General features: G+C 52.6%; 14 protein-coding genes (1 of these 14 running past the window's edge). 4 read left to right on the forward strand and 10 right to left on the reverse strand.

Annotated elements, in window-relative coordinates; translation table 11 throughout:
• Positions 1-599 precede the first annotated feature (599 nt).
• Both MXE41_RS02610 and MXE41_RS02615 read left to right on the forward strand, forming a co-directional pair.
• Complete coding sequence (locus MXE41_RS02610) at positions 600-794, forward strand: hypothetical protein (RefSeq protein ID WP_247099244.1); 195 nt, start codon at positions 600-602, stop codon at positions 792-794.
• A 415-nt stretch (positions 795-1,209) separates the two neighbouring features.
• Entirely contained in the window at positions 1,210-1,830 is a 621-nt protein-coding gene (locus tag MXE41_RS02615; protein WP_247099245.1) for a hypothetical protein, read from the forward strand.
• A gap of 2,032 nt (positions 1,831-3,862) precedes the next feature.
• Here the strand turns inward: MXE41_RS02615 and MXE41_RS02620 are convergent.
• The 7 genes from MXE41_RS02620 to MXE41_RS02650 all read right to left on the reverse strand — a co-directional run bounded on the left by MXE41_RS02620 (position 3,863) and on the right by MXE41_RS02650 (position 42,781).
• Positions 3,863-9,697, reverse strand: a complete 5,835-nt coding sequence (locus MXE41_RS02620; RefSeq protein WP_247099246.1) for a hypothetical protein — start codon at positions 9,695-9,697, stop codon at positions 3,863-3,865.
• Positions 9,698-14,297: 4,600 nt separating this feature from the next.
• On the reverse strand, positions 14,298-15,233 hold the full coding sequence (locus MXE41_RS02625; RefSeq protein WP_247099247.1) for a flagellin: 936 nt from the start codon (positions 15,231-15,233) through the stop codon (positions 14,298-14,300).
• 98 nt (positions 15,234-15,331) lie between these two features.
• Entirely contained in the window at positions 15,332-16,246 is a 915-nt protein-coding gene (locus tag MXE41_RS02630; protein WP_247099248.1) for a flagellin, read from the reverse strand.
• A gap of 2,131 nt (positions 16,247-18,377) precedes the next feature.
• The gene (locus tag MXE41_RS02635) at positions 18,378-24,284 is read right to left on the reverse strand and encodes an autotransporter domain-containing protein (RefSeq protein WP_247099249.1); all 5,907 of its coding nucleotides are present in this window, start codon (positions 24,282-24,284) and stop codon (positions 18,378-18,380) included.
• A gap of 4,386 nt (positions 24,285-28,670) precedes the next feature.
• Complete coding sequence (locus tag MXE41_RS02640; protein WP_247099250.1) at positions 28,671-33,011, reverse strand: hypothetical protein; 4,341 nt, start codon at positions 33,009-33,011, stop codon at positions 28,671-28,673.
• 680 nt (positions 33,012-33,691) lie between these two features.
• Entirely contained in the window at positions 33,692-34,405 is a 714-nt protein-coding gene (locus tag MXE41_RS02645; protein WP_247099251.1) for a hypothetical protein, read from the reverse strand.
• Positions 34,406-36,865: 2,460 nt separating this feature from the next.
• Positions 36,866-42,781, reverse strand: coding sequence for an autotransporter outer membrane beta-barrel domain-containing protein (locus MXE41_RS02650; protein ID WP_247099252.1), 5,916 nt, complete (start codon positions 42,779-42,781; stop codon positions 36,866-36,868).
• A 2,209-nt stretch (positions 42,782-44,990) separates the two neighbouring features.
• Between MXE41_RS02650 and MXE41_RS02655 the strand changes: the two genes are divergently transcribed.
• Positions 44,991-48,197: a hypothetical protein gene (locus tag MXE41_RS02655; protein WP_247099253.1), complete on the forward strand. Its 3,207-nt coding sequence runs from the start codon at positions 44,991-44,993 to the stop codon at positions 48,195-48,197.
• 576 nt (positions 48,198-48,773) lie between these two features.
• Here MXE41_RS02655 and MXE41_RS02660 read toward each other — a convergent pair.
• The gene (locus MXE41_RS02660; RefSeq protein WP_247099254.1) at positions 48,774-50,219 is read right to left on the reverse strand and encodes a hypothetical protein; all 1,446 of its coding nucleotides are present in this window, start codon (positions 50,217-50,219) and stop codon (positions 48,774-48,776) included.
• 1,691 nt (positions 50,220-51,910) lie between these two features.
• Here MXE41_RS02660 and MXE41_RS02665 point away from each other — a divergent pair.
• Positions 51,911-52,822: a hypothetical protein gene (locus MXE41_RS02665; RefSeq protein ID WP_247099255.1), complete on the forward strand. Its 912-nt coding sequence runs from the start codon at positions 51,911-51,913 to the stop codon at positions 52,820-52,822.
• Positions 52,823-54,413: 1,591 nt separating this feature from the next.
• Here the strand turns inward: MXE41_RS02665 and MXE41_RS02670 are convergent.
• Together MXE41_RS02670 and ilvA are read right to left on the reverse strand one after the other, a co-directional pair.
• Positions 54,414-55,259, reverse strand: coding sequence for a DUF2262 domain-containing protein (locus MXE41_RS02670; RefSeq protein ID WP_247099256.1), 846 nt, complete (start codon positions 55,257-55,259; stop codon positions 54,414-54,416).
• A gap of 1,159 nt (positions 55,260-56,418) precedes the next feature.
• Positions 56,419-57,671 carry the 3' portion of a threonine ammonia-lyase, biosynthetic gene (gene ilvA, locus MXE41_RS02675; RefSeq protein WP_246978082.1) on the reverse strand. 280 nt of this gene lie beyond the right edge of the window, so only the last 1,253 of its 1,533 coding nucleotides appear in the window; its start codon lies off the right edge, out of view; its stop codon occupies positions 56,419-56,421.

The following is a 57,671-nucleotide window of genomic DNA, read 5'->3' on the forward strand; positions in this document are numbered from 1 at the left end:
TTCGGTATGGGTCTGGGTGTTAACTACACCGGTGCCTCCAACGTCAAGGAGTTCGGTGTTAACGCTAACGTACGTTACGTATTCTAATAACAGTTTGTGATATTCATTGTCACCGTAGCCGGGGCAGTTGCCCCGGCGTCTGGTGGTGATGCCACATCGCAATTTCCTGGCAACCTTTACTCAGAAAGACTGTTATAAGAGCGTTGCATACGTTTGCACACTCAAAAGAATTTACAAAGCATTTAATCCAAAACCATGCTCATGCCACGACAACTCCCTGCACATGATAGGCAAGCTCATATGTAAGGAATGACTCTGAAGCATGAACACACTACAGGTTTAATGCTTTACAAAATATTAAAGGCGACTTCTGGAATAATCCGGAAGTCGCCTTTTTCGTTTTGAGGCAGGCCCACTTCAACTGCAACTCGATTTTATGGCGTAACCGGGTTTGAAATTTATGCCTTTTGAGAACGGCTATTTGTGCGGCAAATTGTGCATAATTGCTTTACATATTGTATTATAGATTATTAATTGACAGGCAACATCATGATATTTTTCTGAGGCCAGAATGCCCAGAATACTTTGATTGCAAACTAATGATCACCATCACTGTGCCGCATACCAATACCTGTACGCGTATCCATACCTGTACCAGTACCCGTATACATATCCGTATCCGTATCCTTATCCATATCAATATCCATCCCAATACCCGTACCTATGACCTGACTGTCAGTAATCGCTTTACAAACCTTATGTATACTGTTTATGGTTTAGATAATGCAGGATGATTGAAGCGGGCAGTCGGGGGTAAGGGGGCTTGAAAAACCTGGGCAGGGATACCTGTAAAACATGGGCACTCAGGTCATGTGATGTGAAATTAGTGTCGCTGCTAAAAGGCTGCCATTGTGATGCATGACACATAACGATAACCTGAGATATATCAGCAGGCTATACCTTTATTCATCCCTCATGCTAACATACCAGTCACAGGCAATACCTGCCATGCCTGGGCTTTTCAAAACAGCGCCAAATGAGCTGTTTAGACATGAGCAGGAAGCATGTCACTTACAGTTGACGTTTGAAAAGGCACATCAGTTATACTGTATACATAGTGTTTTAGAAATTATATTTACAGAGACAGGTGCAAATCGATTGCCTTGTCTGGCAGGGCTGATGACAGGGAATAAAAGACCAGGACAGTTTATGGAATGCAAGTATGATTACGCTTTGGCAGATGGTGAGTCTGTACAGAGCATACGTCTTACCTCAGGGGTACGTCCGGTACGCCTGGTATTTGAGCGCGAGAACAGGGAGAACAGCTATATTACCTTTGAAGACAGGATGCAGCCGTGCATTACCATTGGTGATGAAGTGACTCCTGAGGATGCGGCTACAGTTAGAGGACGCATTGATGAGATGCTGGACCTTGCTGAGGGCATTATCTGGGATAACTATCTTAACCCTCACAGCACGGACCTGATGTCAGAGGTGGACTCTTTCCCTGACCTGCGCTTTCTTACCGGTAATTACTATGTGGGCTCACTGTCATGCTCTTATACCTGGATGGACAGCTCATCTCATTACTACGAACTCAAAGAAGGCAGACTGCGCTGTAAATACCATAATGGCAAAGCATGGCAGGAGCTGTGGGCTGACCTCAACAGCCCTGATATAACCCGCTATCTGCTTGTCATTTTGCATCTGCGTCTTACTGGAGATGAGCTGGGTGAGGAAGATGACTATATGGGTCTTGATTTACGAGCTCAGCTTAAACATGCAGACGATGCCATTGAGTTTGAAATCCTCTCTCACGACGTTATATGAACTATGGCTGTGACAGCCCCAGTCAGCTCAGCATCCGTTGCGCACATCCTGCAGCGCGCACCCTGCCGCGCACATTATGACATACACGACAGCGGCAACAGATCGACCTCATTGCCCGGCACGCCATCAGTCACAGCTCTGTATCATCATAATGAGGGCACAGGCTACGGAGTGACGAGGGCAATACCGCCAGCATGGCCCAGATGACTGTCAATGTCCATTTGCCCACAGCTCTAACATCCATCGTGTCCAATAAAAGCGTACATACATCTCAGGCTGGTCCCAGTAGCACGACTTAACCGAACGGAGGTGAGTGTAATGGACTGGACATAACTGGTTACTGTGCGCCGGTACTGGGTGCAATGGGGTGGTGTGGGCTGGATTTGATGTGTGGATAGCTGTATGAATTGAATGTGACAGTACCAAACTTGAGATGCTGCGCAGCTCAGCGATGTAGCGGACTGACAGCCGTGTTCCTCAAAAACGCTCAACGTATTACAGTCTGCCGTGCCCGATACGTACGGATCTCCAGTCCTTTTAAGAGTTCATCTTGCAGTCATACACTGTCACCTGAATCCCAGTCCGCCATCAGAACTGATAGCCTGATGATGGTATGGCTGATGACTGGTGCGTGAATGAACGAATCAATGGCTGGACTGATGTATTGATCGATGTATTAATAGCAGGTTGAGTTGATTATCTGCTAACGCATATATTAAGAAATTCACATTACTCAATCTGAATCTTCGTCATACAGGACCTCAGTCCGGCTCTGGATGTATGGCTCGCGCCGCGCTCTGGTTGTATGGCTGGTTGCATGTCTGGCTGGCGGCATGGTTTGCAGCCGGGCACTGGTTGTATGGAAGGATGGCAGTCTGGCTGCCCGAATGGCAGGCTGCTGTCTCAGCAGGCTGTAAGTCTTCCTACCCTGCAGACATTATGCTTTATCAGCTGGCCATAAGTCTGGTAGCGCCTCAGACATGGAGCCAGACATTAGAGCTGCGCCTTATCCCCTCTATGAGAATGTACGACAGTCGATCAGCCCTGCACAGTGAACTTATGACCGGCCGCCATGCAGATCTGCTAAAGACATACCTCATAGCAGCCCACAAGCCGAGCCCCCGGAGTGCGAGCGCACAGTCCTTGAGCATGACTGTCCTCATGCATGTCGCATGGCATATATTGTCCGGCAGGTATGCTGACGGCTGTCTGCCAGCTCTCTGTGAAAGCCGGGCGCCGGCTTCACCCTTACCAGCTAACTGCATCAAGTTTCAACTGTCAGCTCATAGCATGTCAGAAACAGCGAACAGAGGTAATAGCTGTAAGCTGACAGCAAAAGCTGACAGCATGTCAGCATGTCAGCATGTCAGCATCAGTTAGCTGCGTCATTCGCTCTGACCATATCAATACGCCGCATGGCAATCATCTGCGTGGCAATATGTCACTTAGCAAGATGCCTGACGGCAGGCCCACAGGCGCATTCTCATTATTAAATTCGCGCACTGGTGTGCTGCCGCAAGTTTTCGTGCCTGCAGCGCTATAGCCTTGCCCGCATGATCCCGCAACACTGCGGTGCTGTACTGGCTGCAGGGACGCAGCTCCTGACTGCACGGCAGTATGGGGCGAGGGACGGCAGCAGTCCAGTCATGGCAGCATAGACGCAGTTCCTGACTGCATGGCAGTATGGACTGTGGGGAGGCTGCAGTCTGGTCATGGCAGCATGGACGCAGCTCATGACTGCATGGCAGTATGGAGTGTGGGATGGCTGCAGTATGATCCTGGCCCACGGCTGCTGCTTATGGCTGTATGACAGCCTTGAGCGTGGGGCTGCTGCTCTGTTCGCCCACATAGCTCCTCCTGGCCGCACGGGTGTTGTGCTGGCTGCAGGGCTGCTGTGCTGGCCGCATTACGGCTTTGCTGACCTCATGGCTTTGCTGGCAGCACGTGGGCTGTGATGGCTGCAGGGCTGCTGTGCTGGCCGCATTACGGCTTTGCTTGCTTCATTGCTGTATGGAAGCCATGGGCATGGGCGTCAGCGGGAGAGGTACTGGTAAATGCTCGACAGGGCAGTGTTAAGGTGGTTGAAGCTGGCCTTGACGGCGGTGCGGCTGGCCGCACCGGCACGTGAGGCTGTGCCACGGCCGGTGCTGCGGCTGCCTGATGCACGTGAGCCGGTGTGGCCTCCGGCTGAACTGCTTCCGGTACGTGCCACATGTCCACCATGGCTTACTGCGTGATTCATAATTTTCTCAGCTGTCTTCTCCAGCAAAGTGGTGCCAATAAGATAGTCAGCATTAAAGCTGCGGCTTCCATAGTGGTAGAAGTTAATATCCATAAGCCAGGAACGTGAGCGTGGGCCGTCGTAGTGATTGCTTATGACCTCAGAGAGCAGCTCATTGCGGTCTGAACCGTCAAAGGTAAGTGATGACAGGAAGAAGCGCTCTTCTACCAGCTCACCATCGGAGTTAACCGGACCACTTAAGGTGCGTACCATCAGGGCAGATCCCGGTGCAAGGCCGGGCCACTTTTTCAAGAAGTCCTCAGCAAAGGCTGAACCTGGTACCAGAGTAAAGAGACGAACAGTTCTGTGTGCACTGACCGGGTCAATGAAAGTGTACTGGAAGTCAGGTATGCCCCAGGTACGCTCACATACCTCTCTTACAGTCTGACAGGCTGCTTTCTGGGATGACTTGAGGGCTACAAAGTAGTCAGCATGGTTAAAGAGCACTGACTCAACAAAGATACGGGGATTAGCCATACCGGCAGCACTTACCACACAGCCACGCAGGTCAAAGGACAGGACAAGGTCAGTAGCGCCATTTCTGTCTGAGCACTCAAGGCCATCAAGGCAATAGCCCATGGCTAGACCTCGGCTGCCCTCATAAAAGGCCAGCTCATGCCATGGTGACTTAAAGCCGCTGCGCTCGGCTGTGATACGGCCAGTACAGGCTGCGGCGGCAGCAGCAGCCGCAGCTGGTGCCAGACCGGTCCTGTGCAGACCTGCAGTACTCTCACACAGTTCGTCCCAGGCAGCTGAATACTCCTCATCAGCTGCTGCCAGGGTTTTAATGGTCTGACGCAGATACCTCTGTCTGAAAGTCTCCGAAAACTGATTAGCAGCATCTGGGATTTGAGCTGTTCCATGTCCTCCTGCTCCCCTGGTGGCCGTGCCTCCCATGGTCTGCAGCTGCGACTCTGCAACAGCCGCTGCAGCCTTCATGGCGGCAGTGGCTGCGGCTTGCATGGCGGCATGAGCTGCGGCCTCAGCTGCGGCGTGAGCTGCCGCAGTTGCTGCTGCAGTAGCGGCAGCTCCCATGGCAGGAGCCGGTACGCCCACAGCTGCACACAGCTCTGCCCAGGCAGCTCCATATTCTTCATCAGCCTCAGACAGGGTTTTAATTACCCTACGCAGATAATGCTGTCTGAAGGTCTCAGATACCTGATGGCTAACAAGAGCACTGTCAGTGGTGCCTGACAGCTGTCCTGAGCGTGCTGCCACAGCGTCGGCTGCAGTTACAGGGGCCGATCCTGCGGCTCCTCCTGCATCAACTGCCGGAGCAATACCGGCTGCTCCTGCTGCATGGCCTGCACTTCCAGCGCCGCCTGCACTGGCAACCTGAGCTGCACTATCTGCGACTGAAGCAGCGGCGTCTGCCAGAGCATTTGCTGCAGCAGCTCCGGAGGCCGGTACAGAGCCCCTGGCACTGCCGGTGCCGTCCCCGGCGACCTGAGCCTGATTGCTACGGCCTGCTGTCTGGGCTGCAGTACTGACCTGATCCTGTGCACAGGAGGACGGGTCAGATGTAACAGCCGCAGTTAATGAAATTGCTGTAGATCCCATCAGTGTGCCATGATTGGCTTCACTTAAAGGTGATATGGCGGCACTGAGATATCCTGATACCTCAGTAAGCACAGTACAGTTATCACCTGAGTCACAGACACTTACAGCTTTACTGTCAGATACTCTGTCACTAAGGTCAGAGTCCTGCAGACCAGTTTCATCAGCTCCCTGAGCTGCAACCCCGCCATCAGCCAGCAGCTTACCGGAACAGTGAGCCTGCTGCCCTCTGGCACAGGCAGCAGCCTGGGCAACGGAATCACAGGCAGCTAAATCCACAAGCTGAGAAGCCTGCTCATGCCGATAGTCAGAGGCGGCTGTGACCTCAGCTGCAGACCTGCCCCTGGATTGCAAATCAGGCTCGCAAGGGCCCTTTAATAGGGCCTCTTCCCCGGACAATGGTTCTAATCCGGCATTGCTTGCGATACCTGCGCAACCTGAGGCTGTAACAGTAGCTGGGGCTGATTGTGCTGATGGGGCTGCTGATGTTTCTGCAGCTGCAGCTTTAGCTGTGCCTGCGGCTTTAACTGTGGCTGCGGCTGTTGATACTGCCTTAAAAGCTGCTTCAGGATCAGCTCCAGGCTCTGGCTCAAATAAGGACATTGCCTCAACTGCACAATGGGCAGGAGAGCCCTTACCAGACGCATTGGATGCTGCATCGGAAGCTGCAGTCGCAGCTGCATCCTGACAAACAGATCCCTGAGAGCCAGTGGCAGAGGAAGAATCATAGCCAAGCTTTGCATCAGTAAGAGCATCAATATCTGAGCCCATGCATGACTGTGAGCGTAAGTCTATGCCCGATCCTGTATCCGGGCCTGAGCTTGAAGATGCTCCTGAAACTGAGCAGGAGCCTGAGGACAGGCCAGCGCATGATGCTGAGTCAGCATAAGCATCATAGCCAGCAGATGCAGTCTCATGCTGATGTGCCTCAGTGGCCAGCGCATCCATGGCACTGGATTCCTTTTGCTGATGCTGCTGCCTTGATGGGGCAGCCATGGCAGCGGCATCCTGGGACTTGCGCTGCTCCACATATGAGGCAGCTGTGCCAGTGGCATCAGAGTACTCATGCAGCTCCACGGATGAGGCAGCTGTGGCAATACCTTCCTGGTGCTCATGCAGCTTCACGGCATGGGCAGCTGTGGCAATACCTTCCTGGTGCTCATGCAGCTCCATGGCATGGGCGGCTGCGGCAGTACCATCCTGGTGCTCATGCAGTTCCACGGCATGAGCGGCTGCAGCAGTAGCATCCTGGTGCTTACGCTGGTCCATGGGCTGGGCAGCTGCGGCAGTAGCATCCTGGTGCTCACGCTTCTCTACGTTTGAGGTGGCTGTGGCAGTGGTATCAAGGTGCTGACGCTGCTCCATTGAAGGGGCACCCATGGCAGCTGCCTGCGAGTGAGCAGGCTGCTCTACGGACTGAGCTGCCATGGCACGGGCATCCCCGTGCTCAACTGTAGTGCTCCTGGTATCAGATGCGCAGGCATCAGCTTTAGCAGCGATAGTCACAGCTGTAGCCGCAGCTGCCGATGGTGAGTCGGGAGCTGCAGCTGAGCTTTCCGTCCTGGTTATGGTCTGTGGGCTGTTCTTATTGGGTGACAGAGCAGTATTTGCAGCTGTGGTTCCGGTAACACCGTTCCATGAGCCTTTACGACCGGGCAGAGCTGCCAGGACTGACATTGCTGCAGCTGCAGAGACACGATAGCCGTTGCTTCCTGTATAGGCTGAGCGTACTGCAGGGAACATGCTTTTATCACTGGAGCTGCCTGTATTTAAGCGTTCGCTTAGTGAACTGTTAAGCCACTGGGATGAACCTGACTGACTGCTGTCAAAAGAAGAGCTGTATGCATTGCTGCTGCGTGAACGTCCACTAAGCTGATTTAAGGCAGCTGCGCCTGATATGGACAGCTCCTCAAGAGTCATACGTCCCTTACCAGCAGGCAGATAGACAGAAGAGCTGTTATGACGCTCTCGTCCCTTTGAGGTACGGTCCTCACTGACAGTAATGATATTTCTCAGTACCGGCTTAAAAGCCCTGTCTCTTCCGTCTACATACTCATCATCAGAGCTGCTCTCATCACCACTCTCAACATAACTGGAGGAGCTGGAGCCGGTCCTGCACCTGGCACTGGAGCTGGCTGCCGCCTCAACTGCAGCTGCAGCACTTTGTGCAGCAGCGGCTTCATTCTGCGCTGCAGCAGCCGCATGAGCAGTGGCAACAGCCCCATTAGTGGCAGCTTTGGCAACAGAGGAATCATCAGAGACAGAGGCTGATGCAGACGCAGGTACAGAGGTATAAGAACCGGTATTGTATGCCTTAGAGGCGACCTCAGACTCAGGTGTAACATCAGACGCAGCATCGGCCCTCCCTCCTAAAGCATCAGACGCAGCATCGGCCTTGGCTGCTGAGGCAGCATATGCAGCTTGAGCACGGACAGAAACTGAAGCTCCATTAGCGGAGGCTGCACCTGATGCGCCCTTGGCATCCTGAGCTGCTGTGGCTCTTGCAGCCACAGCAGCACCAGTGATGTCTGCTGCAGCAGATACGCCCTTAGCCGTCGCAGCGGCGGCGGTGTTGTCAGTCGCACATGATGTGGTCACGGCAGCCATTGCGGCACCAGTTTTATCAGCCGCATCTGCTATGGCCTCGGCAGCTGCAGTGGCGGCGGTGTTACCAGCCTCAGCTGGTGCAACATAAGCAGTCAAAGTGGCACCATGGCCGTATGCTGAACCGGCTGCATTGTGATCAGCCGCTGAGGCAGGGGCAGGAGAGCTCAATGGGGCCTGAGCTGGGGAACTGGCTGGGGTCTGATCTGTGGCCGGGAGAGCACTAAGCTCCTCAAGAGTGCTGCCCTGACGGTCAGCAAGGCCCCAGCTTCGGGCATGTACCTTGATATCCCCGGCTCCTGAGGAACAGAGGTCACTGGCCTGTGATCCTGTATACGAGCCCACAGGACAGCTGGCTCCCTTATCCCAGTTATCAAGCTGATCATGGTACAGATCAAAGCCTGAAGGTGATGGAGTGGCAAATTCAGGTGAGTTTACTGAGTGATTATTACTGTCTCTTTGCTCAGTATTGAGGATAAGAGGACCATAGGACTGAATCTGAATACTGTCCTCATGCTGATCCCATAATCCGCTGGCAGTCTTTAGGCCAGAGCCTGAGGCTGCGGCATGGGCATTGCCATTTGCATAAGTATGCGTATGAACCTGTGCATCAGCATGGTCCTGAGTATGGAAATGAGACAGAGTGGCCCCATGCTCACAGCCGGCACGTCCGTCAACGCTGGCTGCGGCTTCGGCTACAGCAGCTGACTCCGGCTGGCTACTGGCAGCAGTGCCCTGAGCATATGCAGTGGCAGCTGCAGGCTCTGATACATTTGGCTGGGCACCGACTGCAGCGCAGGCTGCAGCTCCCGAGGGCACAGTACCGGCATCAGGGGACAGGCTGGCAACGGCAGGTAAGCCAGCTACCGGCAGGGAGGCTGCCATGGCAGTGCCGGACTGAATGCCAGGTACACTTAAGCTGGCTGTACCTGCATCTGCAGCTGCCTGGGCTGCTGCAATGTATGCTGAATTTATTGAAGCACGGCCATGAGCTGATCCCGGTACCATAATATGGCCCAGAGCACCACCGGCTCGCATGGGCAGAGCCGGGAATGGCTGCAGGTCTTCACTATGGGCAGCCGGGGCTATGATGGTAGTGGTATCGTCCTCAGGACAGCGGGTCAGAGCATTGCCTATAACAGGCAGTAAGAACTTTTCCAGAAGACGTGGGGAATTTTCCCTGCCAATGAAGATCAGGGCACGGCGGATAATGTCTTCGGAGAGATCTTTAAGGGGATAATCAGGAAAGATACGGGCAAAGGTGTCATGGTTGGCTCTTGCCATGGCGCTGACAGATGCAGCGTCAGTATAGCCGGTGCAGAAAGCCAGCAGAGTAACAGCCATGGCCACATCAGCAGGACAGCCCTCAGGGCTGGCTGCTTTCATCCAGTCGTGACCATTGTTATGGTTATCTGCATATTCCATAAATGTACTCCTGATGTATTGACCACAGCGCTCTGCCCGCCCATGCACAGAGCAGTACAGCACAGCACAGATCCAGCGGCTCTGCCAGCCAGCATCATCCCCTGAACTCAGCCCGGCAAGACGCCCTGCTCCAAGACAACCCGGCAACCAGGCCACCAGGCCAGCCACAGCGCAAGCCTGTATGAATGAGTACCAGTCTGCCAGGGAGGCAGCATATCCATTAAGCGATCAGCAGCGGCATCTGGCTACAGCTGCCTCCTGCCATGCAGTACGGAAGTCCCGGCAAACATGACCAGGGACAGGAACATGGCCCGGGTCGGGTCGGAACAAGGTCTGCAGCACATGCTCTACTGACGACAGCAAATGTCATGGTCATCCTGGCTGGCACAGAGCACAGCTTCAGGCTATAGCCGGGCTGACTGCCAGGTCTAACGGGCTCACAGCTGAGCAAGGCTGCATCCTGTACTTACCGGCAGACTCTGCAGGGCTGGGCTGGGTTGACTGCATCAGCACAGTCGCACTGACTGTTCGACAGCAACGCGCCCCATCTGGGCCCTTTAACACAAAGCACAGGCACAAGCATGGTCACAGCGCATTGCATTAGAGCAGCAGCCCACGACCGGATGACCTGCAGCCCCAGCTCAAAGAGCAGAGCACAGGCCACAGGCAGACTCATACTATCCTCAGGCATGGGCAAAGGCAGAACAGTCCACTGTCCGGCATGAATCCAGGACAGACCCGGGCAGAGCCGGACAGAGCAGAGCCACAGCACGACTGTGCTGCCCATGCAGCTGTCAGTGGACAGCTTCCACCGGCAGATGCCGGTCACAGCATGGCGTCAGCCTTTCATAGCTGACATGGCAGCTGGGCATAACAGAACCACAGATCCTTTAAGAGCAGCAACACAGCGCAAGGCCCGGTCATGGCTAATGACATGACCGGGCAAGATAGCAGAGGCAGGCCCGAGCAAGGCCCGGCATTGCCTTTATGGGAGGCATGGACATTAAACATGGCCCCAGCCTGCAAGCCCACAGGGCCAGACATGCCGCAGGGCCGGGCAGGCCGCAGGGCCATTAAGCTGCCCACAGGCCTTACAGCGCAAAAGGCCAGCCTCACGCTTGCTGTACAGCTGCTGATGCCTGAGGACAGCTTTTAAGGTGTTTGTATGTCCGCAAGCTGGCAGTTAAAAATGACAAATCCTGACAGGACTGAAGCTGCTACTGTCAGCTTCAGGCCTGACAGGCTCTCTTTAGCAGGGAGCCATAAGCTGCCAGGAGTACATACAGCTACTCCTGCAGCCCATTGAGAATAAACATCTGACCCCAGGGCAGTCAGTTTTGCAGTAATCCTGGCCCGCAGGTGCAAAGCACCTTACAGGGTATACTTGGCAAGAACAGTAATCCATAGAGATGAGGACCTATCTCAACAGCGCTGGGGCCTCACACCATGCACCAGGTACACGGCCCGCACTGGAGCTGCCCACAGCCATCCTGAACACAGCAAAGGGTAGTTGTCAGCCCTCCGCAGGAACGGTGTACCGGCTGATCCGACAGGCAGCTGCACACAACTGCGGGCACCTTCATTTCCTTATCTGTCCAGACCGTACTGAGCTGCCAGAATCTGTACTGAGTTGCCAGAAGCCGTACTGAGTTGCCTGAGCTCTACTGATCGGAGTTCAACACAAGAACAGGTAGAGCCCATCACCAAATCCGTTTACAGCACCAGCCGGGTACAGCTCAGCACATGGTCCGTACTACGGCCCATCGACTTGATTACCATCAGGCTCCATGCATACGCACGCACCCATAGCAGGCAAAAGCACCAGAATCAGTAACGGTACCTGAGCCAGGGATTACAGTACCCAGAGGCTAACCTGCCACAATGCAGGGTATGAGCTGCAGGCAGTGCAGAACTTGCCGCGCAATTGAGGCAGGTCAAACCAGTTAACTGATGCAGATTGCCTTTGAGCTGGATGCAAAACAGGGATGCATGCCTGTAAGGCACTGGCTTTTGGGCAACGCCTCACAGTGCATCCCGTGGAAAGACATGGCTGAGCTGGCCATTGACCAGTCCTGCTTTGCGCTGCCATGGGCTTGCCCGGCATCGGCAGTACAATGGCCATGAGCCTGAGCCATGGCCAATGCCATGGCGAGGGCTTGCCGTGAGCAGCTACATCAGTGCATCAAATAGCCAGTCAGCAGTCCAGCCAGGCTTAATCAAGCCCGGCATCACATTGCCCGGACCAGCAGGGCCCAGCCCCAAAGGATTTGGCCGGATATCGCTTGCAAGTTACAGCAGAGCAATGCTTTACCCGGTACACAGGGACATTGCCGGGCACAGTACGCAGCCTGTTGCTTTGTGAGATCTGCAATGACACTGGGCTGCAAGTTACGGCAGGGCCTGGCGCAGCAACTTACGGCAGGGCCTGGCGCAGCAACTTACGGCAGGGCCTGGCGCAGCAACTTACGGCAGGGCCCGGCCTTGCAAGGTACAGCCGTGTATTGCTCTGCCCTGGCTTTCCTCGTCTCCAACTGCAGGCCACTAACCAAAGCCTGACTGTCATGTCCTGTCATGTCCTGTCCTGCCCTGCCCTGGCTCTGCATCGTCCTTAACAAGACAAATGCCCTGTGCCTATAAGCCGGCTTTCGGCATCAGTGCAGGTCCCTAAAACGTGTGCTTACTTACGATAGTCAAAAGCCAGAAGAACAGAGCAATTAACAGCTCAAAGCATTGAGCCTGCCTGGTCCGTTTTGAACTCCCGGGTGTTATTACCGGGTATGGCCAAAACAACAGGATAAGGACACCAGCCTGTCGGGCTGCTGCAGAATTAAAGTAAAGGGGTAAGGGATGTGGTAAAAGATCAGCTGAAGCCTGAATTGTCAGGGTACTGCCGGCTTGTGAATGGTACTAAGCACAGGCTGCATACCTTATGCTCAGGTAAAAGAAAATGAGATGCCATGGTCTGTCATGAATGAAGCCATGGTACACAGATAAAAGATTCTTAATCTGTGTCGGTGATGTCTGAACTGTCTGCGCCTTCAGGGCTTATGCATTGCCGTGAAAGGGACAGGTACCTGAGCAGTGATTTTACCCATAGCAGGAGACCAGAAGGCTCAAGCCGGGACTGATATCTTAGTAAGTACTGCTCAGGAACTGACAGACATGTTCCTTATGTCTGATTAGCCGCAGTAGCTTAATGTCACACAGGGACGTGGCATAACTGCGGATCTTGGGCTGTCTGAAATGTCTTTCATGACAGCCTCTGGATTTTATCATTTTTCCATACGATCCAAGTGAAAAATCATGCTCACCAGGCAATAAACCCAAAAGGAACGCATCAACAGACCAGCTGCACCAGCTCAAAATAATCAGGCTGGACCAAAAGCTGAGTACTGTATGAACGCCATGGGGATCATTGATGCGACGGGTATAACCATGCACTCACAAGAGGCTGCAAAGAAAAATGTCCAACACTGAAGCGTAGACACAGTGTGGAGATGGATTCTAGCACATGACGCATGAAGATAACACCGGACAATGCTTATAAGATCATCTTGATCACAAAAGCACCATCAGCCTCTTGCCAGCACACAGGTACGGGTGTAAAGGCATCAAGACAGCACATACATTGGACGAAGTAGAAGACGTGGCGAGAGTAACAGGCTTTGCAGAGGCGATTGTATAAGGTCCTATGAGCAAGCTGAATACAGCCTCAGCATCCTAATCAGTCCACATTGCAGCAAAAGATACTAATGAAACACCTGTCCATGTACCAAAACATTACAAAACCAGTTGTATGACAGGTCAGCATCAAATAGCAGGTGGCTGTTAGTCGGATGAGATGGAGCCACGGATAAATGAATGGACGGATGTATGTATGGATCTATGATATTCATAAATGCATAAAGACAAGCAGAAATGCATTGAAACAAGCTCGATGCCAGACTTGCCTCCTGACAAGCGGAAAGTCAGTCGAGTAGGCACGCAACACGATTGCACGTCTGAAAAGACAGGTCCGAGGTGAGAATGCAGCCGTGAGAGAAAGGGAGGGTGGTGCGAGTGCTTTTGCATTAGAAAAAGGATGTCTTGCTTTACAAAGGGTTACAGCTGGTAAATCTTGAGCTAAGTATGAATGTGAATACTAAAGATATGAAGACGGACAGAATTGACGTGGTTGGTGGAATGAGACGGGAAAAGAAGCTCGTGGGAATTGGCGACAAGGAAAGGCACGGAAGAGGAAGGGTTTTAGTCGTTGGGACTGTGCTTCAAGACTGTTAAAAATGAACAATTCAAAGGGACAAGGCTGGAGGAAGTGTATCGCACGAACAGTTGGGCCGAAGAGGAGATGGATGTTATTGATGCGCGCAGATTAGTGAGTGCAGGAGGGCCAGGAGTGAGGGTTGATACGAGGAGAGGTATAGGACCTTGAGCGGCTGGTCCTGCAGAAACCGAAAATGCAACTAAAGCACTTACTAAATATTTTGTAAAGCACTTAACATAATGCTTGCAGTAAAAAGCCCCCTGATCTGAAAAGACCAGAGGGCTTTTTATCAAAACAGCTGATGAAACTGACAGTCTTTAAGGCTGCCAGACAGGGCTGTTAGCCTAACAGGGACAGACCCAGCTGTGGACGGGTGTTAGCCTGCATGAGCATGGAGGCAGCAGCCTGCTGAATAATGGACTGCTGGGACAGGTTGGCAGACTCTTCGGCGAAGTCTGCATCACGAATTCTGCTACGGGCATCAGCCTGGTTGGCAGAAACGTTAGCCTGGTTACGCACACTAGATTCAAGTCTGTTCTGTATCGCACCTAGTCCAGCACGACTTGCGTCAACTGCACCAATCATTGCATCCAGAGCGGTGATTGCCTTATCGACGTTATCTACCTTGGTAAAAGTAATAGAGGCAGGAGCATTGTTTGTAGCTTTTACCCAGAAAGCCTCTAAATCAGCTTTAGCAACATTTCCTGCAGATGCAATCTGTGAGAACTTCATTGCATTTACTTCGAAACTGATTGTATCGCCTTTGTTGGCGCCCACTTGAAGTGTAAGCTTACCAATCTCATTCTTAGTGGCGTTACCAGTACCGCCCTTAGTCATGATTGAGTTAGTACCGGCGCCATCAAGAATAAGAGAACCGCCGAATTTGGTCTGCTGCGCAATACGGGTAATTTCCTGAGCGAGAGCTGAAGCCTCTTTACCAAGAGCCTTACGATCATCCAGAGTGTTGGTACCGTTGCGAGCCTGAACTGCCAGAGTACGAATCTTCTGGAGCATTCCAGTCATTTCGTCCATGGCGCCTTCGGCAGTCTGAGCAAAGGCAATACCGTCAGAGGCATTGCGGTTACCCTGGTTGAGGCCGTTAATCTGAGTTGTCAGGCGGCTGCTGATTTGTAAGCCAGCGGCGTCGTCTTTGGCACTGTTAATTCTCAGGCCTGAAGAGAGTCTCTGGTAGGTGGTAGTCAGCTGATTCTGGACATTATTGAGATATCTGCGACCGTTAAGTGAACTGACGTTTGTATTGACGTACACAGCCATAGTGTCACCTTTATTAAGACAATAGGAGAGAGATTCAGACCGCTAAAATGGAGGCCCCTAAGTTCGCTGGCCTCCATAAGAATATTAGCGGTAATCGTTTAGCCCAGGAGGGACAGGCCCAGCTGTGGACGGGTGTTAGCCTGCATGAGCATGGAAGTAGCAGCCTGCTGAATAATGGACTGCTGGGAAAGGTTTGCAGACTCTTCGGCGAAGTCTGCGTCGCGAATTCTGCTGCGGGCATCAGCCTGGTTGGCAGAAACGTTAGCCTGATTGCGGATTGAACTCTCAAGTCTGTTCTGCATTGCACCTAGTCCTGCACGGGCAGCATCTACAGCAGCAATCATCTTGTCCATGCCTGAGATTGCGTCTGCAATATTAGCTGCAGCGGTGAGGACAATACCCTTATTGGCGGACCAGAACTTCTTTAAAGCAGCATCATCAAGTCCACCGACCTTTGCGATCTGGGAGAACTTCATGGCATTGACTTCAAAGCTGATAGTGTCGCCCTTGTTAGCGCCAACCTGAAGAGTAAGCTTACCAATTGAGTTTGCACCACCAGCAGCAGCACCACCCTTTGTCATTACACCGTAGGCGCCGTCCAGGATCTGGCCACCAGCAAACTTGGTCTGCTGGGCAATACGGGTGATTTCGGTTGCCAGAGCAGTGGCTTCCTTCTGAAGAGCCTTGCGGTCGTCAGCGGTGTTGGTGCCGTTATTGGCCTGAACAGCCAGGGTACGAATCTTCTGGAGCATGCCAGTCATTTCGTCCATGGCGCCCTCAATGGTCTGGGCAAGGGCAATACCGTCAGAGGCGTTGCGGTTACCCTGGTTGAGGCCGTTAATCTGAGTTGTCAGGCGGCTGCTGATCTGTAAGCCAGCTGCATCGTCTTTGGCACTGTTAATTCTCAGGCCTGAAGAGAGTCTCTGGTATGTGGTAGTCAGCTGATTCTGGACATTATTGAGATATCTGCGACCATTAAGAGAACTGACGTTTGTATTGACGTAAACTGCCATAACACTAACCTCTTGGCATCATCTGATGCTTATTATGCAATCCATAATCTCAAGGTATGCAACGGACCATGTTCTCGCCCTGAGACTTTCAATCAGGCTAACGTCAGATAAAGCCGTCATTTTACCCGGATCCAGGGCCTCTGATGACCTTGTAATAAATACGTGCTTTTTATTTCGTAATAGATGCATAAAAACATGTCACTTCTTACCTCTAACACCCCATAGTGGCGGCCCTTTCACGGTCACCTGTATACAGTTACGTGCATTAATATATGCTCAAAACAGACACTGTTTGGCACAATGTGAGTAAGTCAGATGTTCGAAAAGAAATGCCCTATGAGGCCCTGAGATACCCCGACCTCTGTTACGCTTGAGACCATGAGCCTGATGCATGCTTGCTTGCTGGCTGGCATAAACTGTTTTCCTTTCCTTTGCCGGTGCCGTTTCCGGTGATAACCAAAGCCTCCCTAAACCATAACTCCAATACATAATCTATCTAAATAGTTTTGTATATCATTTCATAGATTATCCAGTTGAACAAAAGCCACGCTGAATATCTACAATTGCCATGCTGCAAAGGCTGTCAAGCTCCACCTGCCCCCGCCTGCTCACCTGATATAAATTTATTTATAAAATGTTTTAGTTATTGTTTTGCAAACATTGCAGCCAAAGCATATCCCCGCCTCCTTTCGTTGTTTCTCAGTTGCCAAATCCGACGCCAGCAATCCCCAAATACAATTGCCTCAAATCACTGTCCAAAACATTTTGTACATTATTGGTTCTACATTACCTTTAACCAGCCATGACGTGCCCTATATCAGACTTTCATCACATCCATGCCTGCCTGCAAGAGCAGCCATCCCCATGGCTGACCGCCCGAGCAAATACAGTAAGACTCCAGTGACATGAACCGTTAGACAACATGTATATGTACTGCCGTAAATATCATGTTTAAGACTGGTCAGCCAGGATAATCAGTCACGAGCTCGGAATTTTGATAAGTCTTTGGAAAGAGAAAGGAACATAGAAAAGCACAATGAAATATAAATGGAAAAGGAAAGCATGTCGTGGCATGACATAGCATGATATGGCATGACAGGGCATGACATGACAAGGAAAGGAATGGTATGACAAAGCACGCTAAGGATGATTGCAAGGGCAGGACTTGCTCTACTTCCGAGCTCATGAAGCTATAAGCCTCTGCAGAATCGCAAAATTAGGAGTGAATGTGCATTAGACACTTAAGACTCACTGAGCAACGCGTACGGAGATCCCGGTTACAGCATGACCAGGGGTCAGGGGTCAGGGGTCAGGGGTCAGGGGTCAGGACCAGCATAACAAGTCACTGAGCTTAAACAGCACAATGATCAGAAACTCAATCGGAGCAGGAGTCTGGTACATTCCTTCAATCAAACAAACAGGACAAATGGAGCTACAGAGCAAAAATGATAATTACGCAAACACATACAGTAACAGAGTCAGGAATACAAAGAGACTGGGCTGCACATGGATAAGGGCTGTAGATAACGATGGATTTCAGATGGAATGGAGATAAATTCAGGCTGTAACGGTGCCAGCAGGTCAGATCAGAGCTGATTCACTTGCCCTTGCAGGTCACATCAGCCCGGGTCAGCCATGATCATGTTGGATTGGATTGAATTGATTTTTCCTGGTGAGGTAAGAAGATATGATGTCCGGTGCCGTAGTTTTGTGTTTGCTGCAGAGAGACACGGACATGACCTGTTGCCAGCTGCATCACAGGTTCTCTTAAGTTCTGCAGATATACTTTCCAATATTGAATATAAAGCGATACTACGACACAACTTAAATACACTGTAATAACCTCAGAAAGAGCTTTCATAGGTATATATTAAGATCAAAAACAAAGCCCGCGTCGGGCATAAATTGAAAATGAAAAGGCCGTCTCCCTTATCCTGCAGTTAATGCATTGTGGATGAGTGAGACGGCCTGAATTACCTTAATCCTCCTGCCTGATGACGGGAGGAAAGTTACGGACTGGGCAGGCAGCAGGATTATGTCACGCAACACAGTCACAGATGTGAATGCTATCGCTGTGGCAGTCACAGCTGCCTGCTTCTGGAGCTGACAGGGTCAGCTCACAGTCCGTAAATTAGAAGGTGTAACGAACGTTGGCATTTACGCCAAAGTCATCGGTATTGGAAGAACCGGTGTAACCAACACCAACACCCATGCCGAGGCTGCCGTTAGTGGCGGAAACGCCGAAGGTAGCACCGTAGGTGAAGTTGTCAATTACCTGAGAGTTCAGCTCGGTGGTCAGGTTGTTTACACCAGCCCAGGATACAGTACCCTTGTTCTCGGTGTCACCAAAGTTGCCGGTTAAGGTTAAGTCAAAGGCTGGCTTAACAGTCCAGGCATCAAAGGTGTAGGTCTTGTCGAGGGTTACACCAACAGGTACAGAGAACATGTTGAGCTTGTCAGCAGCGTAATTGGCCTGTACGCCGTCAGCGCTGGCAACGCTGTAGTCATCAATATCAATGTTGGTGAAGCGTAAGCCTGCGTGTGGGGTAACATTGGTGCCGCCCAGAACCATCTGGTACTGACCGGTTACGCCAACAGACAGAGCAGCACTCTTCATGGAGGCAGACAGCTGACCCAGACCAGTATTGCCAGTTACGTCATTGTCAACAGAAGTCCAGGTTACATCGCCAATTACGGCCAGAGGACCAGCCTGGTAAGCAGCATAGCCACCAAAGCCGTAGTAGTCGAAGTCGTTGCTTACGCCTGAGCCAAGACCCTGACCGTCAGCATCACCGGAACCTACGTTGAACATACCACCAACGGTAACACCTGGCATAACAGTGAAGTCAGCACCAAGGGCTACGCCGTAAAGGCTGATGTCAGCGCCATAGGTCTTGTTGTCAGCATCAAAGCCATCGGAGTCAGCCTGCTTGTAAACTGGAGTTACCCACAGGGTGTTACCCTCGGTAGCAGCGGCAGTTACAGCAGCACCGGCACCAACGCCCATACGGGCAGCAATGGCCTCATAGCTGGAAGCACCGGCCTTGATAGCGGTCTGAGCCATACCGCCAAAGTCACCCAGACGGGCAGTTACTTCAGCGTCAATGGCAGCACCGATATTGCCGGTAGCGTAGTTAAGGATGCCGTTATCAGCGGTGTAGTAGAGGTTCTCACCAACTACGGTGTAGTTGGTCAGACCATTTACTTTCAGACCAGCATCCTCAAGATCCTTGTCGGTAGCCTCAACAGCGGTTTCACCGTCAACCTTGACAACCTTACCACTCTGTAAAGCAAAGCCTACGGCCTGATCGCCGACCAGAACGCCCTTCTCAGCTTCCTCAGTGGCAGCCGGGTTGTGAGCACGCTGACCATAGGTGATCAGAGTCTGGTATACAGGGCCGGAAACGGCACCGAACTGAGCCTGAGCGGCACGGGAGTCAAAGTTGAGCACCAGCTCCTGACCCTGTACCTCACCAGCCTTAAGAACGCCGTTGTACAGACCGTTTACGCTCTCAACGAGCAGGTCCTTGTTCAGGCTTACCTTACCGGCAGCTGCATCAGCAGAACCAAAGAGCTTCATGCCCTTGTGAGCGGCAAAAGCATTACCGGCAATAACAACACGTGAAGTGTCAGTTACTGAAACAGATGCATTGGCATTCTCAAAGGTTACGGCAGCAGTGCCGGCCTTGAGCAGGGCCTGATCCTTAACGGCCAGAACTGAACCATCACCAAGGTACAGGTCAGCGGTGCCGTAATCAGCCTGCTTGGCAGACAGAGTCTTGTCGGTAGCAGTCTTGTCAACAACAACCTTGTTGCCAGAACCGATGGTTACGGACTTGACTACGTAGGCAACAGCGCCCATGCCGTCCTTATCCAGAGAACCGTCAGCATCGAAGTACTTCTGCAGGTCGTTCTTGATAACCTCAGCACTGTCAGTACCCAGAGCAATTACGGAATTGCGCAGGGCATACAGATTACCGTCAACCTTACCGGCAGTACCGGCTACAGTCTCGTCAATCTTTGGAGCAAAGGTATCAATGGCAACCAGAGTGCTGGCAGTACCGAAGTCTGGATCAGCAACGATGGAAGCATCCTTTAACTGAGCGGTCTTGGCAAAGAGATAGCCGGCTGTTGAAGGAACAGCGGCAACGCCATCAGCAGCTGGAGTGCCGGCAGTACCAACAGTAATCTGGGCGCCGGACTTACCGGTCAGAGCGGTAGCTGCCAGGGTAGCACCCTGAGTAATTTCAAGGCTGGCACCAGCGGCAGGGCCCAGAGTTACGGCAGCAGCAGTGGTCTTGCCCTTAGTCAGGTCAGCTGCACCGTTGAAGGTAACATCACCCATGGTGTTGTTACCAGCCAGCTCAGCCTTGGAACCAAAGGTGGAAGCGCCGGAAACGGTGACATCACCGGCAGCTGCGAAGTCGCCAGAAGCCTGCAGAGTGCCGTCAACCTTCAGAGCACCAGCTACGGAGGTCTTGCCAGCTAAAGTGGCATTCTTTGTTACGGACAGATCACCGCCAATTACGGACTCACCGGCGCCCAGCTTGAGCTCACCTGCGGATACAGCAGTACCGGACTCAGTGGTAAGTGCCTTGGTGTCAAGCTTGCCGCTGACAGCAGCCTTACCGCTGGTAACGATCATGGTGCCAGAAGCGCCCTTTACGTCACCGGCTACATTTACAGTGCCAGCCTCACCAGCAGCAATCTGCAGGGAAGTCTCGCCCTTGAGGTCAACCTTACCGATATTACCGGCACCGTTCAGACCGAGCTGACCGAACTGAACCTCAACACCTAAAGCCTTGGTGCCATCGGATACGAAGTTGCCACCATTTGCCATGGCATTGCTGAATGTAGCATTACCAGCCATGCATACCTTATTGGTACCGGCATTGGCCTTGATGGAACCGAAGTTACCACGAATCTGAGACTGATCATCAACGTTGGTAACTACAACGTCCTTGAGCTGCTCATTGGTGGTGTCAGCAAAGACGTCAGATACACCGGAGATGTCATCCCACTTGATGCTGGAGGTGCCGGAAACGTTGGTAATCTTGTCAGATACACCAGAGATCTGGGCCTCACCCAGGTTGATTACACCGTCAACAAGCTCAGTACCGGACTTGCCAAATACCTTACGCAGGGCAACAAGCTTCTCAGAGGTAAAGACATCGTCCTTACCAAAGGCCATGTTAACGACACCACCCTTTTCAACGGTGATGGAGCCATCAACAAAGCTACCGGAATCAACAGTCAGAGCAGTGCCTGCTGCGCCTACCTTAATAGCAGCAACAGCGTCCTTGCCAAAGCTCAGATCACCCTTATTGGTAACGGTGATGGCGCCCTGGTGGAGCTTTACGCTGTCAGCAGTAGCTGGCTGCTGTGGCTGTAGCTGAGGCTGTGAAGGGGCAGCGGCAGTCTGAGCCTGAGCGGCCTTGCCCTGTACGCTTACAGAACCGGAAACCTTGAGGGTACCAGCGCCAGTAGACATATCAAGAGTCTTGAAGGAGGCAGAGGCACCGTTCTGAACAGTAATTGTGCCTTCCTTGTTTACCAGTGCGTCAGCTGTAAGCTTTGCATTCTTAGCAACAGTTAAAGTACCGGCATTGGTATTTAAGCTCTTTATGTTCAGGGATGCAGCAGTGAAGGCATCGGCAACCTTCTCGCCAGTGGCCAGCTGACCACCGATTACGATGCTGCCGCTGTCCAGGGTAACGTCCTGAGAGGAAGCTGCCCAGTTACCGCCGGCTACGACCAGATCACCAGACTTACCGCCAGTGGTTCCAATCTTTAGGCTTGAGCTTAAAACGCCAGCAGCATCAGCAGCGCCGTCGGCTGAACCGAGAGTTAACTTGCCGCCGGAAACAGTTACTGCGGATGCTGTTTGACCGTCAGCCTTAGTAGATGCAAGCTCAGAAACAGCTACGAAATTACCAGAGCCAATGATTGAAGTCTCTGCCTGGGCACTCTTGAGCTTCAGGATATTAGCCTGAACATTGCCCTTAGCGTTTACCTCTACTGCCTGATCGGCACCAGTGATAAGGAGGTCATTTGCAATGAAAGTACCGCTTTCACCTACACCAATACCTCCCTTTACACCAGCAGCACCGACAAGCTTATCCTTGGACAGAGTAATGGTATCGTCACCAACAGCGATGAGCTTGCCATTTGCACCGGTAACAGTGAGCTTGGCACCTGAATTTGTTGAGCCATCGTCAGCAATGATTGCAGTGATGTCAGCTGACTTCATCTTGATGGTACCGCCATTGGCCTTGATTTCTGGATTGTTTTTACCAGTTGCCTTAGAAACGGTAGCATTGCTGAGGTCGATAAGAGCCTTTGAGCCAGAAGCAGTTAACTTGGAGCCATTGTCGTCCTTGAAAGTTACCTTGCCGCCGCTGATGATCAGCTCTGAGGCTACGTCACCATTGGAGGTTACCTTGAGCTCTTTGGCATTTACAGCGAAGCTTGAGCTGGTGCTGTAGATACCTGCATCAATGGTCATGGCCTCATCTACATTTACATCACCAATGATGGTACCGGAGTCGGCAACAGTCTTCTTGGTGCCGTCGGTCTGGGTAACTTCCTTGGTGCTCTTAAGGGTAAGGCCCTTCTTTAAGGTAAAGGAAGTATTCTCGTCTTTGCCTACGAACTCTACGTTCTTAGCGGTAAAGCCAGAGAAACCAACACCGTTGGTAGAGTCAAGACCAGCCTTACCAAGGGTCAGCTTTCCAGTAGCGGTTACAGCAACAGAGTCAGCATTCTCAACCTTGCTGGTAACAGCAACGTTTTCGGCTTCAACAGAAGTACCTGCCTGAGCATAAATGCTACCCTTTGTAGCAGCACTCTTAGCAAAGGTTAAAGTGCCGAGATCAAGGGTATCTGAGCCGGTAATGGAGAGAACTGCGTTCTTGGTATCAAGCTTTAATGCACCAACAATTTCAGTCAGCTGATTGCCTGAAACCTTAAGGGTAAGGTTCTTACCAGCATCAGCACCTGAAACTGTAAATGTAGCATCATCAGCGCCTGTAAATGCTACCTCATCAGCCATTGAGACAACGCCCTGGCCAGATACCTTTAAGGCACCCTTAACAGTAACGCTGCCAGAAGTCAGATCAAAGCTGCGGGCTACTTCCTTACCAGCCTCGTCCTTTACACTCTTGCCAGCGTCATAGAAGCTAACAGTCAGCTCACTGCCCTTGTTAACAGTGATGCTGCCGTCTGACATCTGACCTTTAACCAGGTTCAGTGCAGCTTTTGCGCCCTTGGATCCATCTTCTTTAGAGTTAAGGGTAAATGCGCCACCATTAATGTTGAAAGTACCAGCCTTAACAGTAATGTTCTCAACATCATTCTGATCGCTGCTTTCAAGCTTAGCAGTCTGGAGTACACCACCCTTATTAACCGTAATGGAGGTTAAACCGGAAAGAGCTCCCTCTTTGAGGTCTTTGCCTAAAGCAGACTTTGCACCTACAGTGATTGAAGCATCGCCAGCGGCCAGTTCAGCACCACTTCCAACAGTAATGGTGTCAGCCAACAGGGATCCAGAAAAGCCAGACCCCTTTTCATTGACGTTTAAAGTACCCTTGTTTACAAAGACGTTTCCAAAGGTTGCTGAAATTGTCTGGCTATTTGCAGCAGCAACTGTAAGACCAACATCATTTGCTGAAGATGAAGCAATGATGAGGTCCTTATCGGTAGTTAAAGTAGCAGCTTTGGATTTTGGATTAATCTTATTTGCTGTAGCTTTGCCACCAGTAATAGTAACGTTGAACTTTGGTGCTGGAATAGCATCATCAGCTGATACAGTTAAAGACTCCCACTTGTTGTCAGTACCAGAGTCTTTGCCATCACCTGTGATAGTAATGTCACCCTTAGCGGTTGACATGTCGGTCAATGCGGCAGCATTAGCTGCCTGGCCGGCAGTCAGGCCTGCTGTTAACAGGGCGGCGGTGGCGAGGCCCTTGACCCAGGCGTTCTTGTAGATGGCACGGTAATGTGACATCAGGAATTTGATGGCGTTATTAGATAACTTCATTTTGTGTGTGTTTATACTCTTGACCAGACATGTTTCGCTCAGAGCAGATAAGGTCAGCTGCATCACCCGTTTGACACCGGCATATATGATGACGGTGCCGTGCAGGTGATGGCGGCAGATTGTTGCTCAGGGATGATGTCTGGACACTGCGGACCACAAGGATAAAGGTTCCGCAGGCGTTTTTCGTTCAGCTCCATCTGTAGTGGAGCGCGTTTTTCGTCTGTTTTGTCAGGCTTCAGGCTGGACCGGCTTTTGAGGCCGGTCAGGCCTGAGTGGCTGCTGCTGGCTGATTTCTGCTTTACTTTGCCTTTTAGTTGCGTGACTCAACCTGTTAAGGCTGCGCAATCGATCTATGGACAGTCATACTGCCACCCTGGTGACTGATATGGCTTTCATGAATCACTGCAGCTGTTGCTGCTGATGCAAAGGGCAGATATCTCTAATCGAGGCGGGTAATGACAGTATCATCAGGACAATACTGGTATTGGCATGACCAGGCTGTCCTGAATGTGGTTTTGAGGCCACGGTTTTTACTGTCTGGCAGGTGAAAGGGCACAATGTGCCTGACAGATGCTTTACTTTCGCCTTTAGAGCTCTGATACCAGAGGTATCAGAGTTCTGACAATTTTCGTCAGTGCATCTTGAGCTGTTGTCTGACAGTGGCGGTCAGAGACATAAGCCTCTGACAGCCCTGGTCGGGCATCAGTCTTAATGCAGCTGCCTTCTGCAGGCAGCGTGTTACAGCCTGCTTGCCTTAGGCTGCACTGCTGAGCTGCACAGAGCCCCACGACAATGAGATTGCCCTGAGTCGCTGATAAGAAAACAACTATGTTCTGACGGGTACAGCAAGAGGGCAGTGCCCTTGTGGCCAGTGGCCATAAAAGCTCTGTCTGCAGGACACAATGGTCCTGTAGAATCTTACTGTTATGTCTGATTAAGGTGATGACTTCGACTGAGATAAGAAATGATTAAGCCTGACAGGAAAGAAGTTCTTTGCTTTCTTTCCTGAGGCAAAAGCCTATGGTGTCAGCTTTTGCCCGTGGAATAAGGTACTGAAAGTTGCAGCACAGTCCTCTCCACTGTACGGCACAAGGTCAAAAGGTCTGGATAAACATTTATGACATTTGTCGGAAAGTGCCGTGTTCCTGATTTACAAAGTGCCCCGGCACAGGGCTGTTTTCAGCCTGCATACTCACATGCTAAAGAGATCAGGCTGTTTCTGAAAAGAAGTGCACAGATCATATACGTTACGGCCAGTAAGCTGCCCTCAATGCTAACCAGAGAACAGCTTGCTTACTGCACAGCATTGCCCCCATCTGCTCTGATGAACCGGAGGTTCATTCAGTGCTCAGGGTTAATGCAGCTGTGCAATATCTGACCGGGTAATAGACCCGGCAACAGCACAGCGCCGCAGCACCGGGGCGTCAAGATACAAACAGCCCCTGGTGCGATATTTTCCCCCGCATTATTGTGCAAAGAAAATTCATATGCAAGACGTTAATCTATATGAGGACAAATAAAATCACACACCTGTTTTGCATGCATGGTGTCAGCAACGTGGAACAATCCTCAAAAAATTCAGATCAGCAGCCCCATCCTAGTTACTATGTTCCACGGTCATTTTTTCTTCAGAAATTTTCATCACCACGCCCTCGCATCACCATGACCAATTACGTCCCGTCCCTCTTTACAACCCCCAAAACCCTCTTACCAATACCATTGGTATCCCTTTTGACTAAATTTCTGTCTACTCAGCAGAGCATGCGTGCTCGATTTAACTTGTATGACAAGTCAAACTGGTCCAAGAGCAATGCACACAAAGCCGCACCCCATAACGGCTCCTGTGATTACACAGCCATTACCAGCCCTGACCAGGAGCTTGGACTGCTGTCATCAAGATCATGACATTGGCAGTTGGCTCCCCCAGCATGGCTATAAATGCCGTGGCTGGGATGGCTATCTCCTCAGAAGCCATGATGTAAAAGGATCAATGCTGAAGGGAAGTGCTTGCTGACTGCCATCACTGCTATGGTTCAGACCTTGGCCGCCATAACCTCTCAGTTTCAGTGACTGATGTCGCCCAACCTGTGCTGACTGACCTGATTCAATGGTCATCTGCTTTATGGGCTGTAGCCAAACAGGCCTGCGGCGGCTGCGCAGCTGTGTTCCTGCGTTGCTGCGTTGCTGTGTAGCAGCATAAAGTCTGGCTCATACCTCTGCCTGTCATGATGCTACGGTGAGGCATGGGTACTTTTTGAGGCAGAGCGAGAAATGAAACGGTACTTTTGAATGTGACTTTTTGAGGTCAATGCTGCGGATGGGTGGTTTAGCTTCCTGATGATGGACAGCCTGAAAACAAGCTTTTGTTCAATTATGGCGGGAAACCAGGACTTTTGGAGCTCAAAAGGCCCTGCCAGTCGGGATCATTGGGTGATTTTGCCTTTCTTTATTGCGATATTGTGAGCCATGTTACGGTTACGCATTACCGGATCTGTTACTATTACAGGAAATAATTGTCCAGTATTCTAAAGCAGCGTCTGAAGGCAACTTCGGGTCCTGCTTTTTTAATTTATGGGCCCCGCATTTCTAATGCCCCTCTCAAATGGCCCTTGCACCTGCAAGGCCGCCCACTTCAGATCCTGTCTTTATTCCCGCTTTCTCTGATCCAGTCCATGACTGATCCTGCTGCCTGGCACCTGAACTCCCCGAAGCCCGGCTCCTTGTCTCTGCTCTCAACCTGCCCCTGCATTAAGAACCTGCAGCTTCATGGTCATGATGATGCTCCTCTTCATGGTAATGTTGATGCTATTGCCCATGCTCAAGCATCTGCAAGCCTGATAATGACTTCCCAACTGTCTTACAATCTCCCGGTTCATGCAGCAGTCTAACACCGCCACATGGCCGCCTTTTCAGGCTTACCAGCCTTATCTGGACTAAATCGCCTCACAGTAAAGCAAATCCCTACGAGTGCAAACCGAAGCGTAACGAGCTGTACCGTACCAGCGCAGATCCGTATCAGCCTGTGCCGTATCTGCCTATGCTGGATCAGTCAGGCACACCTGACGAGAGCCGAAGCTTCCAGACTTTCCCAGACGCGCATAGAGCAACTGTCCCATACATGCTGCCGCACCGGCACTACCGCTAACACTCAGCGGTACTGAACCGTTCCGTGCTTCTACCCTCATGCATCCCCATGACAGCTGGTGCTTAACTTCAGGCCCCAGCTGGCCCCTGCAGGGGCAGCTGTGCAGCAGAAAGGAGTTTTGCCTTACTGATGAATGTAGGGGCAAAGCTGTCCATCTCATATTCCCCCTGCCTCTATGTATCCCAGCCAGATTCATCACCTGAACACCTGACTGCGGTCCGTAGCCCCCCAGAGAGGCTAATACCTCTCTGCAGTTGTGTATTTCTTAAACTCAGTCAATGCATGCAACCATTCGTGCTTTCAACCCCTCACGCAGTCATTCCGTAAGTACCGTTATAGCCTCATTGATTCATTCGCTCATTGCTGAATTGGCTCTACGACTCAACGATTCAAGGCTTCAAGGACTCATTGTCCCATTCAGTCGCCACATCTCATTCCATTTCATTTCAAGCCTGCTTTCAACCCAATCACTCCCCGGGTCGACCAGCGATTCTTACCACTGTTTCAACTCCTGAACTTTTTCAACCAGGCAAAATAATTCCCCCCATTCACCCCACTCAACTCAGTGAGCTCAATTCAACACCATCTCATGCCATGCCATGCCAACCCATCCCTTGCTATGCCATCAACAGTATTTATAAACTACTTTGTAAAGCGTACATCGTATTACCAAGGTGATGCTCTGTTTGGGATCAAGTCCTTTTGCTGTGAACAGATATGACAGGGCCGGGCCTGCTTCTGGCAGGTCCGGCCCTGGTGATTAGTGATTTTGTCATGTCAGGTAATGGCTATGGCCATTACCATGGCCACAACGGCATTTTGAGCCATTGGCGGCCATTGACCACCCTGAGTCAGCATGGAGGACACAGGTCATGGCAATGCCAGCCCCTGATTTGTAGCCCGTCTCATGCCACTGCTCAGGTCAGTGCCTGATCCCATACCCATGCCTGTGGCTCTGTCTGTAGCTGTGGCTGTGGCGGTGACAGCCCCTTACTGTTGCCGTGACGGGGCGTTGGCCAGGGATCCTCCGGGGTTGCAGCATTAAGCTGGCAGTGGTGACGTGGCAGCTGCGGCAGCAGCGGCCCCGGTATGGCGCAGCCGGGCGGCAGGCTTGTATTGCCGTGGCCTTGCCCTTGGTGGGCATGGCTGGGCCTGGCTGGGCAGTGCCGGCCTTTGGCTTTTGCTTTGGCTATGGATTTGGCGGTTGCCTGGCTGCCGGGCTGCCTGGTTGTGTGCCGGGGTCAGGTTGACGGGAACTCGAAGTTGAGGTCTTCGGCAGCCATTTCGTTGCTGTACGGGTGGAAGCTGCGGATTCCGGCATCGACCAGCTCCATTTCCTCGGTGACCTTGTGCACGGCTCCCATTACGCGGAAAGGATCCCAGAGCAGGAAGTCAATAAAGAGATACTCATGACTCAGGGCAATGCCGGTGCTGGCAAATGAAGAGCGGCCACATTCTGTCTTGAGACGGCCTATGTACTCCTCACGGAAGCACAGACAACGCTGCTTGAGCTCATCAAGCCTGTCCTCCCTGATGCGGTTGTCCTCACCTATGAAGTGCTCATCGAGGCCAACGAGATTGCACATAGGTATGGTGGCATAGCATGGCAGTATGCCCCACTCATAGCATGACATGGTGGCACTCTGGTCAAACTCGGTCATGAAGTCCTCGAGCTCGTAACAGGTAGTTACAGTCCAGAAGGCCTCCAGACGCAGGGCAATGCTCTCTTCAATGGCATTGGCTTCTTCGCTTTGAGGGACTGGTTCACGCTCATAAAGTATGTCAGAGAAGAAGTCGAGCTTGTTATTTGCCCAGTACTCCTCAAAATTAACTCCCTGTACCGGCAGACCACGCTCCATCATGAAGTCATTGAGTCTGGTAAGCGGAATACATACATAGTGAGGTAAAGAGCCTTCTGGATTGTTCCCAGCTGATGCCAGAGCTGCGAGCTGGGCTGCAACATCAGCCGGTAACGGGTTCTTGGGAGCAGTTCCGTCCTGAACTCCCTGGAATAAATCCATGGCAGCCTTGACGGCATCGGCTGCTGCGGCGGCTGAGGCAGCGGCAGCGGCTGAAGCATCGGCAGCATTGGCTGCAGCACCACCTGGCACTGAGCCTGAGTCGGTGGCAGAGCCCTTACTACTATATGTACCTCCAGCTGCGACTTTTCCGGCAGCTGAGCTATTGCCATTACCATTGCTGTTGCCGGAGGCTTTGCCGGCCTTGCCATCTGGGCTCCTGGCATGTGAACCGGAAATAGCCTCCAGAGAAGTACCTGCAATCATGGCGGTTGCAGCGACCAGTAAAGTGGCGTCCACACCGGCAGCCTCCAGGGCGGCCTTGTTATCGTTCAGTGCTTCTACTGCTGCTACAGCGGCACTGGATGGTTGTGAACCTGTATGCTTGCCCGCTCCGGCTGACTTGTCCTTACTACCGGAGGTGCCGGCTGCAGCAACAGCTGAGGCAGGGGCATCAGACGTGGCAGTTGCATCCTGTACTGCATGCGTGTCGGCAGCGCTGGCGTTGCCACACGAAGCCGCAGTGCCTGAGTTGCCGGATTTATCCGAGCTGGCTGAGGCACCTGCAGAGCCTTGCTGGAGGGCACTCTGGTTGCGGTCAGTCTCGTTGACGTCAGTGCTGGCAGTGGCACTGTCTGATGCGCTGCTGCCTGCACTTTCAATCTCACAGCTGCCCACCGGCAATGGTGAGTCACGACCCTCATCGGCTTTAGAACGTCCGGCATCATCCTCAGCACTTTGCAGCTCCTGTGATGAAGACATAAGACCATTGATAAAAGCCTCCATACTGTCAACAGAGCTGCCTGAGGTATGGGCTGGGGAACTCAATACCCCTGAGCCAGTGCCTGCCCCAGGTGCTGACACTGCGGCTGTGACAGAGGCAGCTGCCTTTGCGGATGAAGCTGATGGGGCAGAGGCTGCTGATGAAGGCGATGAACCGGCCTGCGGTACTGAGCCAGCGGCTGACGCTGCTGCAGCAGAGCTGCTCTTAGGCTGCTGCGCAGCAGTGGAGCTGGTGCCGGATGACGCTGCCGGGCTGCGGCCTGCCAAGTCAGGGGCTGGGGCAGCAGCCGGGGCAGCGGCAGCTGCGGCCTCGTTTTTCTGAGTCTTGGCCTGCAGCTCAGCGTCGAGCTGGGCACTAAGCTCTTCCATAAGACTGTCGTAGTCGTGAAACGAAGCATTGCGGCCATGATCTGAACTGCGGTCATTACCATGCCTGTCATGACGCTTACCGCTTTTGTTCCTGTCTGTGCCTTTGCTCCTGTCGGTGCTTTTGCTCTTGTCTGTGCCCTTGCCTGATGCGCTGGAGTCCTGGTCTATGCCTGTACCCATGGCGCTGGCACCAGTTCTGGAGCTGGAGGAGGTTGCAGACTTACTGCCCAATGTGCCCTGGTCTCCAGAGATGCTGATGCTGCTCTGTGAGCCTGTCTCACTGCTCTTATCATCGCTGTCATCTGACCAGAAAGAGGCTCTATGGGAATTGATATAGAGGCTGGACCATGGGCGGCTCTTATGCAGCTGTTGCTCACGGGACCTGTCATTTGTCTGAGACTTTGCGGTTACAGCAGAGCCGGCACCTGCATTAGCTCCATTTTTGTTTTTGGCTCTCTCAGCATTGGCCTTCATCATGGCAGCAATTCTGGCCTGATCATGAGTCATTGGCAGGGCAGTATCGGTAGGCGAAGATGGAGGAGCTGACATTGGATTTGAGCCCAGCCGGTCCGTATTTCTCGATTTGGATGCAGATTTGGACGTGGATCTGGTCTTGAATCTGTTGGTGGAACTGTAGCTGGACTGGGCCCTGCTCAGGACACTGGATGGACCGCTGGCAAAGGCATTGGTCGGGCTGCTGGCAAAGGCATTGGTCGGGCTGCTGGCAAAGGCGCTGGACAGGCCGCTGGTAAAAGTGCTGGACAGGCCTCTTCCCATAGAGCTGGACTGATTCAGGCCCAGAGATCCGTTACGGGTTCTGCCAGAAGAGTTCGACTGGTTTCTTGCCACGGCACGAGACAGCGAGTGTGACTTTACAGAACTCTTAGTCAGAGAACTGGCCAGTGAATAATGTGAAGAGCGGCCCTGCGACAGAGTTCTTGACAGTGAATAGGAGCTGGAGTGGCCATAGCCCATAGACCTGTTCACTGAATGGGTCTTACTGTAACCTGATGCCAGAGCTCTTGACAGAGATGTAGACTGAGACTGGCTCTGTGCCATAACCATGGCCAGAGATTGCGGCTGGGACTGAGCTCTGACCTGCTCCTGAGCAAAATCAGAGGTCAGGGCATTTAGAAGTGGATTACCAACAATGGTGGTCTCATGACAGGATGATTTGCCGGTATGAGCGCTCTTAGAGTCTGGTTTGCTTAAGTCTGACAGGGCATTTTCAGCAAGACAGCTGCGCAGCAGCTCTGCTGCCGCATCGCTGTCGCCTGAGGCGACAGCAGCTGCAGCGGCACGCTCAAGGCGGACAAACTTTTCATACTGGTCAATGATTTTGTCCAGCCCGGCTCTGTCTGCATCGTCAAGTACTGAGATTTCATCAAAGTACATATTGCAGCCCAGCTCTCCACAGTTGTGGTACAGCAGCTGCTCGAGCACGCGGGCACGCAGCAAATCGTTACAGCCACTCAGTCGTGGGCTGTAGAGCATGATCTGATAGTTAACTACGGTACCGCCAGTGGCACGGGCCTTATCCTCATGCCTCAGGTCAATGTAGACCATCACATCCTCGGCAGTAACTCTCAGGCCACCAAGGGAGCACTCCCAGGTAGTATCACAGGGAATGCCCAGAGTACATACCAGATAATTTTCATGGCGCAGCAGATGCTGAGCGGCCCTGACCAGATAACGCAGGGCATGCAGGCGGCTCAGATGAGGCCCAGCCGGAAAGATAAGCTCAAACCTGGGCTCACCTGGGCCCTTAAAAGGCAGGAAGCGCAGGGAGAATTTCTGACCGGGCAAGGCATTGCCAAGATGCAGCTTAATCTGCTCCAGAGCCTCACGATAACGGCTCTGATAATCGTGCAGAGCAATGGAAGAACCACGGCTGCCTTCATGACAGGCATGATAAAGACGGTCAGAGTAAATGGAAAGTACAGGAATGAGGCTGTCAAAGGCTGTCCAGAAGTCCTTGACGCGACGGACAAAGCTTCTGTTGAACAGAGGCAGGGTCAAAAAGGCCTGACAGTTGTTAAGGCGGTTTTCCACCACCTTGCGCTGACTGCGGATAAGCTCATCTTTAAAGCTTGCAGTCATGGCCAGGAATTCATTGAAATGACGGAAAGCACGGGCATAGTTGCAGATTTCATGCAGACACATGCCCATGTAGAAATGCCATTGAGGATAGGTGTTAAGAGAACTGCGCTCCAGAGGAATCAAAAAGGCAGCTCCAGCCTTGAAATACAGAGACTGCACTGAGCCCAGATGATAGTATGCTGCTGCAAGCAGCATGATTTCGCTGTCATCAAGGTTATAACGGTCAATAAGCTGGGCTTTCTGCACCAGACTTACATAATCGCGCTGCTCATAAAGCTCAATCAGCTCATCGTGCAGTTTGACATCTATCATTCCTGTACTCTCCATTAATGGAACTGTACAGATCATACCAGCACACCGCCCCAAAGTCCCGGCACAGGCCTAAAGTCCCGGCACCGTCCCAATGTCCGTGCACAGCCCTAAAGTCCCGGCACAGACCCACCACAACCAGGCCCGTCCCAATGTCCCGGCACAGGCCTAAAGTCCAGGCACAGGCCCAAAGTCCCGGCACAGCCACCACCCACCACAACCATACCCCAGAGCCCAGATCGCCAAAGCAGGCAGAGCTGCAGGTTCAGTTAAAAGTCCAGGCATACGTGATGCTGACTGCCACTCCCACTGTGCAGTACTGCGCAGCACTGAGGCGCCCTGTGTTCAGTGCGCCAGACCTGGCGGCCAGCACAGCAGCCAGATAATGGCTCAGGAGATAGCCGCTGAGCTTTGTTGCAGAGTTGTCAGCGGAGGTGCTGGAGGCTTGCCCGAGCCACAGCCATGGTCAGTTTTTCTGCATGAGAGCCATTGATGACGATGCCCGTGACAGTGAGCTGTCACGGGCATTGGGGTCATGGACCAGCTGGTCGAGTCATTGACCTGATCTTATGGAGTCGGCTACTCCAGGCTGCTGAATGCAGGCTGCCCGGCTCTGGACGCTTGTCAGGCTGCAGCCTGCGGCATTGTGGCAGGCGAGCTGGAGCAGCTGGCTCCAGGCTGCGTCAGCAGGTGCAGCAGGTCATGGAGGCGCGGTAGCCGCTGCGGGCAAACCAGCAGCTCAGATCCCAGGTGATGGTGTGCAGATTGTCATCAGGCAGTCCCCATTTGGCAAGCAGCTGTCTGTTAAGCTCAACAAGCTCTGCATCTTCCCTGAGTATGGCATTGAGCTCATCAAAGAAAGCATATACAGCTGCCAGATCGGCACCACGGGAGCTGGAGGTCATACGCAAATTGCTGCCCAGCCATGCGGCAAAATCGGCGGCATGCTCCTGCTGGTAGAGGTAGTACTTTGACGGATAGCGCAGGAAAAGCCATGCGGTAAAGCTCTGGCTTTCCTTATAGTGCAGTACCCAGTTAGGGTTATCTACAGCAAAGTGGCTGAGCAGCCGGTCAAGGCAGTTCTTGAAATTATCAATACGCTCAGCAAGAGGCTTGCCTTCATCATAAAGCACGGTAAAGGCCTCAACAGTACGCTCCCTGTTCATGCGGGCCATACAGGAAATCATGCCACCTGGGAATGACTTGTCAGCCGGCAGCAGACGATCGGCACTGGCAGTGGCCTTGTCGTACATGCCCACAAAATCGTCACTGCTCAGGTCCCAGTTCTCAGTAAATTCCTTAAGAGCCTGCAGCTTGTGGCTCTCCGAGCCCCACCACTCATTAAAACCTTTCTTATAGGCGGCAACCAGATCGGCCACAACTCTCTTATTAATCATATCCCCTCCGTTAGAACAATCATCGCAGGCAGGCACACCCGGTCCCCACCCCAGTATTCGCAGCTCCGCCGCCAGCTCACCAGCCCCATGCCACAGAACCAAAATGTCACAACACTGCAGCAGCGCAGCAGCTCAACAGCTCAGCAACACAACGGCACAGCACGATACCCTGCCAGCAGTCCGGCATATCACAGTGCCAGCATGGCTTACTGATGACTTCCTGCATGCCTGCCTACCTGCATGCCAGCTTGCACAACGTCCCTGTAAAAGCGTGACCGCGCAGCTGCGGCTTGCAGACAGGCGAGCTTTTATGAGCGTGTGATTGCCTGGCCGCACTCAGTCCCGGCTGCACGCTCACAGGCCTGTGTGAGGTGTGACTGTATGTAAGCATACGGCCCTGTCAAACAGCTGGAGCGGCGAGTCAGCATGCATGCATGCATGCATGCTGACAGCAACGAAAAACAGCCAGAGCCAGAGCAAGGCAAGATCAGCAAGGCAAAATGACCGGCAAAGGCTCAGAACGCAACTCTGCCCGGCCAGCAGGAAGCCCTTACAGCCTTACGGACGCAAGATCTGCATGGTCAGCCCCTAAGCCTTAGACCAGCTCTGCAACTGTCTGCCAAAACAGCCGGCTCAGCAGCCACCAGCACACCTCAGACTGCCAGAAAAGCCAGCCATGCCAGAGCAAGCCTCCCTTACAGGGCATGGAATGGCATGGAATGGCATGGATCTGACCTGCCCGAACCAGGTAAGCTCTGGTGATATGACGGGACAACAGGGCAGGGCCACAGTCATGGTACTTTGCAATGGGTGGCCACCTGTCATGAGCCAGCCCCAGAGACATACTCAGAGTCAGAACATGAGCCATGGCTATGGGCATAGCCATGGTCAGAGCAGGCCAGCACAATACGTGGCAGGCTGCCAGAGCCATCATATGGCCGGGCAGGCATACAAGGCAGACGTTAGACTGACTCGTCACAGGACAGTCCCTGCGACCATGACCTACAGCTGCCAGTAGCATGGTATGCCGTGTCGTGACGTGCATGGCATTGCATGCAAGGGCATGCTTCACACGTCAATGTATGGCAGGGCCGCTACAGCCACAGGACAGTCCCGGACCGGCTCGGCTCGGACCAGCTCAGGCATTGAACTGCAGAGCTGTCAGAACTGAGTGCTATCGAATACATGTCAATGATTATATGGGCCCCACTGATATCAGTCAGCAAAATTATCTTCAGCACTGTACCTGCATCACGCTGCCGGGCATAAGCTGCAACAAAAACGCAGCGCTCCTCTCATGAAAATGGCATTTATAACCACAATGGAGCACCATACAGGCCTTCCTGGGGCACAGGAGCTACACCCCTGAACTCCGCCTGACCCAGATGGCCCAACACGCCGCCTGGCCTCCTGACTTCCAGACTGCTCTGCATCAGAAAGATGAATGAACTGAAGCAGATGATGCCAGCGGATGGACGTCTGCACTAAGATTAAATAACCGATTGAAGGCGGAAACGATGGCTGGATGCATGGTTCGATTAATGGTCGACTGCAACGACTGATGATGGATGAAGGACTGACTGATTGACAGGCAAGCTGTCTGGCTGGTCAACTGTTCAGCTGGGAAGAGAGCCAGACTCATTAAATGGACAAACTAACGAACGAACAAATGGATGGATGGATGGATGGATGGAATGCTGGCTTGATGGTTTGATGAATGGATGAATGCCTTTATGGACAAGTGGAAGACTGGAGTCACTACTCTGGCTGAGCTGTGAGCCACAGAGGCTGAGTGTGGTTAAGGCTGCTGAAGGACAGGAGCAAGAGTAAGGGTTAGGGTAAGAAACAGATGCTTCGACTGGTGTTTACAAAGACCGTGTGCCTGCGGGATCTGACCAGTGCTGATGTGCCAGGGAGTATGAGAGGTGATTGCCGCCCCAACTGTGCATCCCAAAGCAACTGTCGCTTCTGTCCGTATGCGCACCTGGCCCAATATGAGCTGCAGTCCCCTGGTGCTGGCATCGACAGCAGTTGCCTGGTCAGCTGTGGCATAAGTCGCTGTGACCATCTCAGTGCTCCTGGTAAGCCACGTCGTCCACCGCAATGGCAGGTGCCGCCTGCAGAATGCCAGCAGGTATGGCGCTACCCTTGTCTGTAAGCGGGCTGGACAGGCTCAAATTCAGTCAGGGTCGCTGCCAGGACGACCAAGTGCGTGTGGAGTTCCGGTTGAGAGCCGGTGGGCAGCAGATATTACGAAGCCTGTTGCTGTTTGGCCGCTGTCCTGTGGTCAAAAACGATGAAAACTTATGCTGGATGTCTGCTCCGGTATAAATGAAAAAGCCCCCTCAAATGACACGGCCGCAGTGGTCGTGAGATTGAGGGGGCTTTTGATTTTGGGGCTGCTCCGCCGGTGCACGGCACTGGCGGAGAGCTTTTGATCTTACGCTAATCTAAAATATTTTAGAAAGCGTAACGCAGGTTACCAGTTAAGCTGAACTCGTCAACAGAGCTGGAGGTGGTGTAGCCAAGGCCGGCACCAACAGACAGACGCTCGGACTGAGCACCGAAGCCTGCCAGTACACCGTAGCTTACGTTATCGGTGAACTCGGTCTTGGTGCTGACGTCGAAGTTGCCTACGCCATCCCAGTGGATAGAACCATCGAGGCTGTCATCGCCAAAGGAGCCAGTGACGTTGAAGTCGATGGAAGGCTGGAAGCTCCACTCCTCAGAGAAGTACTCCTTGGAGATGGTGATACCGGCTGGAATGGTGAACATGGAAGCAGATGAAGTGGTTACGGAACCAACACGGCCGTAATCAGACATTACATCGTAGGAGTCCATGTCCAGACGGGTGTAACGTAAGCCAAGGTGAGGAACGATGTCCAGACCATTGACGCTCAGGTTGATCTGACCGGTAACACCCATGCTTAAGTTGGTGGTGTCAAAGCTGGTGTTGAGCTTACCGACTTCGGTAGAAGCCTTAACGTCAGAATCAACTACGCTGTAAGACAGATCACCTACTACAGAGTATGGACCACTTACGAAGCCGGCATAAGCGCCAATGCTGAAGTAGTCGAAGTCACCGTCAACACCGGTAGCAGCACCCTGACCGCTTGAGTCGCCCTGACCTGCATTGATGGTTACACCATAACGCAGACCGGAATCCAGGGTGTAATCAGCACCCAGAGCAAAACCGGTTAAGGAAGCGTCAGAACCCCAGGAGATGCCGTCAGCATTGAAGCCGTCGGAATCATGATCCTTGTAGATTGGGGAGAGCCATAAGGCAGTGCCCTGACCATTGTTGGCGTAGGACATCAGCTGACCCTGCTGGCCCATGCCAAAGCGACCGGCAACAGCCTCGTAGGTGCCAGTACCGGCAAGCAGAGCAGCCTCGGCAGAACCGGCAAATACACCCATACGTGCAGCTACGTCAGCTGGACGACCATTGGTATCAAGAACAACCTTCTCGAGGAACTCATTTCTGGCTACCTTGAAGATCTTCTTAACTTCCTTGTCGTTTTCCTTATAGGTAACAACAACGAAGTCATTCTTGTTAAAGCCCTGCTGAACTACGAGGTTGTTATCCTTATCGAACTTGGCCTCAAAGTCATAGGCCTCGCGATCAATCAGGTGCTCCTGAACTACAGCTGGAGCTGCAGGTGCTGCTGCGGCTACAGCCTTGGTACCTGCATCAGGCTTGGAGTCAGGCTTCTCTTCTGGCTTGGCCTCAGGCTTGGCCTCTTCCTGCTGGTAGAAATCTTCCCAGTTCTTGGTCAGAGATGCGTAGCTGATTAAGAAGGTACGCATTGGGGCAGAGGCCTCGGAGAAGGCAGTGTCAACTCGTGAACGGTTTAACTTCAGGGTCTGGCCCTTGGTTACTTCACCGGCCTTGAGGGTGAAGTGCATCAGACCGTTGAGAGACTCAACTTCGATGTCATTCTTACCGGCAACACCCAGTACCTTAACACCGGCATTCTCGCCAATGCCCTTATCGGTAAAGAGCACTATGTCACGGCTGTTGATGAAAGCGGAGCTCTCAAGGACAACCTTACCACCCTCACTGTAGATAGCGGCATCATCCTTGTCGAAGTGAACAGCCTTGCCATCCTTGAGGATGTTCTCATCAATGGCCATGATGGAACCGGCACTCATGTAGAGATCTGAGGCAATCTTCTCAGAACCGCCACTCCATACAGCAGAGTACTTGGAATCGGCAGCGGCCTTGCCCAGCTCTGCCTCAACATCGCTCTGCTTGTTAACAGCATCCAGTACCAGACGGGAGCCATCCTTAACAGTCAGAACATTGCCCATGTACATGATGGAACCGGCACCCTGAGTCAGGGAACCACCAATCTGGTAACGGTCAATGAAGTCCATCATGCCCAGGACATCAACGTCAACACCGGTAGCCAGAGCAGCGTTCTTACCAACAACTACCTTACCCTCAACAGTACCGGCATTCTTGGCATCAGTTACCTTGTTACCGAAGTGAGAAACGGCAGCAACAGAGGTTCTGTGACCGTAATCAGGATCAACAAAGAGGGTACCGCCCTTGAGGTTGAGGTTATCAATCTCGGCATAGCCGGTAGCGCTGCTGCGCTTGTTGTCGCCCTCAGAAATAGAGTCGTTACCAACATATAAGGTAGAGGCGTTGTCCTTGAGGTTCACCTCAGTAGCAGTCAGGAAGCCGCCGGCAACATAACCGTCAGCATTCAGACTTAACAGACCCTTGGTGATGTTGGTCTCACCGGCAAAGGTTACATCCTTGGCAGCGGTGAAAGTACCGCCTACTACGGTCTTGCCACCGAAAGTAGTCTTACCGGCCAGGTCAACATTGCCCTTAACCTCAACCTCACCGGACAGGACAGATTCCTTGTCAGCATTGGTCAGATTCAGGTTCTTGCCAACAGTCAGCTTGGTAGGCTCCTTGGCATTCATGCTCAGATAGCCAACCTTAACGTTGTCAGCAACCTCAGTAATACCGCTGTTAAGGGTTACCTTGGCAGTGGTGTCACCTGAAATGTTCTTCAGAGCGGTGGTGTTGCCAGCCTTGCCGTCAACAATCAGGGTAGCCAGGTCATCAAGCTTAACTGCACCGGCCTTACCGCCGTTTGCCAGGGTCATGGTACCAACCTTGGCAACGTCAATACCCAGCAGAGCACCGCCGGAACCGACTACGAAGTACTTCTCTTCACCAACCTGAGTGGCATTGTTTAAGGAAGCATTCTCAGCAAACTTGATGCTGCCGCTGGTCTTGGTCAGATCCTCAGCAGAACCCCAGTTACCGTAGATAGTCTCGTTATTGACATCAGTCAGCTTGGCGTTGAGCAGGCCGTCATTGGTGTAGTTTGGCAGGTAGTTGCCAAAAGCCTTGGCATCATTCCAGGAAACAGTACCCTTGTCAGTTGGAGCCAGGCCGTCAAAGACTACCTTGCCCAGATTTACAGTACCGTTAAGTGAAGACTTCTCACCAAACAGACCGGTGGTCAGCTTGCTGATAGCTTCCTTGGTAATGACAGTACCTTCCTTGAAGACGCTCAGGTTTACGGTAGAACCGGCCTGAGAAACCAGAGCACCACCGGAGGCAAAGGCATCGGTCTTAACATCAAAGGAGGTAATCTTGCCATTGGACTCAGTAGCATTCAGAGCCTTGGTAATAGCATCACCGGACTCAAAGGTTAAGGAAGCACCCTGATTTACCTTGATGGAGTTGTCAGCCAGGGAAATACCGTAGCTGTCCTTGGTCTGAGGATTAGCGGAGGAGTCGCCGGCCTTGAAGCTGCCCTTAATGGTCAGGCTGCCACTTACATCAATGCTCTTGCCAGCATCAACAGAAACCTGAGTGGCCTTAACAGAAGAGCCGGACTGAATCTGAACCTTGCCGTCAACAACCTTGAGGTTGGAGGCAGACATGGAGGCAGTCAGAACGTTACCGTTCTTGTCCTTAATGGTGTCAGCGTTACCAACAGTCAGAGCACCGCCGGAAACTGTTAACTCACCGGAAACATTCCAGTTGCCATACTTTACATTCATGGCAGTACCGGCACCGCTCAGGGTCACGGCCTGGCCAACAGTACCGCCAGAGGATAAACCCTTGTAGGCAACCTTGTCAGTAACAGAGGTATCTACCTCGTAAGTGCCCAGATTCAGAACAGAGTTGGCACCGGAGAATACAAAGCCCTTCTTGGCATTGGTGGACATGTCACCCAGGGTGGTGTAGTCGCCAGACTTAATATTAAGAATACTCTCAGCCTTTTCTGCCTCTGTATCAGACAGATTCATGGTCAGAGTACCAGCCTGGATCTTGCCATTCTGGCCAATATCGATACCGGTAGTTGCATTAACCTCTGTCAGGGTCAGACCTTCGGTAGCGTTTAAGGTACCCTTGGTCATGATTACAGCAGTCTTATCGTTATTGGCGGTTGCCTTAAGATAGGCGGCCTTAACCTCGGTGTCACCAGTCAGTGTGATCTTACCGTTGTTATCAACAGTGAAGATGGAGCCTTTGTTGGCATTGCTCAGGAGCTCAGCAAACTTCTCGCCCTTGATCTTCAGCTCGGCGCCAGAATCGGCCTTGAAGTTGAAGTTCTTGTTGTCATTTGCAGCATTGGCAGCATCTTTTGCGGTAATTGTGGCCTCGCTCAGGTCAATAGTAGAGCCGGAGCCAACTGCAGTAATGGCGCCATTCTGTACAGACAGGTCAATAGTCAGATTGGTCAGCTTCAGGCTGGACTGGTCAGCAAGAGTACCACCAAGACCGGTGTTCTGAACCTTGAGAGTACCGCCGCTGATTGTGATTGCGTTGGATGCAGTGTACTTACCGCCATCAACAGTAATGCCCTTCTGACCAGTCAGGATTACATTACCCTCGATCTTGCCTTCACCGGCTACGACCTTGGTCTTGCCTTCCACTTCCTTGGTGGTAAGGCTGCGCAGGGTGACGTTGTCAGCCAGAGTCAGAGTGCCGCCGCTGGCCTCCATCTTGAGGTTTACAGCCTCAGCACCGGAGAAGCCAAAAGTAGCTGTACCGCTGTAGTTGCTGCCACCAAGAGTCAAGGTGTCATCAGCCTTAAGTACAAGCTTGTCGTTGAGGTTTGCACCAAGGGCCTTGGAAACAACAATATTCTTAGCCTGAATTGTGGACTTAGCTGAAAGGTTAACCGCACCTGCAGCTGCAGTGCTTCCGCCTGCTACACCTGCAACATTCAGACTTACAGTTGTGCCACTTACGTTGTTGCTGCCAGCAGCCACATCAACAGTTACATCATCGATAATCTTGAGTGCAGAGTCAGCCTTTAAGTCAATTGCACCTTGCTGACCACCCTTGCCACTGAGGAAGTCAGTTAATACAGTTGCATCAGAGTGAATCTCGGAGAGGCTCTGAGGGGTATTTGTACCACCAGTAGTTGCAGCAGTACCTGAAACGTTAATTAAACCGCCCTTGCCTGATCCTGTGCTGGTTAAGGTCACACCCTTATCAAACTTTACGATAGAGCCGAACTTGTTGTTTGAAGCGATGTTAAGAATACCGCCAGAGGTTGCATCAGCCTTTAAGTCAATGGTAGAACCAGACTTGAAGTGCAGCACACCACGGTTATCAGCAGCCTTACCAGCCAGTGAAATGGAATCTGTAGCATTGGCATTTACAGTGATATCAAGCTTCTGAGCAGCACCACCAGAATCCTTTTCAAGGTACATTGGGGCCTGCAGACCAGAGCCAGAACCGGCAAACACAATCTTACCGCCGTCAGACAGGATGCTCTTACCTACCATAGCACCGGACTTACCGATAGTAATGGTTGCGCCATTCTTCAGGTCGTAGACTGTCTTGGTTGCATCACCGAGAGTTGAGGTGTGGTCGCCGGATACGGTTAACTTGGCCTTATCAGAGGACATGCTGATGGTTTCAGCAACGAGGGTTGCAACCTTATCAGTATTACCGCCAGTAATGCTTACACTACCATTCTGGACATCCAGCTGCTTAAGAGAAAGGGTCGCACCTTCCTGAGCTGATGTTGTTACCTGAAGCTTTGTGTTGTCGCCATTTACAACAAATGTTGCATTGGCAAGCTTTACATCAGTTAAAGTTGTGGTGCCAGTATCAGGGCCTGTAAAAGTGTTTGTTCCTGCAGATAATGTCAGCTTAAAAGTATTAGTGTTATTTACCGAAGCCTTTTGAGTAATCTGATCTTGGGCATCTGCAATGGTGGTGTCCTTGTTTAAGGTGCCAAGATTAGGGGCGGCTGCCTGGGCCTGGCCGACGGCCAGAGCGGTGGTGAGGATAGTGGCGGTAGCAATGCCTTTGATGTAGGCGCTCTTGAAAATGGCGCGGTACTGAGCCATCAGGAACTTGATGGCATTATTGGTCTGCTTCATAAAAATCAGTTTCTATAAATAAGAGATTAACAAAGGTGTAGTCTACCTAATCCACTTCCGCTGCAGCTTCCTGCTGCCCGGTCCGTGTCTCAGGGACCAGTATGCCTCACTGTTACGGCTGTGCGACCCTCTGTCGCCTGCGGCCTGGGAGGCTGTGGGCTGCTGTTGCAGCCTTATGAAACCGTTATCACCAGATGTGATGAAAAGGCGAATTTTCCTGTCCGCTCAGACTGTGCTGCACCTGACGTCATTACCTTTTTCTGTACATATAACCTGATTACACTGGCCATTTGCAGGTCAGTGCTTGGCAGGTTGTCTGATGTACATGGTGAAGAGGCTGGACTGCTGTTTGCTCTGTGCGCAGCTTGCGCCACATGCAAACAGTGGAATGGTGAGCTTTCTGACCTCCAGGCCTGCATTTTCAGGCTTGTCGGTCTGCTGAGATCTGTCTGCCGTTATCAGCGTTTTCATCTGTATGCTGAGGGCAGTTTTCGTGCGGACTTCCTGAATCACTTTTGAGCTTTGAGCCCAGTGCTGTCTTAATGGCCGGTAACTTTATCCGGAAGAGTACAAGGAGCACGATTTCAGGAAACGTTTTTCATCATACCCAAAAGCTGCAGGCCCCCGTATAAACAGACCTTATGAAGTCCAGTCTTACGTGAGTGCAAAACTTTTGCGCCGCCCTGATAACAGGCAGGCGTTCAGGTAACACAATCTATAAATTTTACCATTTATACAATGCTATAACCATAAATAATTTAAGAAATTACAGAACTTTTTCAACTTTCCTAAGTCACGCTGTTCCTGACCTTGTTTAAGCTTCGCTAAAATCTGATAAATATCGTATTCTTTATATTACTGTCCTGCTGTTTCTGCATATCTAGATTATAGATATATAGTTTTACATCTATTTAATGTAAACGTATTTACACCCTGTTTACGTTTTTCGGCCAAAAACTAACATACAAACGATTTCTGTCAGTAAAAGTTTCTACCAAGACACGACAGCTTCATCAATCATAAACATCAGCCATTCTGCAGATGTTCCAGTAACTTGTCCTGTGACAGCCAATGTTGCTCAAGCATGGTGGGACGCTCCTTCAGTCATAGCAGTAATGCCCACTGCTGGCAATACAGGCAGCAGCAAGACGCAGCTGTCCCTAATTACAGCAACTATGACACATACAATCCGTCCTGCTGTCCGTCAGTGGCTGGGCTTACTGCTGCTCAGAATATGTTTGTGCGCTACCGTATAAGTCGTATCGGTACTTTTGAGCTCCTTAAGCATGAAAGGGATATGGCACACTCGTTTCAGACACCTCAAAGGCTATCCCTGCCCCTTTTCAGTCTGACTCCATCTGTATTGTGCAGGTCCTCTCCCTGATTTCCACTCTTTGCTATGCAGCTCCAAGCCCTGATGTTCCGCTGCACAGTGCTGTGCTGTTCTTCGACGCCATGCGCTGACTTGATCTGCCAGCTTCTCCTACTGTTCTGCGCTAAGCTGCTGCATCTGTCAAGTGGTCTGTTCTGGTCAGATGCGTCTTTGGGGCAAGGCGGCTGCTGGGCAACCGGTGGGCCATGCTGTCAAAGCAGCACATGTCCGGTCTTTACTTATCGGCAATGGGTTATCTGTGCGATAATGTGGCCCGGTTTTCATTATCCGGCCTGTTCGGTCAAAATTCCCTGCCAGGCAGTCAATCGCTGCAGGCAAATCAGACAGTGAGCTCATGATCCTGCTGCTACAGCCTGACCATTGGGCTGTCCGCTGCATGCCCAGTAATAAAAAGTCATTCACTGTCATGCCATTATCCTGCAGCTGGCAGCCCCCTGCGTCCATGAAAGCATGGCTGCGCTCAGCTTCCGCAGATGGACGGTGGCTGCCAGCTGGCAGCATATGCATGGCGTCAACCGTACTGTGGTCTGGGCGCTGCGGCCCAGGTGGCTATGACAGCTGTCGGGCCGTGACATGGGTGCTGAGCCTCGCTGGCCGTGGCAGCTGACGGACGCTGGCTGCAGCCTCTTGGCCGTGGCAGCTGTCGGACGCTGGCAGCTGGCGGACGTTGGCTGCAGCCTCGAGGGCTGTGGCCATGGCGGGCATGGGTAGTGAAAGTCGTTGAGCGTTTTATGTGGCGGGCAGCTGTCTGTGAGGCTGGCCGTGCCGGATTACTGGTGAGTTTTGTTTTTGTTGTTTCAGGTTAGGAGATTAGCTGTGCCATACCATCTTGAGTTTGAGGCCTGTCCCCTCGAGGCAGTTGTCGGTGCCGGGCGTCCAGAACAGTACCGGAGCTCTTTGCTGCACCGTAAGGCCGCCATCTCTCCTTCCCGCCTGAGCGAAGCCGTAGCCCGTGCTCTGGCTCTGTTGCAGTCACGCCTTGCCAGTCAGGAGCCGTCCCTGCAGATTAATGAGGACAACAGACATTACTGCGCCTCCTTGCAGGATGCCCCTTTATGTGTGGCCGCCCTCAATAACCCTGCCTGGCTGATGAGTGGCACAGGCTCTCACCGCAAGCTGGAGCAGCGCAGTGATGTTTACGGCACTGCCGCATTAATTGCCCTGAACATGGCCAACAGTGCCATGCTGCAGCTGGCTGCTACTGCTCTGAAAACCCACCCGGTCGAACGCTCACTGCAGTATTTCTTTGTGCGCCAGCAGCGTGAGTCCCTGCTGTCCGCCTGCAATGCGGCACATGAGACAGTGGAGGCTTATAACAGCTGGCTGTCCGAGGCCGGCTACCGCGACTATACCGACGATACTGGCAGCCTCAACCTGTGCATGCAGCGCAACAATGCCCTCAATGACTACTTTGATTATGTAAAGAACAACTGCAATGAAATTGCAAAGACACTTTACAAACTTTCAGGTGGCAGCTCTGATGGCGCTGGCGCCTCAGGCCGCTCACGCGGCAGCAAAGGCGGCTCTGCCGCCGCTGGCGCGACTGGCGGAGCTGCTGCCGGCAGGTCAAAGGGCAAGGGTAAGGGATCTGCCTGGGGAGCTGCCGAGGCTGTTTTAAGCCCGGCTGAGGCTGCAGAGGCCGAGGCCATAAAGCAGATGGCTGAGCAGGTGCACACTGAGCTTGAAAGCGGTGCAGCCAAAGTAAAGCTTGGCGGCTATGCCGGTCACTGCACAGCAGCTGTCATGGCTGCGCTGCGTCAGGCCGAAATGCTGGTCAGATACTGTGATGAAGAGGCTGCCTTTATTGAGGGAACAGTCAATGGCGATGATGAACTCTGTGCTGAGTCCCGCAAGAAGATGGCTGCCCTGGTACGCAAGATCAAGAAAAATGAGTCAGGCCTCTTTGCCCTGGCCATGCAGCTGCCACGTCCTTTTGCCCTGAGCATGACCGACGGTCAGAATGCCCTTGGAATGGTCAGCCAGTCACTTCGTGATGTCATTGCCCAGTTCCGTCCTGTTCCTGTAAACAGCGATGATGTGGTCTCGGCATCCTTTGATGTCATGACCACAGCCCTGTTCTCTGCCCTGCAAAGTGAGGTGCTCAATTCCATGCACCTGATGGGCAAGGGCAATGAAGGCGTCAACCGTATGGTCGACCTCTTTGAAAACAAGGAATACAACCCGGTACTTACTCTGTACCGTCAGCTGCAGCCACGCATTGCCGCCTATGCAAAATCCCATAAGGCCGTCCGCACTGCAGCCCATACCCTCAATGAAACTGTAACTGCCCTGTACGCAGCCCAGAGCGACTTTGAGGATATTAAGGCTCAGAACAGCACTGCCGGCCGTGAGCTTGAGGAAGCATTACAGGCCGTCAACTGTAAACCATCAGTCACTCTGGACATTGAAGGTGCCGATGGCAGTCCTGCCGGTCACGAGTTTATGGCCGAGCTGCGCCTTATAAAGAATTTGCCGGGCAATGGCGCCCTGCCTGACTCCCGTGGCCCTGAGCATGCTCTGGCTGCCATGGTGGCTGCCTTTGCAGCGGCAGCAGGCGTTCCGGACAACCACACTGAGGGTGAGAGTGTCGACGTAGAAGCAACAGGTGCTGATGCCCGTGCCCAATACCGTCTTAACAAGGCCGTAGTCGATGGCCGTCTGATTGAGTCAGTGCTCAGTGACGGTATGGTCAATGGTGCCCCTTATTTATATCCTCATGCCGGCAGTGAAGACAGCGATCCGGTTGAGGACTACCAGCTCTCTGTAAGCTATATGTACACCCTGTACATGGCCCGCGATGCCGCTGCTGCCCAGTACCGTGAGCAGCTCAAGGCCCATATGGGTGAATGGGGCAGTGATATCCACCAGATAGTAAGAGATGTGCTGCAGCTTGGTACCCTGATTTTCAACCAGTTTGAGCGCATGCGTAATACCGCTCTGCTAAACCGCAGCCGTCGTGACTGGTCTCCATATCCGGCCAAATTTATCTTCCCTTTCCAGGATATCTTAAGTGCCGTCAACCTGCGTCTGGCCTCAAGCATGTGGTTTACCACTGCTGCAGCCCTGTCAAGCATGAATGCCCTGCGTGATGATCTCTTCCTTGAAGAGCGAGCCCCGGTTCCAGAGCGCAAGAGCCGCTCAAAGGCATCACGTGCTGACCTGACCACTGCTCAGGAACGTGAGCTTGAACGCCTTGAGGAATCCGCCCGTGTGGCTGCCCGCGCAGCCGGTCGTCATCTGCCTGATGACAACAGTACACGTGGCCGTCGCAAGGTAATCATCCCTCACCCTGATGAGAGCCTTATTGCCGATACTGATGCCTTATGCTCTGAGGCTGTAAGACCTCTGACAGCCCTGATAGCGCTGGCCCGTGACCATATGCCTGGCCGCCTTGAGCCGCACAAGCGCTCCAGCGCTCACCAGTGGATGGACGAATGCCTGAGCCAGGATATAGAGCAATACCAGTCTGCCTGCCCGGAGGCAGCCGATCTGATTTCCGGCCTTAAGACCATGCAGCTGGCCTGCCTTGATGCTGTGGGCAATATGGAAAGCATCGCCACCCTGCCAGCTGTAATGGCTGATCATGCCCGTGCCGCCACTGCCCCTGAGGTACTGTGTGGTATTGACCCGCAGCTGGCAGGCCAGCTGCTTCCAGTATTCAGACACCGTACTCCGGACCGCGAGCAGTTTGAGGAGCTGTGCTCCTTTGTCAGCGACCCGCTTGGAGCCTCAGTACGCCAGATTAACGAGCACCTGGCCCGCAATCAGGATCTGTACGTCAACATTGCCCTGCATACCCACAGAGTCAATCTCTATGGCTTTATCTCCCGCATGATAAGTGAGCCGGGCCTGCCACGTTACTTCTACAACTCCCATCACCGCCGCTTTGACTTCCCGGCCAACGATGAGGCCCTGAAGAACTGGCGCAGCCGCCCTATGGACCTTGCAGACCTGACCACCACCCTGCTCTCAAAGATCCCGGTATACATCCCCGAGCGATCCAGCCGCAACAGCCAAAGCTGACCTGACGGTCAGCAAGGTGGCCCACCTGGCGCCCAGGTTCGACCTTGCGGGATCCTGGCCGCCAGCATCGCCGTCAAGCCTGAGGGCCCTGAACCAGCCCCGGCCAGGACCTGCCACGCTCACCAGCTCCATCCCTCAGGCAGCTAAGATCTGCCGCATGAAGGCTGGCGACCAGCTTCAGGTCATAAGCACCGGACGGGCCCATGTCAAAATTGAAAACCCATAAAGCCGCAGGGCCGCTCCGGAAATCCGGGGCGGCCCTGCGCTTTAATGGACAGTGCTGTTCAAGTCTGAGGTCAGAATGACCTGTCAGCCTGTATTCAGGCCAGAGCCATGGTCCGCGCCACGGCGCGGACCATGCTCCATCCTGCAGGCTCCACGGCCCACATCCATTGCCCCAGACCCGGTTGCAGTGCTCTGCAGCCAGCCGACCATTTGCGCTCAGCAAAGGGACGGCTGCGCTGGCTGAGCCGCTCTGGCCTGGTATAGCAGATCTGGTCGGAGCAAGACTGGCCTGGTATGGTATGTTCGGGTCAAGCCTGCTCTGATATGGTCGGGTCAGCCTGTGGCGTGGTATCAGACCAGGTCAAATGGTGCGGCACCGGCACATGGGCTGATGAGCTCAATAGAGGCTACGTTCAGACGGGTGCTGGCACGCCAGTCCTTTAAGGCATTGTGCAGACGCTGCTCGTCAAAGACAATGACATCAACATAGGCATGGCTGTGGCCACTGGCATTGCCGGTAATATACAGCCATTCATCGCACTGGGCACGGCGCAGGGCACGCTCGAGATCACGGATAATCTGAGTGTTTTCACTGCGCTTGAGGGTAACAACATTATCATTGTCATTTCTGATGCTTACAGCAATGGAGACAGGCAGAGCTCCGCTGGCGACAATACCCCTGAGGTATTTTGAAGTAAGCTCACCTTCGCGGGAGCCTGGGGAGAAAGAGCGCTGGGTGCTGTACTCAAAAATGTCATCACGCAGAGCAGTACTGCCCTCAGGGCCAGTCCAGTTATTGCGGGTCTCAATCTCAGAGGCAATGTACATGAGGTCATTTTCCTTGCTGAGCTTGCGCATGGATGACTTCATGCAGTTTTTGTAGAACTCACGCAGATTGACCGGACGCAGTTCCTGGCCGTTGAGCTCTACGTTGCGGCGGCTGGCTTCATCAACCATGGCCTGAATCTCTTCAGTTATCTCACGGTAAACATGGATTTCAGAGCACTGCAGAATAATACGGCCATGAATGTCACCAAATACGGCACGCAGCATGGTTACACCGGCAGTAATCATCTCATCATTGCTGATATCAGGGCTTGCTCCCTCAAAGAGCATGGTGATCCTGCTGCGCTCTTCATTAATCGCACTGGCAAAGATACGAATCATATCAGCATTGAAGATCTGACCATGGCAGTTAATCTGAGCCGACTGGTCTGCCTTGCGGCTGAGCTGAACACGGCAGAACTTGATTTTGGCAGCCATGTTCACTACCTTCTGCAACTCAATGCACTTGAGCGGATTGTCAGAGGTAAAGACCAGCTCAAACTGACCGGCAGCACGTGATGGCAGCACCACCAGGGAATCATCACCATAAAGCAGAGCGCCCAGTGGGGCCAGAGCCTGCAGGGCCAGATAGAGATCATCGGTGCTGACACCGGCATCAGCGGCAGCCTTTTTGAGCATCTCATCGCCACGAGGGAAGATAAAGGCCTCAAGATCACGGGCAGCATCAGCTACCATGGAACCGGCTGCAGCCTTGCAGGCTGCGGCAGCGTCACCAGCGCCATTTTCAATGATGGCAGTCAGCGGGGCAATGGTAATGGCCGGCATGAGGCTGGTGCAGCGGGCAATAAGATAAGGAACACACTTTTTGATGAGCTCCTCATTGTCCATAATACCCTGCAGGGCAGAGGCAACATATTCACACCAGCTGAGCTGATGACCGGTGCTGCTGAGCTCAACGCCACTTAATGAGCAGTTCCAATCATCTGCCCTGAATAATGAAATGTTTGACATAAATTTCCTCTGCAAAAAACCATACAAAGTTACTTAACGGCCCCATGCCGCCACAGCCCAATGGGCTGCGCCGTCACGCCTGCCGTGCCGGGCACCATAAGGTGCCAGGGCACGGCCTGCACTCGGCCCCGGCCAGATTGAAGCCTGACAGCTACTACTGGCAGCAGCCGAAGCATGCCATAAGCCAGTCAGAACAGGGCCCCAAGAGCCAGTCGAGCCACCTGGCCACACCCTGGGGGCCTGTTAAAAGGCAGCTGCCATGGCATAAGTCCCCGGCATGTGCCGGACTCCAGGTGCAGCCTGCCATCGGGCAAAAGCCCATACACATGGACGCAGGTACGGCCTGATATCAGTGTGCGCGAAACATGATAAACAGCTCATTGGCAAAATGCAAAAGCAAGCTGTCCGGCCTGCCTGCCGCAAAGGCAACACGGTGCCCAAATGCAGGCATATTTTAGTGCAAAACCACCAAAGCTGATACGGCAGGCCCTGCACTGCCAGCATCTCGCCCCAGCACTGACTCGCCACAGGCGCCGCCAGACTAACAGGCAGCTCATTGCAACTGCAGACTGACCGTCACACTCAAAGTACGGTGGACCATTAGCTGCAGCCGCCATGACGGCAGTCTCACAGGAAGTATCAAACAGGCATAAGGCCCCTGAGCTGAGCAGCAACGCATAGTCCCCAGGCAAACAAAATCTCAGCCCCCAGAGACCCACCCTTTAATATGACTCGGGCTGTCAGGACGTCGTGCGCTTCGGATTGCATGCCGTCCTGCACTGCAGGTTAGCTCCCCTGACTTGCGGCCATTTGACTGTACTGACCTGACGCAGATGATGAAGTCAGCCTTTGAGAGATCATGACAGCCGCATTCACGTCAAGCCACATTGCAGGTCAACCCAATCACCACCTGACAAAAATAAAGTCAGGTCCTCTGACAGGAATTACGCTCGCCTGACAGACAACATTACTGCCTGCGTGGCAGACTGATATATGGACAGGCAGGCATTAATGCAGGCTGGATGACATAAAGACAGACACAAATGCATGCAGGCTGAATGGCATGCATAAATGAATGAATGAATGCAGGCAGGCCCATTAACCAGGAACAGGAACAGATATCGTGCTATTGGTAGAGGCTGTGGGCCATAAACGGGGGCAGCGGGTGACCTGGGATTGAGGGAGCTTACGGCCTCCTGTATAAGAGCTAAGATTTTGGCCTTATCATAGAGTCAGTTAACAGCCTGCCTGCCATTATGCTTCAAGGAGGATACGGTATGGCCCTGACATTTTCACAGCCTCATAAAGCACATCCTGACCCGTCCAGTCCCGAGACTGCCTGCACTGAACCTGCCAGCAGTGAGCCTGCCTGTTGCAGGCCTGGCTTCAACTCATTGGACGACAGCTCAACCTGCAGCACAGCAGTACTATGCACACACGGTGAACCTGCTGCAGCCGCAGCTGCCGGACAGCGAGCAATGCAGGGCACTGAGCACTGCATTGCTCAAAGCAGCCCATGCTCCCGAGGAGCTGGCCAGGAAATGACCGACAGAGCAGTTATGCTCAGCCCTGAACTTTGCTGTGCTGATGCCGCATGTATGGCAACACCTCCAGAGGCCGTGCAGGCAGCCGAGAGCAGACCTGGGGACAGGTCAGTGCTGGCTGAAGGCAGGTCAGTGCTGGCTGCGGCTTTGAGTAGAATTGGATCTGTGGTCTCTGGAGCCGGTGCAGCGGCTGCTGTGTTGGGCTGTATGATTGCCGGTCCGGCAGCTGCTGAAATGGATTACAGCCACAAGTATCCTCAGTATGATGGCTACAATTACGAGCAGTACATGTACGATCAGGGTCAGGGTCAGGGCAATAACAACTGGCCAAACATGTATGGAGATGGCTACCAGCGACCTGATAACAGAGGCAGCTCGTCCTTTGAGTATGGCCGTGACCGCTACTATGGTCAGGAGGGAGTACGCTGCCCTGAAAATGATGGCCGTGGTCACCACCGCCCACATCCGGGCTGCCCTGAGTACAACCGCCCAGGAGCTGGGTACCGCCCGTACCAGCCATCATATGGCGATCGCCCATATCCGCCTCCATCATACGGTCACAGCCCTTATCCGCCACCATCGTACCATCCGCAGCATCCCCGTCCGCCTCATGGCTCGCCGTCATACCCGTCAGATCCTGACTACGGAAGGCCTGACTACCGACCAGATTACGGACGCCCGGACTACCGTCCAGACTATGACAGGCCACGACCACCACGTCCGCCACGTCCTGACTATCGTCCGAACAACCCGGCATTAAACGGCAGTATCAATGCCTGTCTGTCTTTTGAGCAGCCTGACGGCACCTGGTCAATTGACCGTCCGGTCAAGGTAGACATTATTGACGGCATGCGTCTTTATGAGACTCTGGGTATCAGCCCTGAGCGCAACTACAACAACCTGTACGTAGTCTTCAACGGCTTCAGCCACAGCTACCGTGACAATGTTATCCTGCCGCTCAAGCACCGCCGCTCCCTGAGCTCAGCTGCCATTGTGCTGCAGGATCTGCAGGGCCGCAGCTGGCGCATTTCCTCCTCCTGGCGCCGCTGTACCCGCTGATCCAGGCCAAACAGCAAAGTCTCCCCCACCAGCCCGGCACAACCACAGACATCCGGCAAGGATGTCAATCCCCACTCAGCCGGGCCCATGCTGGTCCGCCCCTGTCCAGCCAAGCCACATCCACTCAAACCTGACCTTTCCCCTCCCAATAACAATTTACAAAACACAAAATAATACGCCACATGGTCACAATCGCAGCAATCAGGCCATTCCTCTGACAGAACGCTGCTGAGTCTGCGTTACCTGAGACCTTTATAATCACAGTCATGCAGACAGCTGCACAATTCGCCTGACAGGCTATTCATTGCTAAATTATCAGAGCGTGACTGTCATTATTTCAGCACACAGCACTTATTTTTGCTTCTGACGAAATAAAGGCCCGCTGCTTTTGGCAGAGGGCCTTTATTTCAAAGAATGAGCAAGGGCAAAAAGTGCAAAAGTCAAAAGCACAAAAAGGTACCAGCTTATGACTTTCCATATGTTTCTTACATAACATTTTGTATAACACGTATGTACATATTATGCTTTACAAAATAAAAGGTATTACATTATCCCGTGTTACCACACTGTTGCTTTACAAAATAATTAATTACGCTGCCTTTTATTTGACAAGCCTGAATTGCCTGATGGCAGCTTACCTAAGGCAAGTGCCTTTGCTCTGCTTGACATGCTTTGACGAGCATTGCATTACCATGGCATTGCTGCACGAGTTCGTTGCTATGCATTGCAATGCTTTGCTCTGCTTTGCAGCGGCCCGGTCAGATTTTCACACACTCATGCACCATTAACTCATACATGAGATAGACCAGCCCGATATTGCATCGCACAGCATCGCTGCATATTACGCTTGCACGCGTGAGCTCAAAGCTTGACCGGCAGCACTCAACAGCTCACAATCACAGCACATAATCATTCTAAATTAATTTATAAAGCTTATGTAAGGGGTATCCAGCATTGCCGCATTACTGACCTGTTCCATTGCTGCAGCTCCAGCAGCATATGGCTGCAGCAGCATGAGGCAGCTGCAGCATCAATAAATCCCAGTCATTTAAGGCACCACTCATAACGGCCTGCCGGTAAGGGATACGCCTTGAAGGTACAGTGCAAGCTGAGGAGCCTAGCTAAATGCGAATACGCATACAGGAACTTCAAAGGTCATGAACTGCGCTGCACGGCACAGCTCAGTTCTGGGCCAGACTGCAGCCTGGTTAACTTCAAGTACAGGCTGTCACTTTATCAGTGTGCCACTGGGTCACCCTTGGCTGGGCACTTTCAGGCAGGCAGATCATGCAGCTCATGCAGCTTAGAGCAAAACACGGCAGCAGAAAAACTTCAGGCCATGCAGTCTCATTAGACGGAGCCCATGCCGGTGCCGTGCAATGGCCTTGCCTGTCTGCTGCTGGTACTGGTGCTCACATTTGTACTGTTGGCCTTGCTGGTGCAGGCCTCAGAGCCTCAGGCAGCTTTACATAGCTAATGGCTACTGAGTGGTGGTGTTGGAGGCTGAGGGAGGGCGGTTTGCGTGGTGGGGCTTGTGGGGATTGGCTGTCAGCTGCTCGATGGGGCTGTGCTCCATTGAGCAGCCGGGGCATCAGCCAGCAATGTAGGCGCTTTCGAAGGTATCGGTTGCGATGTTGTACTCAATCACAATAACATGGCCATAGAAGAGATCGCCGTCGTTGTAATAAACGGTGACAGCACCATCAAGGGCAAAGGACACTTCAGACAGGCTGATGACCTTGATAAAGTCCTCTTTCTTCAGGCCGTCAGGATACTGCTGTTCATCCTCATCAGCATCTTCCTGCCATGATACGGCATCATCGTAAAGCTCCTGACATGCATACTCACGCATGCGCTTATCAAGCTCTTCGAGCCTGCTGACAAATGCGTGGCCATGAGCAAGGGATTCGGTGCAGCTTTTGACATTGCCCTCGTCACTGTCCAGATAGAACAGGAACTCGTCATCACCAAAAGTGTACTCACCGGCAAAACTCTCCATATCCTTATCAAGGGTGAGCTTGCCAAGGACGTCATCGTCGATAACCACATCCTCAAGATAGTCGTCTCTGATGGCTCGCAGCTGCTCAGGCAATTCTGCCTCACCCAGCACCTCTCTTAAGCAGAAGCAGTTGGACTGATACTCTTTGCGATGCTCGTCAGCCTCAGGATCAACTGTCATGGCAGACAGTCTGAGACGATAGCAGGTAACGTCTTTAAAACGGCTGAAGCCCTCAGGGCCGGAACTGGCATCTACAGGAATAGGCCAGCTCAGTCTTAACTTGCCGGTAATAACAGTGCCGTCCTCTTTGACCAGACCGAGCATGTAACCATTCATGTCGCCGTAATCACCGCAATGACCCATTCCAAGAGTTTTCTGGATCAAAACTACGGCCTCGAAGGTCTCTTCATCATAAATCTTGTAAAACTTCTCGAACATCTGATCTCCTCCGTTGATTAGGGCCATTCCCCAGGCATCACCACTTACGGCACGCCTGAGCATGCCACCAGGTAAAGGCAAAGGCGCTAAAAGGCATTGTAGCTTAAAGTTCTGGCCTTGCATAGAAAAGCCAGGCCCGCATCAAGGACACCCCACCGTCCTGCCGGAAAGGGCATTCAGGCCCGGGCAACTACGGCAGAGCCGCAACCACAGGCATGCACTTGACCGTGCCCCTGACAAGCTCAGACTGTCCTTAAAACTACGGACCTCGTCATACTTGACTGCCACGGCTTCACCTGCCACGCCATAAAGCAGCTCCTGCCCCTGGGCACCTGAGCAATGCAAGAATAGAGACAACCGCACTGACTTACGAGCTGGCCGGTTGAATCGAGTGGTCATGACTGATAAACGAATAAATGGGAGGGAGGAAAGGATGAATGGACAGCTGGACTGACTGGTTTTTGAATCGATTGGCAGGTTATAACGGCATGGTTAAACGCACTTGGCCTCGACTGCAAAAAATTCAGAGTGAGTGGATGAATGGATGAATGGATGGATGGATGGATGGGTGGTTGGTTGGATGGATGGTTGATTGGATGGAATCATGGATGAACAGATTGGCGTACTGTTAATTGCTCCTGCATGCACGCAGGCCTTACTTGAGGTCTAAAGGCACACAATAAAGATGTGAGGCTGTCACCTGTCGCTCAGAATGACCATTTGACTGACTTGCTCTTGTGCAGCTGCCGGACTTTCGGGTGCACTGCAGGCCTGTCGATGGAGAAATGGGCTTTTGATCTGCATGGTTGAGCCGTATTGTGTCCTTAGGGCCTGCTGCCTCTCTGTTCTTTTGGAGCCTGCTGGGCAGGTGACAGACTGGCCATGCAAGGGTATGCCGGGCATGGTGTGCATGGCTGTCTGTCTTGGGGTAGACGGCCAGCATTATAAAGACCGGTCGTACCTTGAGAAAATTGCCATCCTGGGGCCGAGCCAAAAGCCCTCTTCAGATATCACCGCCGCTTTCAATGCAATGCAATGAGGCCATGGCAGCATCAGCGGCCATGGCCTCATTGTTAAGGGGTGCAGCCCGTGCCGTCAGGCTGGGCTGCGGCCCGTGCCGCCGTGGCGGCTGGAGGTTCTACCCTTTGTCAGCTCCTGGTTAGCAGAGGAACTGGTTGTAGGCGGTGTTGTCAGTTACCTCAAGGTATGGGTATCTGATGTTGGCAAGGAACTGCTCGAGCTCTTCATCACCCTTCGTTACATCAAAGCCGCACAGTACTGAGCAGTACTCCAGACCGGAAATACGGAAGTGGAACAGAGAAATGGAGAAGGTACCAGCCAGTTTGGTAAGGAAGTCGTTCAGGGCACCTTTAGTCTCAGGGAACTCAAAGAGGAACAGACGCTCCTTTTCGTCAGCCGCAAGGTGACCACCAATCATGTAACGGATATGGTCCTTGGCAAGCGCATCACGGGTCAGATCTGTTACCTTGTAGCCTCCTGATGACAGAGAGGCTGAGATTTCAGTAAGCTCCTTTTCGCCATTGGTAAGCTCAATGGAGGCAAAGATACGGGCACGGTCCTGACGGTGCACACGATAGCTGAACTCGGTCACATGACGATTGCCAATAGTGTTACAGAAGGTCAGGAATGAGCCCTTAACCTCAGGGATTTCTACCGAGAAGATACCCTCGGTCATTTCACCTACATCACAGCGCTCGGCCACCATACGCAGGGTATGGAACTTGACGTTGGCACCTGACATGATGGCAATGTGATTGCCCTCATTGAGGCCATGAGTACGGGCATACTTCTTAAGACCAGCAAGAGAAAGAGCACCGCTTGGCTCAGCAATGGCGCGGGTATCATCAAAGATATCCTTCATTGCGGCACAGATTTCATCATTGGAGCAGGTGATGATTTCGTCCAGGTACTCATTGCACAGACGGAAAGTCTCATCACCGGCCTGGCTTACAGCCACACCATCAGCAAAGTGGGAGACAAAGCCGATATTGCAAGGAGAGCCGTTTTCGATGGCGGCCTTCATACAGGCAGAGCCCTCAGCCTCAACACCTATTACTTTGACATTAGGGATAAGGTTCTTGATGTAAACGGCAATACCGGCAGCAAGGCCACCACCACCAATCTGTACGAAAATGGTATCGATATTGTTGCACTGGCCCATGATTTCATGAGCAATAGTGCCCTGACCGGCAATTACATCAGGATCATCATATGGAGGGATCAGAGTCAGACCCTGAGCACGGGCCAGCTCCTTGGCATGCTCATAGGACTCGGAAAAAGACTCACCCTTGAGCACAACCTCAGCACCGTAGCGGCGTACGGCATCCACCTTGAGATCAGGGGTGGTAGTTGGCATGACGATTACGGCACGACAGCCCAGGTTCTTGGCTG

It is taken from the genome of Anaerobiospirillum sp. NML120449 (assembly GCF_023051105.1).
Classification (GTDB): Bacteria; Pseudomonadota; Gammaproteobacteria; order Enterobacterales; family Succinivibrionaceae; genus Anaerobiospirillum.

What these genes read in the sequence shown, in the direction of transcription:
- MXE41_RS02620 (WP_247099246.1), bottom strand. Translation starts at nt 9,697, where the DNA reads ATGGAATATGCAGATAACCATAACAATGGTCACGACTGGATGAAAGCA.
- MXE41_RS02635 (WP_247099249.1), bottom strand. Translation starts at nt 24,284, where the DNA reads ATGAAGTTATCTAATAACGCCATCAAATTCCTGATGTCACATTACCGT.
- MXE41_RS02630 (WP_247099248.1), bottom strand. Translation starts at nt 16,246, where the DNA reads ATGGCAGTTTACGTCAATACAAACGTCAGTTCTCTTAATGGTCGCAGA.
- MXE41_RS02625 (WP_247099247.1), bottom strand. Translation starts at nt 15,233, where the DNA reads ATGGCTGTGTACGTCAATACAAACGTCAGTTCACTTAACGGTCGCAGA.
- MXE41_RS02660 (WP_247099254.1), bottom strand. Translation starts at nt 50,219, where the DNA reads ATGTCAAACATTTCATTATTCAGGGCAGATGATTGGAACTGCTCATTA.
- MXE41_RS02615 (WP_247099245.1), top strand. Translation starts at nt 1,210, where the DNA reads ATGGAATGCAAGTATGATTACGCTTTGGCAGATGGTGAGTCTGTACAG.
- MXE41_RS02670 (WP_247099256.1), bottom strand. Translation starts at nt 55,259, where the DNA reads ATGTTCGAGAAGTTTTACAAGATTTATGATGAAGAGACCTTCGAGGCC.
- MXE41_RS02645 (WP_247099251.1), bottom strand. Translation starts at nt 34,405, where the DNA reads ATGATTAATAAGAGAGTTGTGGCCGATCTGGTTGCCGCCTATAAGAAA.
- MXE41_RS02650 (WP_247099252.1), bottom strand. Translation starts at nt 42,781, where the DNA reads ATGAAGCAGACCAATAATGCCATCAAGTTCCTGATGGCTCAGTACCGC.
- MXE41_RS02640 (WP_247099250.1), bottom strand. Translation starts at nt 33,011, where the DNA reads ATGATAGATGTCAAACTGCACGATGAGCTGATTGAGCTTTATGAGCAG.
- MXE41_RS02610 (WP_247099244.1), top strand. Translation starts at nt 600, where the DNA reads ATGATCACCATCACTGTGCCGCATACCAATACCTGTACGCGTATCCAT.